The organism is Rhodospirillaceae bacterium (genome assembly GCA_018660465.1).
Taxonomy (GTDB): domain Bacteria; phylum Pseudomonadota; class Alphaproteobacteria; order Rhodospirillales; family JABJKH01; genus JABJKH01.
Map to the genome: position 1 here is coordinate 1 of JABJKH010000020.1, position 54,703 is coordinate 54,703.

Consider the following 54,703-nt stretch of genomic DNA (forward strand, 5'->3'; position numbering starts at 1 on the left):
ACTTGCGTAAAGGCAGCACCAAAGGCATTTTCCATTTGCAATGCATCAAGACCCAATACTCGTCCCGCCGTCGCAGTAGCTGCGAAGAAACCGAAAAGCTGCGTTGGGAACCAGCCTTCGGTCATGATCCATTGCGGAATTGTAATCGCGTTCTCGAGGCGGATCATGACATCCATGCCGACGGCAATGGCCGTCAGGAAGTCGCGACCACTGATTCCTTCCTGCTTTTCGCCTAAGGCAAAGGCGACCGGGATGGTTGCAATGCTTGGGTGTCCGCCCCGGGCGACGTCGTCAAAATCCAACATATGCCCGACGCTGCCGTTGGCAAAGACGGCCCATGGGGCTGGGGCCTTGCACCCAAACCCAAGGATCGTACTTTCCGCCTTGCCGCCAAGTTCTTGAACATAGTCGGCAAGAATTTGGCCCTCAGGGATCAAGGCGCTGGCTCCGATGCTTACACCAAGCGTGTCAAGAACGCAGCATTTGGTCATTTTCAGGACATCTTGTGGAAGTGCTTCAAAGGGCAGAGTAGATGCATGGCTCGCTAACAAGTTTGTTGCGTTTAATCCGCTTGCACTACTAGAAATAATTTTCATCTGACTAGCAGCGATGCCCTCTGATTGGTTCATTTCATATTCCTCGTGTTACAAACCACGTCGCCATAATAGTGAGTCTATTAAGTCCGCACATGAAAAGTTCTTTGAATTATGGAACGCTATTCCATATTATGGAATGACTTATTTCAATATCTGCCGAAATTTTAACGAAACGGCTGAAAATTTAGGAGCGTGCGGTACCGACGATGGCAAACCTTACAAAAAAAGGAATTCTACCCAAGCAACGATCTGGAAATGCATACGCGGTCGAAGCGGTAAACCGAGCTGCGGATATTTTATTTGTTTTTTCCCATGCTGACTCTGAACTTTCGCTTCCTGAAATTGTATCGCGTTCGGGCCTTCCCAAGACAACGACGTTTCGCGTGCTTTCGACTCTGTGTGATCGGGGACTATGCATGCAGGATTCTATCTCAGGTAAATACAGTCTCGGGTTTGAACTGCTCCACCTTGCGGATATTCGACGGCGCCAAGCCAATATCCATGGTCTTGCCATGCCGCTGTTGCGGGTGATTAGAGATCAAGTTGAAGAGACGGTTGTTCTGTCAATTCGGACCGGGGATTACCGGGTCCACATCGATTTTGCAGAAGGTTTGCACCCGATGCGGCGTATGGTGGAGTTGGGACGAAGTTCACCCTTATACGCTGGTGCTGCCAGCAAGGTCTTATTTGCCGGTTTAAGTGATTTGGAAATTGATGATTATCTCAACCGAACATTACTCGAAAAAATTTGCAATCAGACGATTACAGAAACAGACGCTTTAAAGCAGGAAATCGCGCGCATCCGTGAGCAAGGCTTTGCCGAAAGTCGAAGTGAATTATTTACTGGCGGTGCATCATTGGCAGCCCCAGTCAAAGACTATACAGGTGCCACAGTCGCCGTGATCGACATCATCACCCCAGAGGGTCGATTTACAAAGGAACATCGCGATCTTTGTATGAGTTCTTTATTAAATGGGGTCGGTGATCTTTCGCAGCAACTTGGATTTCGTGCACGAGATATCGCCAGCTAAATTGTAATAAGGTCTCTTCGAATCGACGCAGTTTGTGTATGTGTCGGCGATATGATTACCAACGCCTGAATTCCAAATCATTTTCAAACTTGACTCTGCGCCTGTATTAACTCTACCATAATTATGGAACAGTATTCCACGTAGTGGAACGATCGCCTTGAAAGTTAGTTCAACGGCATAACGGTTGAACTAACTGGGTTGGGGATTTCGAGACGCGTCCACGCACAAACAGGAGAGAAAGTATCATGTCAATTGTTAGACATTTTTTAGGCCTCACACTTGCGGCAGTTGTCGCATTTACCGGTACTGTGGCTTCAGCCGAAGTTAATTTTGCAGGTAAGACTGTTACATTTCTAATACCTTTCAAAGAAGGCGGTGGTACGGATACCTTTGCTCGAATATTGGTGCCTTTTTTTGCAGAAAACCTACCAGGAAAACCGAAGGTCGTTGTCCTTAATAAGCCAGGCGGTGGTTCGGTCCGGGGCGCCAATCAGTTTCAAAAGGCCAAGCCCGATGGGCTTACGGTCATGGGCGTTTCTAGTTCAACCCTGACCAATTCGGTATTTGGCGGTAAGAAGGTTAAATTCAAAGTATCTTCCTGGGTGCCGATTATGGTCAATCCCATGGGGTCATTATTCTACGGAGTAACCGATCAAACGGGGATTACCGGCAAGGATATTGGCAAGGATATTGCCACTCTGAGAAAGAATAAATCCAAGCTCCTCATGGGTGCAAAAAATGCGACATCGTCTGAAATTCGCATGGCCATGTCTGCAGACATGTTGGGGTTTTTCCCAAAAATTGTCTATGGCCTATCGGCTAGCAAATGGCGAAAAGCGACTCTACGTGGCGAATTGAATCTCGGCTACGCCAACAATTCGACTTGGGTTAAGAAACTACATTCTTGGGAAAAGAAAGGCACGATCACACCGTTTATGGCACGGGTGATGTGCGGGGTGTCATCGCACCGGAATCGGCCAACAATGCAAAGGAAGGTGGGGCCTTAATTCCAACCTTGCTGTTCGGCATTCCCGGATCCAGCAGCATGGCTATTTTGCTGGGCGGGTTTGTGCTGATCGGCATAGAACCCGGTTTGCATATCATTACCAGTCAGCTTGATCTTGTCTATTTGATGATTTGGTCTGTTGCGCTTGCCAATATTATTGGCGCCGGAACATGTGTGTTCTTAGCCGATCACATCGCCAAGCTGACGACCATCCGCTACACCCTGGTCGCCCCCTTCATGTTTGGACTGATTTTCTTTGCTGCTTTCCAGGCATCTCGGCACTGGGGTGATTTGATCCTGCTGATGGTGCTAGGGACCCTGGGTGTTTACATGAAACGATTTGGTTGGCCTCGGCCCGCTCTCTTAATCGGTTTTGTTTTGGCGCCACAGGTCGAACAAATGGTCTACGTGACGTATTCTGTCCATGGGTTCAGAGTTCTGGAGAAACCAATCGTCTTGGTTCTCCTCGCCCTGACAATCTTGTCAATCTTTGTCGCCATTCGGTTCAAGCCAAACAAACCGGCGATGAGCAACGATGGGCCCTACGCGGCACGTGGAAAACGACCTCAGTTAATGTTTTATGCCTTGCTTGTAGGTTTCGTGGCCCTGGTTGTCGGCGATACCTTTCGGCATGAAGAAAATTTGACGGTCATCTATCCTTGGTTCTCGGCGTGTCTATCGCTTGTGTTCCTTGTGCCCATAGGGCTCCAACTGGTTGCTGGAAAGCAGCCGGCAACAGTGTTTTATGATTCAGAACGTGAAGAGTTCAACGAACACATCGAATACCGCTCAAGCGAATATTATCTGCTTTGGCTCCTCGGCATGCTGGGTGTTTCAGCGTTGTTGGGATTTGTAATCGGCGTTGCCGCCTTCATCTATGCATTCATTTTTAAAAAAGCAGAATGGGGACATCGAAATAGCGCCCTCTGCGCCGGGACGTTCGTACTCTTCCTTGGGGCGTTATCTCACTTCATGACTTTGGACTATCCGGCCGGTGTGTTGCAGACGGTTTTCGAAATCGATCTGCCTTGGCCCCTTCAGTAAGGCAGAAACAAATGACGGAAAGAAAATAATGGAAAAGAAATCTTATGACGTAGTTGTCGTCGGCGGTGGGAATGCAGCGCTTTGCGCAGCCCTATCCGCAAATGAACAAGGTGCAAGTGTTTTAGTATTGGAGCGCGCACCGGAAGATACTCGCGGCGGAAACTCGGCCTACACCGGGGGCGGCTTTCGCATCGTTCACCACGGCGCTGACGATATAAAAGCCGTCGTGCCAGACCTCACCGACGATGAGATTGCTCGAACTGATTTTGGCGAATATTCCCGCGAGACGTATCTCGACGATCTGTTCAATATCACCCAATACTACATTGATCCTGACTTGGCAGAAGTCATCGTCGACAGCAGCGCCGAGACAGTCCAATGGCTGCGCGGTCGGGGTGTTCGTTTCATGGCGAACTATGGTCGGCAAGCTTTTAACGTCAAAGGCAAATTCAAATTTTTCGGCGGCGTTGTCATTTATGCAAACGGGGGCGGAACTGGCTTGGTCCAATCGCTCTACGATTGTTCCGAAAAGCATGGCATTGATGTTCGCTACAACGCGCGCGTGATGAGCCTACTTCAAGGCAAAGACGGCATCGAAGGTGTGCGCTTGATATCGGGGCGCGTGGAAGAAGAAATTCAAGCGAAGTCAGTTGTTCTCGCTAGCGGCGGGTTTGAAGCCAACCGGGAAATGCGGACACGGTATCTTGGTCCCGGCTGGGATCAAGCGAAAGTCCGGGGTACGCGTTACAACACAGGCGATGGCATCCAGATGGCGTTAGACATTGGTGCCCAATCATATGGCCAGTGGTCGGGTTGTCACTCCGTCGCTTGGGAGCGGTATGCGTCCGATTTCGGCGACGTCAACGCACCGCACGCGGGATATCGGCACAGCTACCCCTTCAGCATCATGGTCAATTCAGAAGGCAAGCGGTTCCTCGACGAAGGCGCCGATTTCCGGAACTACACGTACGCAAAATATGGTCGCGTGGTCCTGGAACAACCTGGCGGCTTCGCCTGGCAAATTTTTGATTCACAAGTCACACACCTGATGCGCGACGAATATAAACTGCGGGGCGCGACAAAAGTTAAAGCTGATACTCTTGAAGAACTCTGCGATAAAATGCAGGACGTGAACTACAACAATTTCCTAGAAACGGTCCGTGAATACAACGCAGCCATCAAAGATGGTGTTGAGTTCGACCCCAATATTAAAGACGGCAGAACAACCGAAGGTCTTGAGTTTAACAAGACCAATTGGGCTAACCCCATCTCTGAACCACCCTACGAGGCTTATTCGGTCGGTTGCGGTATTACCTTCACCTTCGGCGGTCTTAAAATTAATCCAGAAGCGCACGTGCTGGATATCGACGACATCGACATTCCCGGCCTCTATGCCGCAGGGGAACTTATCGGTGGCCTCTATTACTTTAACTATCCGGGCAGCACGGGTCTGATGGCGGGATCTGTCTTCGGGCGAATTTCCGGCCGTGAAGCCGCAACGTTCGCCTTGGCGAAATAGGGAGTAAACGGGATATGCATGCACTTGCAAAAATCATCGCCCAACACGCAGGGAAACCGTCAGTTGATCCTGGTGAGATCGTCAATGTAGAACCCGATTACGTGATGCTGCATGACCGGGGTGTCGCCAGGGTGATGCAACGGTTCTCCGAAATGGGTGCGGAAAAAGTTTGGAACCCGTCCAAGGTCGTCGTTGTCTTTGATCACACATACCCAGCCCCCCGCGTTCAAGATGCAGAATCACAACAGCGATCACGCGCTTGGATGAAGGAACAAAACATCACCAATTTCTATCCCGGCGAAGGCATCTGCCATGTCATCCTGCCGGAAAAAGGATTTGCGTTTCCTGGGGCACTTATTGTTGGTTCAGATTCTCATACGGTAACAAATAGCGCGCTCGGCTGCATGTCCACAGGAATGGGACACTCCGATTTAGGCTCGCTGCTGAGCATTGGATACAACTGGATGCGGGTGCCCGAAGTCGTTCGTTTCGACATTCAGGGCGAGCTTAAACCCTGGGTCACCGCCAAAGATATTATTCTCAATATTCTGAAGGATCATGGCGAAGCTGTCTGCACCTATCAGGCCGTCGAATACGCCGGGCCGACTGTGCGTTCCATGAGCATGGATGGCCGCTTAACGCTTTGTAATTTAGCCGTGGAGATCGGTGCCAAATCCGGTTACGTCGCACCGGATGAGACGACCTGGAAATGGATGGAGGGACGACGGGATCGAAATTTATGCAATCCGCAAACAACTGATTCCGATGACGACTTTGCCAAGGTCTACGAATTTGATGTGAGCGATTTGGAACCCATGGTCGCCTTGCCCCATGACCTGTCCAAAGTCGAACCTGCGAGCAGCCTTTCCAGTGTCAAAATTGATGAGGCTGTGCTGGGCACCTGCACAGGTGGACGGCTTGAAGATTTTCAGGAAGCAGCGAAAGTGTTACGCGGCAAAAAGATATCGCCAGACACTCGTTTGATTGTTAATCCTGGATCAACCGAAGTCTTCCTTCAGGCGAACAAAGAAGGCCTAATTGATGATCTTGTGCGCGCCGGCGCGCAAATTGGGACCGCTGGTTGCGGCCCGTGCAGTGGCTGCCAGTTGGGCATGCTGGGCGGGAAGGAAATCGCCATCACCAGCAGCAGTCGAAATTTTGCCGGAAGAATTGGCAGTCCAGATAGTGAACTTTATGTGGCATCCCCGGCAACTGTCGCGGCATCTGCGATCGCCGGATGTATCGTTCCCCCAGAGGAGATCATGTCCAAAGGAGGCACATCATGAGTCTTGTTGGCAGAGCCAGAAAATTTGGCGAAAACATCAATACAGATCTGATCTTTCCGAAACGCTATTTTAAACCGAGCTACGAACCAGGCGAGATGGCGAGCCACCTCATGACAGGGGCAGATCCTGATTTTCCAGACACGGTTATAAAAGGTGACATCATCGTTGGCGGGCCGAATTTCGGCTGTGGCTCCAGCCGTGAGGAAGCGCCTGGTTCCATGAAAGAAGCCGGTATCGCCGCAGTTCTGGCCCCCACATTCGGGCGCATCTTTTTACGCAATTGTGTCAATCTTGGGGTCCCGGCTGTTTATTGCCCAGGCATCGATGAAAATGTTTCAGAAGGTGACGAGCTTGATGTTAATCTTGTGGAGGGTCGGGTTCTAAACCGCGCAAATGGCTTTGAAGCTCGTATTGTTCCCTTGGCACCTGAGCTTTTGAAATTAATCAGTGACGGCGGAATTGCAGAGTACACGCGGCGGGTTTTGGCCGAACGAAAGGCTGAGGGAAATTAGAATGACCGACATCTCGCCACGTGCTCGACTGCAGCAACTCATTCATCGCAAAGACAAGGTCCTAACCATTCTCCATACCCCGACGGCAGCCCATGCTCGGGTGATGGAAGAGGCTGGGTGCGAAGCTGCATTCTCTGGCACCAGTGGTGTGGTGGGTACGTATACTGGGCTCGCCGACGTCGGCACCGCGACAATGACCGAGTGCGTTCAAGTCGCCGGATGGATTGCCGATAGTGTCAAATTCCCCATCATCATGGACGGTGATACTGGCCACGGCGGGATCATGGCCGTGCGCCGCATGATTAAAGAATGCATTCGCGCAGGTATCTCCGGCATACGCATCGATGATCAGCCAATCGAAGGCAAACGCCGAACCCAAAGTGCGGGCATGGAGGTGGTGCCGATGGATCAAGCCATCGCCCGTTACCGTGCCGCCGTCGATATGAAAAACGAACTGGATCCGGACTTCGTCGTGATGGCTCAGTGTTATGCCCGCGACGCCTCCAACAGTAGTCTCGAAAATTGCCTTGAACGATTACAAGCCTACGAGACCGAAGCCGGCGTTGATTGGGTACAGTTGGAATCACCTCACTCTATTGACGAAATTAAACGCGCGCGCTCGTTGGTCTCTGGCCCGTTTTCTTTCATGAAAGGCAAGCTGCCAAAATATTTGAGTCCCGAAGAACATATGGCGCTGGGCGTTACAATCGCATGGTATCCGGGTTTTACCCATCACGTCACCTGGGCCGCCCTTTACGATTTCATGCAGGACTTTAATGACCGTGGCATTACGGCTTGGGAAGACTTTTCCGAAAGCCGTAAAGACAAACCCTATCCGATCCCGCGCGTCGGGCCAGAAGGCGAAGGCCCGGCCAGACAACGGGAACTTGAAGAACGCTATTTCTCAGCCGAGCAGCTGAAAAAGTACGAAGACGAATGAATGTTTTAAACCTATCGACCGTTTGCAAAGGACAAAGAAAATGACACAGGTAACCGTTCTCAACCCTAAAGTAATCGAAGAGGTTAATGCCGTAACACCCGCAGTCCGACTGAAGGGCCTCAAAGGTGTGAAGGTTGGATTTGTCGACAACAGTAAGATGAACGCAGACATGTTCATTCGCCGCATTGGCGAGAAACTAACGGATCAATACGGCATTGAGATTGGAGCCGTGGTCCGTAAGCTGGCCCCAAAGGACACGTTGCCCAGTGATGAAATCGATATGCTTTCCGGGTGTGAGGCCGTTATTCAATGCTTCGGTGATTGCGGCACATCAACTTCCATGACCGTTGCCGACGCGGTGACACTCGAAGGCAAAGGCAAGCCCACTGCCTCCATATTCAGCACGGCGTTTTCCGGTGCTGCCCGACAGCAAGCCATGGGACGGGGGCTTTCTACATTACCCTTGGTCGAAATCCCACACCCCATGCACAGCGCTTCTAAAGATCAGGTGATAGAACGGGCTGATGCTGTGGTCGATGCAATTGCCCAGACTTTAACCTCAGATAATTTTGTAAGTGCAGAAGTCGCGCGGCCAATTTCAGATGAGAAAATCTCAATCGAAGAAGCACAAGCTGACGATCAGGAATTCTTCTTTGAACAAGGCTGGACCGATGGATTGCCAGTCGTGTCGCCAACCCTTGAGAAAGTCACGGCAGCATTGAGCACGGTTAATCGAGACCCCAAAGAAATCGTCGGCATTGTTCCGCCCCGTCATCGTCCGGCGACCGTGGAAAAGATTGCTATCAATGCAGTAATGGCGGGTTGTAAACCAGAATACTTCCCAGCCGTTCTCGCAGCGACGGAAGGCATGATCGAAGACGACGCCAAATTATACGGCGCACAAACGGCGACCAACATGAGTACGCCTCTGTTGATTTTAAACGGGCCTATCAGCCATGCACTTGGTGCCAATTCAGGGCGTAATGTATTTGGCTCAGGCAATCGACCGAACGCGACTATCGGCCGCGCCGTGCGGCTGGTGTGCCGTAACATTGGCGGCGAAATTCCGGACGAGACCGATGTCGCAACCCATGGTCAACCAGGCAAGTACACCTATTGCTTTGCTGAAAACGAGGACGAAAGTCCTTGGTCTCCGTTCCACACTGATTATGGATTTAAAGCGAATGAGAGTGCGGTCAGTGTTGTCGGCGGTGCGTCGTCGCCTCACAATGTGTTCACCTACGGCTGTGAACATGGTGAGGAAGTATTGGAACATTTCATTGGTGCTGTTACGGCTCTCGGCAATAACAACATCATTTTTGCCTCTGGTCCGTTGCTGGTCTTTAGCCCCGAGCACGCCTTCATGCTCGACCGGGATGGCTTCAGCAAAGACGACATCCGCAATTATATTTTCGAAAAAGGACGCATCCCGCTAACCAGATTTGTCGAGAAAACCGTCAAAGGACTGCATCACCGTCGTTCCAATTGGTTTGAAACCGTCGGAGACCCAGACCATATCGGAGTCGCCGACCAAGCCGAAGATATCATGATCGCCGTCGCGGGCGGTGCCGGAATCCATTCACTCTTCATTCCCACATCGTTCAGTCTTCGGCCCGTGGTTAAGGCTATTCCGACCGCGTAAACTTTACTCCTGATTTGCATTCAGTAGGACTATGAAATTTTTATAGTCCTACTGGAGCAGTTAAGCAGACCCATGGCACAATTGGGGATGAATAACGACAATAGTCGCGGAAAGCCCAGGATCATAGCATCGGCATAACACACCAGAATCATCTATCTTCTTCTATCCCCATGTTTCCCCTTTTATCCGTTCTGGCCATCTTTCCAATCTTAACGTCAATCTCAAATATGAAATCATTGCCAGTTCGCGACGATAATCGTGTCGAGGTTGTCGTGTAATGTTTGGGATAAATTCGTTTCCCCCAACGCTGGCGGAGAGAAAGCAGCCATGGCAGACACCAAATTCTCGATGTTGGCTGCATTTAGGCTCGATCCATTGTCCACTTCAAACGTGGCGAACTGGTTTGCACCATCATCCAAATACCACTCATCGATAATCATTTGATCATCAGTGCCAATGATACTTACCGAAAAGTCATCTCCCAATTGGCTGAACCAAAGTTGATCCGTACCGACGCCACTCCCAAAGACGACTTTGTCGTTTGATGCGCTTTCGCCAGTATTATCGATCAAATCCTGTCCATCGCCGCGACCAAATTCATAGACATCATCACCGGCGCCATCGCTTAGTTGGTCGTTGCCTGAAAGAATGGGGTCAAGTCTTGAATTGTGGATTTTTGTTTTCGGCATTTAAGTCTTTCGCCTCCTGGTGTTTTATAATTCAAAATCTGACCCTACCTCTGCATTTACTCCCAAATGGCTTATAAATTTAAAATATTATATTGTCGTTTCACACGATACGTTAGGGTTTATAACACCTTGAGGCCAACCAGGGACGGGGTCAGGAGTAGGGCGGCTTTTCCGGAGAGCGAATAACGAGGGGCAGGCGCAACCCCCTGGCGGTTGTCCCCAGCAGTAATAATATTAATTTACGGCGCTATCGCTAATTTGGCGCTAATTTGGTAAAAAGGACCAAGCGGCTGCGGCCTCACCATTAGACTAATTTAAATGATTTTGGCGTTATGGTCTGAATCGCGACCGCAAGTTCAGATTTTTACATAAAGGTGTGTGCGCCTTGGATCAGTCCAAAACAGAAAGCCAGAATAAGTCGTTAGGGGAGCGGGCAGAAACAGGACCTGATTCCGACCCTGCTGGAGTTCCCGACACCGGACCTATGGACACAGGTTTGGCCTGCCTGGTCCTGCTCGCCCATTTCTTGGAAAAACCCTCCAGCCCCGAACAAATCGCGCATCAGTTTGGCACCAGCGGAAAGTTGTTCGATGAGACGACGATTTTGTTGGCGGGCAAGGACCTGGATTTAAAGTGCCAGGCGATTTCGGCGAAGTGGGATCGGTTGGGCAAGACACCGCTGCCAGCCATCGCCAGCCGCGCGGATGGGACCTTTTTCGTGCTGGCCAAGGTGGCGCAACGGGAGGATGAGGAAGAAAAGGTTCTGATCCAGGACCCGGCTGTTGGACGGCCAGAGACCCTCACCCGCGCACAATTCGAGGAGATTTGGGACGGGCGTTTGATTCTCTTCACCAACCGCAAGAAGCTGACCGGCGAAGGCCGGGCCTTCGATGTGTCGTGGTTTATTCCGGCAGTCATAAAATACCGCCATTTGTTTGGTGAGGTGTTGCTGGCGTCGCTGTTTATTCAAGTATTTGCGCTGATCACACCGCTGTTCTTTCAGGTCATCATCGACAAGGTGTTGATCCACCGGGGGCTGACCAGCCTGGATGTCTTGGTATTCGCGTTGATTGTGGTCTCGGTGTTTGAGGTCTTATTGGGTGGGCTTCGAACTTACGTCTTCTCGCACACCACCAATCGGATCGATGTGCAGTTGGGCGCGAGTTTGTTCAAGCATTTGATGCGCCTGCCAATTAGTTTTTTTGGTGTTCGGCGCGTCGGCGAGACTGTCGCCCGGGTACGCGAGTTGGAGAACATCCGGAACTTTCTGACCGGGTCGGCGTTGACACTGGTGGTGGACTTGGCGTTCACGGTGATTTTTTTTGCGGTCATGTACATGTTCGCGCCGACGTTGACGTGGATCGTGCTAGGCTCGATCCCATTTTATATTACGGTGTCTTTATTGATCACCCCGGTCCTGAGGCGAAGAGTCGAAGAGAAGTTTCAACGCGGGGCGGAGAACCAAGCGTTCCTGGTTGAATCTATTACGGGTGTTGAGACCCTCAAATCTCTCGCCGTCGAACCGCAGATGCAGCGCCGATGGGAAGAACAATTGGCGGGCTACGTCAACATCTCGTTTAAAACGGCGAACCTTGGCAACATCGCTTCACAAGGCGTGCAGCTGATCCAAAAAGTCACCATGGCGCTGACGCTGTGGTTCGGTGCACGGTTGGTGATTGATGGAGACCTAACCGTCGGGCAACTCGTTGCGTTCAACATGCTGTCCGGTCGGGTCAGCCAGCCGATCCTGCGGCTTGCTCAATTGTGGCAGGACTTCCAGCAGATGCGAATTTCGGTGGCGCGCTTGGGCGATATTCTCAATGAGAAGACCGAAGACGCCGCGACCGCCAACCGCGCGACACTGCCGACAATCAGGGGAGATGTCGAGGTTGATAATGTGATTTTCCGCTATCGTCCCGACGGGCCTGAGATTCTGAAACGGGTGAGTTTAAAGGTACCTGCTGGACAGGTGATCGGCATCGTCGGGCCTTCAGGGTCAGGTAAAAGCACGCTGACAAAATTAGTTCAGCGGCTCTATTTGCCGGAAAGCGGGCGGGTGTTGGTCGATGGCGTTGATCTCGCTTTGGTTGACCCGTCCTGGCTGCGCCGGCAAGTCGGCGTGGTGCTGCAAGAAAACTATCTATTCAATCGCACGGTGCGGGACAACATAGCCCTGGCCGATCCGGCGATGTCGATGGAACGGGTGATTGACGCCGCGAAGATGGCCGGGGCGCATGACTTTATTCTGGAATTGCAGGAAGGCTATGATACGATTATTGAAGAACGCGGTGGCAGCCTATCGGGCGGTCAACGCCAACGCATTGCCATTGCCCGTGCCCTAGTGACCAACCCGCGCATTCTTATTTTTGATGAAGCAACGTCGGCGTTGGATTATGAGTCTGAACAGATCATTCAGGAAAACATGCGCGGCATCTCAGAAGGCCGCACCGTGTTCGTTATTGCTCACCGGCTGAGCACGGTGCGTGACAGCGACCGCATCATCACCATCGAGGCGGGTGAAATTGTTGAAGACGGCAGCCATAATGTTCTCCTTAAAAGCGGCGGCCGCTACGCCCGACTGTGGGCCGCGCAAGCGCGGGGCACGCCGATGGAATCCGTCCTCCAAAAACCAGCGCCAACGCCACAAATTCCGTCGCAAGTCACAGCGCCCCGACCCGCGCCCCAAAAAGCAGTTGTTGAACGGGGCCCCGACGGCCAATTGATTGTGCGTCGTCCCGCGCCTCCACAGCCTGCGAATCCGACACCGATGGTAACAAAGGTCGAAGTTCAAAAGGACGTAATCGAAAATGTTCCTGTAACCAAGGCAAGCAGCCCAAAACCAGCACGTAAGGCCAAATCAAAAACCAAGAAGAGTGCCGCTAAAAGCAAACCTAAATCAGCCTCGGCAACACCTAAGAAACGCCCCACAAAAAAGCCCTCTAAGAAAAAGGTGGTGCGGTCATGAGCTTCTCCAAACACTGGGACGTCTTCCGCCAAGCACTCCGCGATGAGAAAGACAGCAAGGCTAAGGACGACAAGAGCAGCAGTGTCAAAAATCATGAATTGGCGTTTCTGCCTGCCGTCCTTGAGGTCACAGAAACCCCGGCCTCTCCCCTGGGCCGCGCAACGGTACTGGCCATCATCTGCTTTTTTATGATCGCGGTGTTCTGGGCGATGGTTGGCGAGATGGATATTATTGCGACTGCACAGGGCAAGATTGTTCCGACGGCCCGAGTAAAACTCATTCAACCCCTTGAGTCCGGTGTCATCCGCGCTATCCGTGTCACCGACGGCCAGACGGTCAAGAAGGGCGATGTGCTGGTTGAGTTGGACCCGACGGGTACCGAGGCCGACCGAGTTCGCCTCCTTCAAGAACTCATCACGATGGAAACCGAAGTGGCACGACTTGATGCCTTGCTGCGAAAAAATCCGATCAAAAGTTTTACGCCGCCCAAGGGGGCGTCCTCTGAACTCATCCGCCAAAGCCGGACATTTTTGGATAGCCAGTTCGAAGAACACCAAGCCACCCTCGCCGCCCTCGACGGCGGCGTTGTCCAGCGCCGCGCAGAAATTCGTGGCATTCAGGGCGAAATCGCCAGCATCAAGAAAATTCTGCCCAACCTTAAAGAACGGGTCAACAAGCGACTCGAACTGGTCGAAAAAGGCATTCTCGCGCGCTTGCCATACCTGGAACTTGAACAGGAATACCTTGAATACCAGCAACGCCTGGTGGTTCAAAAGAGCGAGCTAGAAAAGGCGAGATCCGCACTCAAAACCGACCAGGCAAAGCGCCGCCAAGTCGCTGCCGAATTCCGCCGTGATGTTCTGGGGCAGCTGTCAGAAACCCGCAAACAGGCCGCCACAGTGCGACAAGAACTCATTAAGGCCAGCGACCGTTCGCGCCTGCAAACCCTAACCACCCCTGTCGATGGCGTCGTTCAGCAGTTGGCGGTGCACACGGTCGGTGGTGTGGTCACGCCGGCACAAGAACTCATGGTCATCGTCCCGGCCAACAGCGGCCTCGAAATCGAAGCCATGATCCTGAACAAGGACAAGGCGTGGGTAACCACAAAACAAGACGCCGAAATAAAAGTCGAAAGCTTCCCCTTCACCAAGTTCGGCACCATCGACGGCAAGGTCGCCATCGTCTCAGGCGACGCGGTCCAAGACGAAAACCTCGGCCTCGTCTACCCCATCCGCGTCACCATGGCCAAAACCACGATCCTATCGGGCAGCGAACACGTCACCCTGTCCCCCGGCATGAACGTCACAATCGAAGTCAAAACCGGCAAACGAAGACTTATTGAGTATCTCCTCGCACCCCTGCAGCGATATCAGGATGAGAGTATGCGGGAGAGGTAAAGGTTGTTGGCAAAAAGCAGATATCCTCATGAGGGCAAGAGAGGGTGGGTGCTGTTTAATGCAAATTATATTTAAAAATAATAGTTGCGATAATTAGCTCCATATTGAAGTTGGCGACCATTCAAGAGGCCACTGCTTAGAAAAAAATCTTAACTATCTATAAAAAGCATGAAATAATATCATGTTATGGATTTGCGCCGACTGGAACATTTTTTGACCGTGCTTAAAACCGGGAGTTTCGGTAGTGCCGCACGTGAATTGGGCATTACGCAATCGGGATTAACCAAGAGCATCCAAACTCTTGAAGATACTGTGGGAGTGCCCCTGTTCCTTCGCCATTCAAGAGGTGTTGAACCGACTAAGTATGGTGAAACCCTCGCCCAACACGCGACATTGATGCACGCCCAAGCCAATAAGGCACTTAATGAAATTGATGCGGTAAAGAATGGAAATGCCGGATCACTGAGTATTGGCGTCACGCCGTCTTGGCTGATGGAGGAAGTGCTTCCCAAGGTGGTTTCTGAATTAACCAAAGCGCGGCCGGGCCTAAAACTGATAGTGATGCATCACGTCAGTTCAAAAGTATATTTAGAAATGTTACTGGCTGGCGGCCTGGATATGTTTATCGGGACCGAACAAGATTTAAGTGAGACGGATGATATAGAATTTATTTCTTTGATGAACGATGTACATGGCGTGATCGTCCGAAAAGGTCATCCATTGCTACAAAAAGAACATCATGTCATCGCAGATTTTGATCCCTACGGGTGGGTTCACCGCGAAGCGGGAACTCATTACGGGCGACGGTTGGAAGCACTTTATTTTGAAGCTGGGCGACCGCTACCGACACCGGCCATTCAATCAAATTCAATACCGTTTACGCTCGCGACCGTCGCCGCTACCGATTATTTAAGTGCGTCGCGCAAGGCGGATATAGATGCATCCCATCAACCAATAGAAATGCTCGACCGACCCTTTCAATGGGTACGAAGCATCGGTCTTATGCGCCGTAAGAACGAACCCCTTTCTGCAGCAGGGCAAATTCTGATCGATGACCTGCAACAAATATTTAAAGATCAAAGCTAGCTTTGCAGATCATGCAGGAACGTATAGCCAATCTGGCGATGCAGTCCCCGGCGCATCGATTCAATCGGGATCATTTTATCCCATTCCATATTTTCGAGATTGATGTCCGGGCCTAGTTCTTTAAGCAGAAAAACCGCAAGATCAGGCCAGCCGTTAGGGCCGACTTCAAACAGAATGTCGTCAATCCCGACACCGGCAACAATTTTTTCAATTTCGCCCGGGTCATCTTTCAAGAACAACAACAGATCCGCATTTTCGACAGTAACCTTTGTCGACCCGGCATCGAGATCACTTTTTACACAATCTATAATGTCTTGAGCCGAGGTCGGACCGTCGCCAAATTTTTTGCCGGTTTCAGAAAATACCTCCAGCCCGAGATCGCGCGCTTGTTTAATAAGGGCCGCCCGTTCAGTCAGGGGAAATGTCGGCAGTGTGTCATCACTGATCTCCACCCCGTCGAAGCCTATTTCTGGTAAGCGATTGAAAAATGCCTCCACCGTGCCTTGAAGATAAGCAATCTCAAACGGAATGCCGCCTGGAAAGCATGACAGCCCGCGGGCTTTATATTGGGCGTTTTTCTGGCGCGTGAAATCAACCGACAGGCGCTCCAAATGACCCATGTGGTCAACAGATTTTACGTGATCAACGATGTCCTCGACCACGTCCATAATATCTTCCTGCATGCCCAGCGGCAGTCCCCGGTCGCTCATAACGGTCCAGCGTATTTTTCGGGGCTTGGGCGGGGGTGCCGGGATATCTATTGCAGGTTGCCCCCGTTCGCCATTCTCACCACGTGCCGCCTTAACCATCGTATCTTCTCCATATTTAGGGTGTTAACTGAAACGACACCGGCCCTGTGTCAAAGCCGATGCCGTCTCAGGGAGGTAAAGTCGTTTAAATTATTTTTTCATTTTCTTCTTTTTAACAAGGCCAAGCTTTTTCATAAGCGTCGACCACTCTTTCTCAAGCGACGTCAACAGCGCGTATGTATTGGCTGCATTATTGTAATTGATGACGGCCCCTGATTTTTTAGCATAAGCCTTGAACTCTTTGGTTTTGACGACCTTACCAATGATCCCATCCCAATAGGCGATTTGATCTTTGCTCAAGCCACCGGGGCCGATGAGCCCGCGTAATCCGAAAAATTCAATATCGACGCCTTGTTCCTTCCACGTCGGAATTCCTGAAACATCGCCGCCGAGTTGCTTGGGTGATGAAATCGCGAGGCCTCGCATCTTGCCTTTCTTCAGGCGTTTCTGAGCACTGCCGACTGACGTTCCATAAACGTCAACATGGCCACCAAGAACAGCAGCATAGGATTTACCGCCGGATTTATGAGTGAGAACCCTGAGGTTCCGATAATCCATTCCAACCGCGTTTAGGACCGTCGCAAGCGCGATCCCATTGGTATTCACCCGGCTGGTACCGATGGCGAAGCTTTTCGCGTGGATGTCTTTTTTGAGGATGTTGATCAAATGTTTTCCGGTTTTGATTGGTGAATCGTTCCGCACCATGACCACAGAATATTCGTTGAACAAATGACCTAACGGCGTCAAATCGCGAAATGTGATATCGCTTCGTCCTGAAATTGGCCGGGTCAGCAACGACGTTGGATAAAGGGCAACGTGATGGCCATTTTTCTTGAACTGATTGAGATAGGCGTAAGCTATGGCACCGCCTGCCCCAGGCTTGTTCACGATAGAGACGGAAACGGGTAGGAATTTATGATCTTTAAGAATTTTGTGGACCATGCGCGCGGCCCGGTCGTTACCGCCACCAACACCTGCCGGTACCAATATCTCAACATTACGCGTCGGTTTCCATTCGGCGTCCGCTTTTACTGGAGAGAACAAAACCGGCAGTGCCAGTGTAGCAGCTGCCAGCAAATTTAGGGGGGGTGAAAAACGATCTATATTGGCCATCATCGGGTCTCCCTGTTGTGGTTCTTTACAGAACTTTTTGTACGACACTCTATAACCATTACCTTATGTTACTGGAAATATTATCCAGAGTCTTCCGTTGTGATAAATAAAATCATCGTTTTATTAAAAGGAATGACTTCGAATACTTTAATTCATGACTCATGCTTGAATATGAATGTGTTCCGTAACACACCAATACCTGTAACTTCTATTTCGTTAATGTCGCCGTGTTGCATATCTGGCGAGTCTCCTTCAGACCCCATCCAAATCACGTCGCCTGGAACTAGGGTCATATATTGAGACAATGCGCTGACACAGGTCGGCGCGTCGAACAGCACGTTATAGGTTCTGAACTCATTCATAACCTGACCGTTCAAGCGCACGATGGTTTGCATGTCCGCGGGATCAACGTCGGTTTCAATCCACGGCCCCATGGGTTTGAAGGTATCCATGTTCTTAGCCCGCCAATTGGTTCGATCTTCTTTCTGCCAATGGCGGTCGCTGATGTCGTTACCAATTGTGTAGCCGAAGATACAATCAGTCGCTTCCTCCTTGGAAACGTTTTTCGTTTGTTTGCCAATGACGATGACCAGTTCGGGCTCGTAGTGAATGCTGTGGGATCGGCAATCCGCAGGAACAACGACGTCACCTTCATGGCCGACCAAGGCGTTGATGGCGCGGTAATTAAATTCCGGACTTTCGGGAACAACCGGTTCAATCCCCTTTCGCTTGGCCGACTTGATAATGTGATCTCGGTAATTGTGTCCGGCACAATAAATCGTTGGCGGGATCACAGGCGGCAGGAAAGTCACTTCAGCGAAGGAATAACTTTCGCTAGATTTTACATGCTCGGCGAACGGACTGCCATCAACGGGAACGATCTGATCTCCCTCGACGATACCGAAGGAGACAGAACCCTTATGATCAAACCGAGCCCAGCGCATGATACGGTTCTACTCAGCCAACACGGCCTTCGTGAAGGCCTGCATCTTCCGAATTTTGGCAACGCACTTATCAACCACCGGCGGATCCCATTCAGGCAGATCGCGTTCCAATACATCCGGGTACATGCCACGGCAATGAAGCTTGCGATTTTCCTCAATGTAAAAAAGATCGTCCATGATTTCGCGAACGTCGGGGGTGATCTTTGCAACGACCTCGGGCGGGATGTCTGGTCGAACTGTGTGGTTTTGATCAATGGCTTCTTCTCTGATGCCGCGCGCATGAAAAATTGCGTTCAACAGCGTCGTCCCCATCATCATGCAGATTTCAATCACCACAATGTGGTCTTCTTGAAGATCAAGCTTGCCCATCGCCCGGTCCCACTGATCGGCTAATTCCATATGAGATTTTGTTAACATGACTTTCTCCTTTCATTACTTAGATTTCTATTCATCATCGCCCTCACCGGCGAACTTTCGTTTGAACATGGGAAACAGCATGGGGAACAACAATGAGGCGACGGTCATAATCAACAGCACCACACAAATCGGGCTGCCAACTAAAATCCCCATTTTACCCATCGACAGCGTCATCGCTTGGCGCAGTGACTGCTCAATCATATCGCCCAAGACCAACGCCAATATCAAAGGTGCCAAGGGGATTTGAAGCTTCCGGAACAAATAGCCAAGGCCACCGAAGAAAACGAGCGTGTAGAGATCAATCGCGTTGGTCTTAATCGAATACACGCCAATGGTTGCAACCCCCAGAATGATCGACATCAAAATTCCCGGCGGTGCGTACAGCAACCGGACGAAGATACCAATCAAAGGCAAGTTTAAGATCAACAAAAACACATTGCCTAAATACATGCTGTCGACCAGCCCCCAAACGAGATCCGGGCGTTCTGCAAACATTTCCGGGCCGGGCTGCAGGCCAAATAGAATAAACGCGCCAAGCAACACCGCCGTCGATCCCGAACCCGGAATGCCGAGTGTCAGCAGGGGCACGAATGCCCCGCTGGTCGAGGCATTGTTGGCAGCTTCGGGTGCTGCGACCCCTTCGGGAATTCCGGTACCGAATTTTTCCGGTCGGGACGAAAATTTCTGCTCTGTGGTATAGGCAAGAATTGTCGCGATGGTACCGCCTGCTCCCGGTAGGACCCCGACAAAGAATCCGATCAGACCGCCGCGAAAAATTGCCTTATAGGAATGCCGCCATTCGTCCATGGTGAGCCAGAGTCTTCCGCGAATGGGAATTGGCTGTAATTCACCTGCGAACCATTTTTCGACTTTCAGCAGAACCTCACTTACGGCGAACAATCCGACGATAACAACAATGAACGGTATGCCGTCTTCGAAGATGGAAATGCCAAACGTAAATCGGGTCATGCCAGTGTGCAGGTCCTTGCCGATCATTCCAATCATCAAGCCTATGACTGCCGCGATCAGTCCTTTAGAAACAGACTTTCCGGTTAGCGAACTAACGGCGGACAATGAAAACACCATCAGGGCGAAATATTCCGCAGGCCCGAACTGAAGCGCGAATTCCGCCAATGGAACTGCCAGCAACGTCAACAGAATGATCGAAGTTGTACCGGCGCAAAACGATGCAATCGCAGCGATGGCCAGGGCTGCCCCGCCCCGTCCGTTCTTGGCCATCGGGTAGCCATCAACAGTCGTCATGACGGCAGACGCCGTACCCGGCGTATTAATCAAGACCGCCGACGCCGTGTTGCCGTACATGGCACCGTAATAAATTCCAGCGAGCATGATCAACGCGGGGATGGGATCAAGGCCATAGGTGACAGGTAACAGCAATCCAATTCCCGCCGCAGCCCCGATGCCCGGCAGCATTCCAATCACCGTGCCTAAAACCGCACCGATAAACAGGAACATGACATTCAGGGGTTGCGCCGCAACTGCAAATCCTTCCAAAACCAGATCGAATGATTCCATCTGGTTTTCCTAAAAGCCTAAAAATCCGCGAGCCAAAGGCGCGCCGATTAGTTCGGTAAAAAGGAAGTAGAAGGAGACCGAAAAACAAACGGAGACAATCGCGTTTACAGCGACCTTTCCGCGATTAAAAAACGACGTCAGGCCGAACAGAAACGCTGCGATGCTAATAACGAACCCGACGTGATCGAGCAGCAGGTACCAAAGAAGCATCCACCCCAGAACACCTAAGGCAGCGACAGGATGGCTTTCCGTTTCATTCGAAGGCACCTCAACTGCCGACGCATTTCGACGTGTAAAATAATTTTCCAATAAAAGAAGGGCGCCCGAAAGAAAGGCGCCGACAGCAACTATGTATGGAAAAGCCCGATGGCCAAGGGGATCGACAAGTTCAAGGTCTTCGAGCCGCGGTGTTGCATACAGCAATGCGCCACACAGCAAGAACATCGCAAACGCCAACAAACGGTCGGCCCTCATCATATGCTTACTTCCCCCAAGATATTACTATACGCTGCTTGAACTCTATATTATGGTTTTATAGTATATGGAAGATGCGCATTGTAAAAAGAAATCTTCGGATATTATTTCAACTCGGCTGTCCATGAATTTTACTACAGTTTCCCATGAATTAATTTGAGGGGTTGTTAAATCGAACGTCTAGACTAGACAATAAATACTGGAATCGCATACTTAAATACAGACAAAGCCACCAGATGTCAGCTGTGCAAAGGATCCAACGATGACAAAGTTAAGCGGCGGCCAAGCAGTTGTTAAGACATTGGAAGTCGAAGGGGCAGAAGTAGCATACGGGATTCTAGGTAGTCACTGTATGCCAACATTTGATGCCTTGGCGGATAGTAGCATTCGCCTGATTGTGCCGCGTTGTGAGGATGCCGCCGGGCATATGGCAGACGCTTATACACGGGTTTCAAATAACCCAGGCGTCGTCTTAACAACCGTCGGGCCAGGTGCTTGTGGCGTCTCAAATGCCATGGGGGAAGCTTACAATGAGTCCTGGCCCATGATGCATATCTCAACCCAAATTATGACGCAGTATATGGGTAAAGAGAAAGGTATGTACCATGACGGACCCAATCAAAAGGACATGTTTAAACCCGTTTCAAGTTGGCAACACACAGTCACCAGTGCCGGCGAAATTCCGGAAGCCATTAACGAAGGGTATCGGCGCATGCGGACCGGGCGGCCCCGTCCGGTGTTCATAGAAATTCCATCAGATGTTCTCATCAATGAAGACGATATAAAAATTTTACCTCGGGCAAATGTGACGCCACCGCCGATCAAAGAGAGTGAACTTAAAGATGCTCTCAATCTTATAAAGAAATCCAAACGGCCTTTGTTATGGTTTGGAGGCGGGACCGTTAAGGCGAATGCGATGGCTGAGGTCAAACAGCTGGCAGAAATGTTACAAGCACCTGTTCTATGTACCAATGGCTCCAAGGGTGTGCTCTCGGAAGATCATCCGTTAGCGCTTGGGAATCTTTTGACGATCAGCGATACCTTGCAAAACGAGTTGTTGGCAAAAGCTGATGTTGTATTGGGTGTTGGCATTCGCTTTTCCCAACGGGCGACGAAGCAGTGGACCGTGCCCATGCCCGAAACAATCATTCACGCAGATATAGACAAAGCTGAATTTGGCAAAAACTATAAGGCAAAAGTAACTGTAGAGGGTGATGCAAAGGTGTTCTTACAATCTTTGATGACGGCCCTAGAGAAGGAAGGTTTTAAGGCAGAAAGAAACAGGTGCGATGAAGTCGCTGCACTTAAAAAGAAAGCAATCGACGAGCTTAAGAAAAAGCAACCTGCCGTATTTGATATCCTGCTTGAAATTCGTGACATGCTACCCCGCGATGCGATTGTGGCTTCCCAATCTATTATGGGTCATTGGACCCGGTTTGGCTTTGAATGCTACCAGCCGGGCAGTTTTCTTTTTGCCAATACCTTCGGCTGTATGGGATTTTCCTTCCATGCCGCAGTCGGCGCAAAAGCGGCCTTTCCGGACCGTAAGATTATCGCATTTTGTGGGGATGGCGGTTTTACATATGGCAGTGGCGAACTCGCAACCTTGCAGCAATATAATCTCGCGATGCCGGTTATCGTCTTCAACAATGGCGGATATTCTATTATCCGCCAGCGTCAGGATGCAAAATATGGCCGCAACATCGGCACAGTCTTGACCAGCCCTGACTACGTCAAACTCGCGGAAGCCTATGGTTTCAAGGGTATTAAGATTAATACTCCAGACGAACTTGTTCCGGCCATTCGTAAAGCGCTTGATGATAATACAACCTGGATTATTGAGGTCCCATTTGAATTTGAGGGTTATCGGACACCCGCCGAAACGGAGATGTTGATGACGGGAAAGGCCTCGACCGACTCCTGGAAGAAGCAGTCCTACGAAACAAAATAATGCGTTATTCAGAATCAAGGCAAGATATGGCTAAAAAATAGGCATATAAAATTAAACGATTAAATTTTAATCATTTAATTTTATTTTCTGGAGAAATAACCAAGAATATTCATCCTTAAAATATCCAACAACCCATTGTTAACTAACAAAAAATACTAATTTTGACCCGGATTTGAACAGTTTGGCACGGCCCTTGCGTTTATAGCCTCCGACTCAATTTTCTTAAATGTCTTGGAGGACATCATGTTTACTAAGTTTCGTGCACTCGTAGGGGCCAGCGTCATTGCCGCCTCTGCTTTGGTTGGGGTGTCTGCCCAGGCCGCTGATACTATTAAGGTTGGAATTTTGCATTCTCTTTCTGGAACCATGGCCATCAGTGAAACCACACTGAAGGACACCATGCTGATGCTCATCGCTGAGCAGAACAAGAAAGGTGGATTGCTTGGTAAAAAATTGGAGCCGGTCGTTGTTGACCCCGCGTCCAACTGGCCGCTGTTCGCTGAGAAAGCCCGCGAGCTTCTCGTAAAACATAAAGTCGACGTTGTCTTTGGCAACTGGACATCTGTTTCTCGTAAATCGGTCCTGCCGGTTTTTGAAGAACTGAATGGCCTTCTTTTCTACCCTGTTCAATACGAGGGCGAAGAAAGCTCCCGCAACGTGTTCTACACCGGTGCGGCACCGAACCAACAAGCGATCCCTGCTGTTGAATACCTGATGGGTGAAGACGGCGGCGAAGCCAAGCGTTGGGTTCTGTTGGGCACGGACTATGTCTATCCCCGGACGACCAACAAAATCTTGCGGGCGTTCTTGAATGCCAAGGGCGTGAAAGACTCCGACATTATGGAGAACTACACCCCGTTCGGTCATTCTGACTGGCAAACGATTGTTGCCAACGTGAAGAAATTCGCATCCGCTGGTAAAAAGACTGCCGTGGTTTCAACCATCAACGGTGACGCCAACGTTCCTTTCTACAAAGAACTCGGCAACCAAGGCATCAAAGCAGAAGACATTCCTGTAGTTGCTTTCTCCGTCGGTGAAGAAGAACTGGCTGGTCTCGACACCAAGCCGCTTGTTGGACATCTGGCTGCATGGAACTACTTCATGAGCGTTGAATCAGCTGAGAACACGAAGTTCATCAAGACCTGGAAGTCCTTCATCAAGGACGACAAGCGGGTCACCAACGATCCCATGGAAGCGCACTACATTGGTTTCAACATGTGGGTTCAGGCTGCCAAGCAAGCTCGCTCCGTCAGTGTTGATGCGATCCGCCAAGCCATGTATGGCCAGAAGGTGAAGAACTTGACCGGTGGCGTTGCGGTAATGAACACTAACCATCACTTGTCTAAGCCTGTGCTGATCGGTGAAATCCAAGAAGACGGTCAATTCGAAACCGTCTGGAAAACCAAAGGTGTAGTCGTCGGCGATGCCTGGAGTGATTTTATTCCTGAAAGCGCAAAGCTAACCGCAGATTGGACCTACCCTTGGGTATGTGGCAACTGCAAGAAGCCTCTATACCTGAACTAGTTTGAAGTGAGGAGCCGGGGTGCCAAAGGTGGTACCCCGGCGACTTTCTGACCTTTAAACTCTCTTTTATTTTCACGTCGGCTTTATTCTGTGGCGGCGGCTAGACTGAGAAATGCAAGCCAATGGCGGCTCGAAAAAAAATTATCTGCTTTGCTATTTTACTCCTGCTCAGCATGACATGGTCGGCGACATCGTTCGCTGCGACCTTCGAAGAAACACTCCCCAAATTTGCAACCAACAACTCAAAAGCAAAAGCCAAGGCAATTGATGCACTCGTCGCCACCGGCGATGATCGGACGGCGACCGTCCTTGAGGCTTTTCTCAAAGGCAGACTTTATTGGCGGAAGAAGGACAAGAAAGTTGTCTTGGTCAAAAAAAGCGGTGCTGTCTATGTGCTCACCGACCCGCATACGTTCAAGGAAATAGGGCAGGTCAAAAAGCGTAATATCAAAAAAATTCGCGTCAACAATCGGCTCAGAAAAAAACTTCGCGGCGCTTTGGGTGGATTGACCCTGCTCAGTAAAAATCCAGAAGTTCGATCCAAAGCTGCCGACGCCGTATTCAAATCCCGCACACCTGCATCTTTGCCCCTGCTGGAAAAAGCCATTGCGCGCGAAACCGATGCAGCGGTCAAATCGAAGATGGAATTGGCACGGGCGGCAACTCAATTAACCGCCGCAAAAGACTCTAAAGTACGCTTGGCAGCTATCGAATTTTTATCGGCCCAGGCTGTACCGCAAGTTCGCTCACTTCTCGCCAACACCGCCAACACGGCGAAGGACGAGGCTGTCAAAAAAGCGGCTGCTGACGCGCTCATAAAAATCGAAAAGAGCCTCGCGTTTTGGAACGGCATCCAGAATATATTTCAAGGTGTAAGCCTGGGCTCTGTCTTGTTGCTTGCTGCTGTCGGTCTCGCCATTACCTTTGGCGTCATGGGGGTCATCAACATGGCCCATGGCGAATTGGTCATGATCGGGGCCTATACAACCTTTGTGGTTCAAGAATTCTTTCGTGCCTATTTTCCGGGTGCGCTCGATTATTCGTTAGCGGTTGCAATCCCGGCGGCGTTTCTTGTCGCGGGTTCATTTGGCATCGCGATTGAGCGCGGCATCATTCGGTTTTTGTATGGCCGCCCGCTGGAGACCCTTCTGGCGACCTGGGGGTTAAGCCTAATCTTGCAGCAGTTTGTTCGGTCAATCTTTGGTCCCACCAACCGGGACGTCAGCAACCCGGCGTGGATGAGTGGGTCGATCGAGGTCACGGGCGGCTTGGTCCTTACGAACAACCGAATTTGGATCATTGTTTTCAGTCTGCTTGTTCTGGGTCTTCTCGTATTACTCCTTAAGAAGACCGCGTTTGGATTGCAGATGCGCGCGGTCACACAAAACCGCCACATGGCAAGTTCCATGGGAATTCGCACGGGTTATGTGGACGCACTGACGTTTGGTCTGGGGTCTGGGATCGCGGGTATCGCCGGTGTGGCGTTGAGCCAAATTGATAATGTCAGCCCCAATCTCGGACAAAACTATATCATTGATAGCTTCATGGTCGTCGTCTTTGGCGGCGTCGGAAATCTTTGGGGGACCTTGGTCGGCGCCTTCAGTCTCGGTATCGCGAATAAATTTATGGAGCCGTTCACTGGTGCCGTGCTGGCGAAAATTTTCGTCCTCATTGCGATCATTCTGTTTATTCAAAAACGTCCCCGAGGATTATTTGCCCTCAAGGGTCGCGCGGTGGAGAACTGATATGAATAGTAACCAATCAGGCTTCGCCTTTCTTCTCACCGACACTGGCGGGAAAATCCTGTTGGGCCTCGTTGCAGCAGGCATCTTCTTGGTGCCAATCCTGAACCTCATGGTTCCCATCGACTCAGCCTTTCATCTGCCGACGTATCTTGTCAGCTTGTTTGGTAAATATCTAACCTATGCATTGCTCGCCCTCAGTGTGGATTTGATCTGGGGCTACTGCGGCATTCTCAGCCTCGGCCACGGCGCGTTCTTTGCGCTGGGGGGCTATGGCATGGGGATGTATATGATGCGTCAGGTTGGCGACCGCGGAGTCTATGGTAACGCTGAATTGCCCGACTTCATGGTGTTTCTGAACTGGACAGAACTGCCGTGGTACTGGTTCGGATTTTCTAATTTCAGTTTTGCCATGCTGATGGTTGTACTTGTGCCGGGGCTCTTAGCCTTCCTGTTTGGTTGGCTGGCATTCCGGTCTCGGGTGACAGGGGTGTACCTATCAATCATCACCCAAGCCATGACCTATGCCTTGATGCTCGCCTTCTTCCGTAACGACATGGGCTTCGGCGGTAACAATGGCCTGACAGACTTTAAGGACCTGCTGGGCTTTAGCCTACAATCCCAAGGCATGCGAGTGAGCTTGTTTGTCTTAAGCGCGCTGGCAGTCGCGGGTGGCTATGTGATTTGCCGTTATATTGTTTCATCAAGACTGGGCCGAGTGTTGGTTGCCATCCGAGACGCAGAAAGCCGCACCCGGTTTTTGGGCTACCGGGTCGAATATTATCAGCTCTTCGTGTTCACCTTATCGGCGATGTTGGCGGGCGTCGCCGGGGCTTTGTATGTGCCACAAGTCGGCATCATTAACCCCAGCGAATTCACCCCGGCCAATTCAATTGAGCTGGTTATTTGGGTCGCCATTGGTGGGCGCGGAACGTTGTACGGCGCGGTCCTAGGCGCAATTTTGGTCAATTACGCCAAGACCTATTTCACCAGTGCCTTCCCGGAGGCTTGGCTTTATGCACTGGGTGCCATGTTTATTCTCGTCACCATCTTTTTGCCAAAGGGAATTGTCGGCGTCCTTTCAGCATGGAAATCGAAAGACATCGAATCGGACCCTGACCCCAAACCGCAATTTGTGGGAGCTGTCAAATGAGTATTATCGAAGCCGGTCGCCGATTGGATGACACGATCCTTTACCTGGATGGTGTGTCGGTTAGCTTTGATGGGTTTAAGGCGCTGAACAGTCTGAGCTTCTATGTCAAATCCGGCGAGCTCCGTGCCATCATCGGTCCCAACGGTGCCGGCAAGACGACGATGATGGATGTCGTCACTGGCAAGACGCGGCCTGATGAGGGCCAAGTTAAATTCAGAGAAAGCATCGATCTTACAAGATTGGACGAAGCGCACATTGCCAACCTTGGCATTGGTCGAAAATTTCAAAAGCCTACCGTCTTTGAAAACCATACTGTATTCGATAATTTGGAACTCGCCTTGAAAGGCGATCGGTCAGTCCTGGAATCCATCTTCTTCAAACTAGATGGTGAACAGCGCGACCGCATTGCTGAGGTTTTAGGAATCATCAACCTTACCGAAGCGATGGATCAAGATGCTGGCGCTCTCTCTCATGGACAAAAGCAGTGGCTTGAAATTGGCATGCTGCTGATGCAAGACCCGGAACTGTTGCTTGTGGACGAGCCTGCTGCGGGCATGACCGATGCAGAAACAGCTCACACGGCCGAAATGTTAAAAACCATCGCCGGTAAACATTCCGTCGTTGTGGTCGAACATGATATGGACTTTGTGCGGTCCTTGGATTGTCGAGTGACAGTCCTGCACGAAGGGTCTGTTCTGGCCGAAGGGTCCTTGGAAAGAGTCCAGGCCGACCCGGAAGTCATTGAAGTTTATTTGGGGCGTTGATCATGCTGCATGTCGAAGAGATCGATCTTTATTACGGCGCAAGCCAAGCCTTAAAGCAGGTGTCCTTCGCCGCTGAGAAAGGCAAAGTTTCCTGTGTCTTGGGCCGAAACGGCGTTGGCAAGACCAGCCTTCTCAAGGCAATCGCAGGCCATCAACCAATCAAGTCAGGTGCCATTCGTTGGGATGAGCAAAACATCTCTACTCTCGCCCCCTATGATCGGGCAAAGCGGGGTATTGCCTATGTGCCGCAAGGCCGTGAGATTTTTCCACTGCTAACAGTGCAAGAAAATCTGGAAACCGGGTTCGCCCCCATCCCACGCGCCCTACGTCATATTCAAGATGAAATCTTTGACCTGTTCCCCGTCTTAAAGGATATGCTGGGTCGGCGCGGTGGGGATTTATCCGGGGGCCAGCAGCAACAATTGGCGATTGCTCGTGCGCTTGTCACGCGGCCTTCCTTGTTAATTCTCGACGAACCAACAGAAGGCATTCAGCCATCGATCATTAAAGATATCGGCCGGGTGATACGCGTCCTCGCCGAACGCGGCGATATGGCTATACTGCTTGTTGAACAGTTTTTCGAATTCGCCCGCGACCTGGCCGACGACTACGCCGTTATGGACCGGGGAGAAGTCGTGCTCAGCGGTGCAGTGAAAGATATGGTGGAAGCAGATGTCCGGCGCTACCTCACGGTCTGAGACTCCTCAAGTCATAGAGGTAAAGGGGCGCGCCGAAATCGGATTTGCCCACCGCGACGGCGTAACACGTCTCTCACACTTATATCAGCACGATCCTGTCCGCATTCTTTTTCCCAACCCAGCACCCGGTGACTCAGTCGAGGCAACCGTCGTCACCACCTCCGGCGGATTGGTCGGCGGCGACAAAATTTCCCTCGAAATTACGGCGGATGCAAACACGACAGCTCTCGTGTCAGCCCAGGCCGCCGAAAAAATTTACCGCTCGGCAGGAGGAGTGGCAGAGATCTCTGTAACCATTTCAGCCAACAAAGAATCTTGGATCGAATGGCTGCCGCAGGAAACGATTTTGTTCGATGGCTCGAAGCTGCGCCGTCGAACATCAATTAATGCGGTCCCAGGGGCACGGGTTCTTGCGGGTGAAATTCTAGTGCTAGGCCGGGTTGGAAGTGGCGAACAATATTCGTCAGGTTTCCTTCGCGATGCCTGGGAGGTCTATCGGAAAGACAAACTCGTTTGGGCAGATGCGCTTTGCCTAGATGACGATATTCCCGGCATCCTTTCCCATCCCGCCTGTTTCGATGGCGCGACGGCGTTGGCCACGGCGGTCTATGTGTGTGATGACCCAGCGGCGCACCTAGAGGCCGCCCGGGAAATGAGTTCAGCAGACGATAAAGACGTGTTGTCGTCTGCCACCGTTGTAAATGAAGTTTTGGTCTTACGTTGGTTGGCGAAGGATGCGTATAGTCTTCGGCAATCATTTGCAGAATTTTGGAAGGCGTTTCGCCATCATGCAGGCGACCGCCCAGCCGAACTCCCTCGGCTCTGGTATGTTTAAGAACAGGAGGACATCGTGCATTTAACGCCGAGAGAAAAAGACAAACTTCTCGTCGCAATGGCGGCGGAAGTTGCCCGCAAGAGACTCACCCGAGGCGTAAAGCTCAACTACCCTGAAGCCATAGCGCTGATCAGTGACTTTGTGGTTGAGGGGGCGAGGGACGGCACCAGCGTTGCTGACTTGATGCGCGACGGGGCGACGGTCTTGGGACGCGATCAGGTCATGGACGGTATTGCTGAAATGATCCACGACGTTCAGGTCGAAGCGACGTTCCCGGATGGAACCAAGCTGGTCACCGTTCACGAACCCATTCGCTGAGGGAGGGCATTATGATTCCCAAAATCATTCCAGGTGAAATAATCACAGTAAGTGGCGAGATAACCCTCAACGAAGGCCGCGAGACGACGACGTTGAAAATAGTCAACACTGGCGACCGGCCCATACAAGTGGGTTCGCACTATCACTTCTTTGAAACCAACGAAGCCCTCGACTTTGACCGCGAAGCGGCACGCGGCCAGCGACTTGATATCCCGGCCGGAACAGCGGTTCGGTTTGAGCCCGGCCAGACGCGAGAGGTCTCATTAATAGCCTATGTCGGCGATCGTGAAGTGCATGGCTTTAATGCAAAAATTCAAGGGAAATTGGAGGGCTAATCTATGGTATATAATATTGAACGCTCCGCTTATGCCGCAATGTTCGGCCCGACAACTGGCGATAAAGTTAGGCTCGCCGACACGGACCTGATCATCGAAGTCGAAGAAGACCGCACGATCTATGGCGAAGAAGTCAAATTTGGTGGCGGCAAGGTCATCCGTGACGGCATGGGGCAATCCCAAGTCACCCGCAAAGGTGGGGCTGTAGATACCGTCATTACCAATGCGCTGATCGTCGATCATTGGGGGGTCATCAAAGCCGACATTGGCATCAAAGACGGTCGTATCGTCGCGATTGGTAAAGCTGGCAATCCCGACATCCAACCCGGCGTCGACATCATCATCGGCCCCGGCACAGAAGCCATCGCCGGGGAAGGGCGTATTTTAACGGCGGGCGGCATCGATGCTCACATCCATTGGATCGCCCCGCAACAAATCGACGATGCACTGTATTCAGGCATTACCACCATGTTGGGGGGCGGCACAGGTCCAGCGGAAGGAACCAATGCAACAACGTGTACGCCGGGGTCCTGGCACCTCGGGCGGATGCTGCAAGCCGCGGATGGCTTGCCGATGAACTTAGGTTTTTTTGGCAAGGGTAATGCGTCTCAGCCTGATTCGTTAATCGAACAAGTTGTAGCAGGGGCTTGCGGTCTAAAACTGCACGAAGACTGGGGAACGACTCCATCAGCCATCGACACCTGTCTTTCCGTTGCGGAAGACATGGACGTTCAAGTTGCCATTCACACTGATACCTTGAACGAGTCTGGTTTCGTCGAAAACACCGTCGATGCGTTCAAGGGTCGCACCATTCACGCCTTCCATACGGAAGGGGCAGGGGGCGGCCATGCGCCGGACATCATTCGGGTCTGTGGCAAAACCAATGTGTTACCATCGTCCACCAATCCCACCCGACCGTTTACCGTCAACACCGTGGATGAACATCTCGATATGCTGATGGTTTGTCATCATCTGGATGCCCGCATTCCAGAAGATGTCGCTTTCGCGGAAAGCCGCATCCGGCGGGAAACCATTGCCGCCGAAGACATCCTTCATGATCTCGGCGCGTTCTCCATGATCGCGTCTGACAGTCAGGCCATGGGCCGGGTTGGTGAGGTCATTATTCGCACCTGGCAGACTGCTGATAAAATGAAAAAGCAGCGGGGGTCGCTGCCGGGAGAAAAAGGTGAAAACGATAATCTTCGGGTGAAACGCTATATCGCCAAGTACACGATTAATCCCGCTCTGACCCACGGCATCGCCGATCACGTTGGATCGATCGAGGTCGGTAAGCTCGCAGATTTAGTTCTTTGGAAACCGATGTTTTTCGGGGTGAAACCAGATGTAATTATTAAGAGCGGCACAATTTCAGGCGCTGCCATGGGCGATCCCAATGCGTCTATTCCGACGCCCCAACCCGTGCATTACCGCCCGATGTTCGGAAACTTCGGGAAGTCGCTGCAGGAAAGTTCCGTGAGCTTCGTGTCGAAAGCCGCTGTTGATATAGGTTTAGGCGATAGCCTTGGATTGAATAAGGAAACCTTGGCCGTTTCGGGCACGCGGACCGTCAACAAGAAAAGTATGGTGCTTAACGACTATACACCTGAAATGTCCGTCGATCCTGAGACCTATGAGGTCCGCGCCAATGGTGAGTTGCTGATCTGCGAGCCAGCAAAAGAACTCGCCATGGCACAACGGTATTTCTTGTTTTAGTCATGCGCCGGGCAACCCACATCTTACTGTCAGGTGACTGGTCTGAGGGCGATGCGCAAGGCAGCGTAACACTCGCCTTTGATGATCGCCACCGCCGCCGTATTCGATTAGAAGATGATGGCGGTGAAGACTTCCTGCTGGACCTTGCCGAAGCGACACGCATTGCCGATGGCGACGGTTTGGCCCTTGAAGGGGGCGGCATTCTAAAGGTTTGTGCGGCGGATGAGGACGTCATCGACATCGGCTGCGATGGCCTGACCGAAACAGCTCGTATCGCCTGGCATCTCGGCAATCGCCATACGCCGGTTCAGGTGCTCGCGACGGGGGCTCTACGCATTCGGTACGATCATGTTCTTGCCGAAATGGCGACAGGCTTGGGGGCAAGTGTTGAACGCAAGCAAGCCCCATTTGAACCTGAAGCCGGCGCCTATTCGGGAGGCGGCCATGGCCACAGCCATGATCACTGATCAAGCTCTATATCAACTGGTGTCCTGGCTTTCGCCGGGCTTTCCTGTTGGCGCCTATGCCTATTCCCATGGATTGGAATTCGCTGTTGAGGAGGAGCGAGTAACCGATGAGACTACCCTCCGCCAATGGGTTGAGGCCATTATCAGCTACGGTGCGGGACGTAGTGATGCAATCCTATTTTGTGCTGCTTGGCGCGCAGTTGATGGCGACGATGCGGCGGCGTTGGAAAATGCTGTCATTCTCGCTGATGCGCACCGAGGCACTTCAGAAATGGCGCTTGAAAGCAGTGCGCAAGGAACCGCATTTATCCAGACGGTCCAAGCCTGTTGGACGTCCTCGGCGTTTGATCGTTGGGTCGCTGTTCTCAATAATACCGAGCGTCCAATCTCTTACGCGATTGCGGTCGCTGTGGCAGCGGCGAGCGCGGGCGTTCCTTTGCGTTCCGCTCTTATTGTCTATCTCCAGGCTTTTTCGGCGAACCTGATATCCGCCGGTGTTCGACTTGTTCCCTTGGGGCAAACAGCCGGCCAAAAAGTTCAAGCCGCTTTACAGGAAATTGTTATTGCGGCAGCTGATGCAGGACTTGCCCGCTCGCTAGATGATATCGGCGTCGCCGCACCCTTAGTCGACTGGACGTCGGCACAACATGAAACACAATACACGAGGTTATTCAGATCATGAGTTCTCCCCTACGCGTTGGAATTGGCGGGCCTGTGGGAACAGGCAAAACTGCATTGCTCGACCGATTATGCAAAACTCTGCGCGACACATTTGATATCGCCGCCATCACCAACGACATCTACACCCGCGAAGACGCAGAATTTTTAACGCGCTCTGGCGCCCTGACACCAGACCGGATTGTCGGTGTGGAAACAGGCGGTTGTCCGCACACGGCAATTCGCGAAGACGCGTCCATGAACTTAGCCGCGGTTGCTGATATGTCCGCTAAGTTCCCTAATTTGGATGTGGTGTTTATTGAGTCTGGCGGCGATAACCTAGCCGCGACATTTTCGCCGGAACTTGCGGATATTACGATCTACGTTATCGACGTCTCGGCTGGTGATAAAATTCCCCGCAAGGGTGGCCCCGGCATTACGCGCTCTGATTTGTTAGTTATTAACAAGACAGACTTAGCCCCTTTGGTCGGTGCGGATTTGGATGTCATGGATCGTGACTCCAAGAAAATGCGTGGGGATAAGCCGTTCCTTTTCACGAATTTAAAAGAAAACAATGGGGTGCGCGAAGTCGCCGAGTTCGTTGTTCGAACAGGCGGTCTTTGATTTAACTAAACTGTCCCGAAAAATTATTCCTCAGGCGAGTCCTCAGGTGGATGTGATTTTAAATACTCAACATAGGCAAAATCGCGTTCATTAATGTGATGAATTAGCCAATCGATTAGAAATTCTGCGAACCATTCAACGTCTACACTTTCCGGGTCCTTTTCAAAGTTCTCGGCAATTTTGATAACCTCTTCGGTTAGGCTAATATGTTGGGCTCGGTGTTGTTCTATATCTGGATAGCCCCATTGCTCCATATATCCTTCTTCAAGTTCAAAATGGGTTGAGGCATAGTCAATTAGTTCGGAAATTGTAACTGAAATTACAGCATGGGATTGATTGCCTTCGGCTTCGCGCAGCAAGGTATTTATGAAAGAAAATAATTTAACGTGGTCATTGTCGATATCTTTGATGCCGGTCAGAAGGCGGTCATCCCAATCAAATTTTTCAAACATGGAAAATTCTTTCTTCTACGTTTAGTCAATGCATTCTTCAGTTAAAGCTTGGAGACCCAATTAACGATTTCTGAGGAGTGCCAAGCAACGGCGATAAAGCTAATCAGGATAACCGCACCCCATAGCCCCGCATTAAGTAAAACCTCTACAGTCGTTTTACGGCGGCCTCTTAGTAGCTTGCGGCGTTCTATCCTCTTGGCGCGGCTTGAGGTTTCTTCATCCAAAAGATTCCGGTCTTTAAGACGTTTTTTTTCTAACTCACGGCGGTGTTTTAAATCGCTTAAATCTGCCATAAGACCACTCCCAAGGGCGTATCAGGCACAAGCCCAAACGCTCACCCTATCGATTGCCATTGGTAATTAATATGGCTCAGTCTTGAAGTAGGTTCATTGATCGAAGTCAATCCAGCCCAGAAATTTATGAGCCAGAAATTATTCTATTTTCCAGACGAGGAAGGCTTCTACTGCAGCGGCCACGGCAATGTGACGTAGCTCTGTAAAATACCTTCCGGGTATTGCAGGGTCATGAAGTGCGACAACGTGCCCAGCAACATAATAAAAATTCCCGCAGATATCGCGCATCCAAGATGGGATAATCCCGCTTTGAGTCGAATGAAGATGTAAATGAACGATCCAATGCCCAGGACAAATCCGAAGAGGGCGGAAACCCCTAGCATTCCCATCAGCCACATCAGGTAATACTCGTTGGAACGGTACTCAATCGCCCGATCGATTTCTTCTCTTTCAGAATCGTAAAATACAAGAGACGCGCCTTTGGTTCGATACATCTCTATGCCCAGCGGAACGATGAACAAAAGGGAAATACCTCCTGCAAACAGCGGATACACGCCGGTTAGGACATCCCACCTCGAGCCGTCCCAAATGACGATCAGCGACAGCAAAAATATGAATCCGTAGAAGATACACTGCGGTAATATATTACGGTCTGTGTGGATGCCGTCTTCCGTAATTTCAGATTGAGCCGGTTTATACCTAATCGCCGCGACGATTGAGATCAGCGTTAGGATAATCAAAATTATCACAATTGGATGGCTCAGGAACGAAAGCCCATAGGTTGTTATCGTGTGATAGATAGATGTTTCCACACGGGTGGAAAGAACATAGCCAATCAACAACGCGGGCCGGGGCCAGCCAAATCGTTTCATGTAGACGCCTAATGTACCCAGGAGCATCAGCATCAGCAGGTCGCCCCACTCCCGAGTTGCCTGGAAGGCGGCAAAGAAGATCAGGCCGAACATAAAGGGTGCGATAAGGGTGTAACGAATAGTCGTCAGTTTGGCGATTTGTGATGCCATTAGCAGGCATGTTCCAGCGCCAAATATATTTGCCAACGCAACCGACCAAATCATTAGATAAACTACATTGGCTTCGTGCGTGATCATCTCAACGCCAGGCTCGATACCGATGAGAATAAATCCGCCCAGAAGTAAAGCCATGCTGCCGGAACCAGGGATGCCGAACAGGATCGTCGGGATCAAGGCACCGCCTTCTTTAGCGTTGTTTGCAGCCTCTGGCGCGATGACGCCGCGAATGTCGCCGGTACCAAAGGTCTCTCGGTTCTTACTGGTTTGGATAACGTGGCCGTAGGCAATCCAATCAATGACCGATCCACCAAGACCGGGAAGCGCACCAACAACACAGCCAATACAGGCACACCGGAGGACAATCCACCAATGGATGCAGGTTTCTTTCAGCCCTCTGATCCAGCCGGAACCCAAGACGCCGGTTTTCGAGATGGTTAGTTGCCGGCGCAAGAGATCAATAATCTCAGGCAGGGCGAACATGGCAAGTCCAACAATCACCAGGGCGATTTGGTCGATCAGGTATTCGGTGCCAAAGGTAAGGCGTTCAACACCGCTGACAGGGGCCGAGCCAAAAGCGCCGATCATCAGGCCAATTGCACACGCTGCTAAACCTTTGAGGGGATGGCTTCCGGTCAACATGCCAACCATGGTGAGGGCCAAGACAATCAGCATCATCTGTTCGCCAAAGCCCATGGCGTTAATAATCGGTTCGGCATAAAAGATGGCGAATGTTAGCACAAACGCGCCGAACAACCCACCGAACAGGGAAGCTGAGAAAGCGGCTGCCAGAGCGCGGGCAGCCTCACCTTTTTTTGAAAGCGGGAAGCCATCGCATACGGTTGCTTGCGAACTGGCAGTCCCTGGAATTCCCATAAGCACAGACGGAAAAGTATCCGACGTCGCGGTGACCGATTGCAGGCCAATCATCATGGCCAATGCATTTGTCGCGTCCATGTTGAAAACAAACGGCAGCAGCAGCGCAAGTCCGGCTGTTCCACCAAGTCCTGGTAAAATGCCGACGATCAGCCCCAAAAAAACACCAAAGCATAAATAGGTGACATGCTCCAAACTAAGGAGCGTCACCAGAGCTTCAATCATCGCATCTTCCATGGGGGGATCCGTAAAAATTATCTAAGAAAATTGGCCGTAAGGAATTTGCATAAAGAAATGGCCGGTACCGTTTCGGGTACCGGCCACTTTTAGTGAGGTATTAGACTTTCACGCCAAATGTTTTGAAGATCCAATCTTTCATCCATTTTTCTGCTTCAGGGCTGATATCCAAAGCATTCTTATAAAGCGCAGAAGCATCTTTCCTGAGGTTAACCTTGTAAGCGCCCATGATCTTACGACCCTTGGACATGAACTCTTTATCCTTGAGAACTTTCTCCATAGCGACGGACCACGCTTCATGAATATCGTCAGGAGTTCCTTTTGGCAGAGCCATTCCTTTAGAGGCGGAAACGCCCATGGTTACGATGTTTTTCCAGGCTTCGTAGACAACACCGGTCGGGTTCTTACCACCGTGCATGGCGCGGTAAGCGTCGAGAGCGATCGGTAGATTTGGAAACACGTTGCCTCTAATGACAGAACCATCTGGTTGTGGAATTCCGAGGGTCATGAACGGAACAACTTTCCCCTTCTTGGCGTGCTTTTTGACTTTCTTTGTAAATGCACCAGCGGAATCATAGTTCGTATTAATTTCGCCGCGCATCAAAGATTTGCGTTGCTTGCCAGAACTTAGGCCCAAGACCGTTTTAACGTTCTTGAAACCCAAAAGCTCATAAGTAAACAGGGCACGAAGCTCAGCCGAAGTCGCATTCTTTGCACCAAGGACGATCCCGTGTTTTTTCAGGGCCTTGATGTCGTCGAGCAAGTTCTTGCCTTTAACCCCTGTTTCTGGCCGCGCATAAAAAACCGAATCCTGGGCTACGACCCAAACCGGGCGCCATTTACGAATGTCATATTTTGCTTTTCCACCACCCAAGGCTTGCGAAGTCATGCTCGATGTGGAAACAGCAACAACAGTCAGTCCATCAGGCTTTGCCTTGCGTTCAAAATAGTTGCTACCCTTGGTGGCACCACCGCCCGGACGGTTATAGACAATGACCTTCGGACTTCCCGGCAGGTGCCGAGCCAAAAACGGCTGGAACAACCGTGATAAAACGTCAGATCCGCCGCCTTCCTTAAAAGGAACAACAATTGTGACGGTTTTACCTTTGAAGCTAACTTCAGCGGCTGCTGGAGTTGAAGTGAATGCTGCGGCAAACGCGAGGGCGCCAACCGCACTAGCTGTAATTAAACTACGTAATTTCATTTTAGTACCTTCCCTTGTTTTACTCGATCTTGACGAACTTCGCCGCCTAATTTTAGTCAGCGGCGATCAATAATTTCATCCCTGACACATTCGGAACCTATATGTCAGCGGCACATACCCACCTATGTCAACAAAATTTGAAATTATTTCGCAAGAAATTCGCGAAGAACTTTGACAAGAACCCCGCCGGATTCGAGACAGTCGGCTTCAAATGGAGACCGAACATCAGCCTTTGTCTCGAACGTTGTTACCGCTCCGTCTTTGTTTTTGGCTATGATGGTGATTGGCGAGCCCTCAATAATGCCAGCCTTGAGCCCCGTGATTTCATAACATTCTTCACCATTGAGCCCGAGACTTTGTGCATTATCCCCAGCCTTAAACAACAAGGGGACAACGCCCATTCCTATCAGGTTAGACCGATGAATGCGTTCTACTGATTCTGCAATCACCGCCTTTACGCCAATTAACGCAGGTCCCTTGGCGGCCCAGTCGCGGGACGAGCCCATGCCGTAGTCTTTGCCCGCAATCACGATCATCGGCGTGCCTTCATCACGGTACAATTCGGCGGCCTCAAAGATGTCCATGTGCGTTCCTTCGGGGAACTTAACCGTGAAGCCACCCTCGACGCCGCTGACGAGAAGGTTATTCAACCGGACATTGGCAAAGGTTGATCGCATCATGACGTGATGATTGCCACGGCGTTGGGTGGTCGCGTTGAAGTCTTGGGGCTCAACGCCTTGATCACTAAGGAATCGCCCTGCGGCACTATCAGGCGTAATTTGGGCGCCGGGAAGGATATGATCAGTGGTCAGCGAATCACCGAATTGAGCCAGGATCCGAGCATTCTTAAGGGAATCAGGCCAGGGATGAGGCTCACCCGCATCAGCAAACCAAGGAGGCTCAATCAAATATGTTGACCCAGGTTGCCAGGTAAAGCGTTCGCCCTTTGGCGCGTCCAGGTCCTTCCACGCATCAGGTCCCACCATGACCCCCGCATAGGCGTCCTCGAACATTTTCGTGCTGAGCGCCGAGTGGACGGTATCGCGGACGTCGTCTGGCTTGGGCCAGATGTCCTTGAGGAAGATATTCTCGCCATCGGTTCCAGCGCCTAGGGGCTCCGTCTCAAAATCGATGTCGACCCGGCCAGCAAGGGCAAAGGCGACGACCAAGGGCGGCGAGGCCAAATACGATCCTCTTATCAAGGGATGGACCCTGCCTTCGAAATTGCGGTTGGCGGAGAGCACAGCGGTCGCGACCAGATCGTTGTCTTTAACAATGGTGCTCATGGTCTCAGACAAAGGACCTGACTTGCCGCCACAAATCATGCAGCCGTAGCCAACCAAATAGAAGCCAAGCGCTTCAAGCGGCTCCATGAGATCGGTCTCTCTCAAATACGCGCTCACCACTTGCGACCCCGGGGCCAGGGCCGTCTTGACCCAGGGAGGTGTTTTCAGTCCGGCCTCCGCTGCCTCCTTGGCCAGCAATCCAGCTGCGATCAATAAACCGGGGTTGGATGTATTGGTGCACGATGTAATTGCCGCCATGGCAACCGCCCCGTGGCCAAGTTCCTGCGCTTCCCCCTCAAACGAAGTCGATACCTTTTTGGCGGCTTCGTTTGCATCAAAGCCGTAGCCTCGCTCGGCAAGCGGTTGGGTCAAATAGGACCGGAAGCTTTCCTGAACATTGTTTAAGCTAACTCTGTCTTGCGGTCGCTTTGGTCCTGCAACCGAAGGCTCCACATCGCTTAAGTCAAATTCGACGATGCGGGTGAAATCGGGTTCTTGGCTGCCGGGCTCCAAGAAAAGGCCATTTTCCTTGGCATAGCGTTCGACCAAGTCAGCATGGTCGCCGCCGCGGTTGGTAAGTTCCAAATACTGAAGAGTGACCGCATCAATTGGGAAGAACCCCATGGTCGCGCCATATTCTGGGGCCATGTTGGCAAGGGTCGCGCGGTCTGGGATTGAAAGGTTTTCAACGCCTGAACCAAAAAATTCTACGAACGTTGCAACGACGCCTTCGGCGCGCAACCGTTCGGTTACGCTCAACACCACATCGGTCGCCAGCACGCCGGGGGTTAGGTCGCCGTGAAGGCGGATGCCGACAACATCGGGTGCGGGCAGAAAATACGGTTGGCCGAGTAGTACCATCTCAGCCTCGATACCCCCGACACCCCACCCCATAATCCCAATCGAATTGATCATCGGGGTATGTGAATCTGTACCGACGACCGAATCCGGAAACACCAGGGTTTCGTTACCGATGCGACGGGTATTTACCACTTGGGCAAGATATTCGAGATTGATTTGATGACAGATACCGAGCCCAGGCGGGATGACGCGAATATTATCGAATGCCTCCTGCCCCCACTTTAGCAAGGCATAGCGTTCGTGATTTCGCTCAAACTCCTTGGCGATGTTCCGCTCAACGGCGTGGCTGTCGCCCCAGAAGTCAGCCGTCACGGAATGGTCGGTGATAAAATCGCCCTGGACCACGGGACTAATTTTCGTTGGATCACCGCCTAGCCTTGCGACCGCATCGCGCATGGCGGCAAGATCCATCATCACCGGCACGCCACTTGAATCAGGTAACAACACGCGCGCCATGGTTAGGGGAAATGTAAGATCGTTGTGATCTGTTGCCCAAGCCGCAGTTTGAGCAACAACTTCCGGCGTAACAATTCGCCCGTCGCAGGTACGGAGTAGGTTCTCGAGACATAGTTTTATGGAATAAGGGAGTCTGGAGACTGCGCCAAGACCTGCTTTTTCAAGTACATTAATATCAACCATGGTCACGCGGCCGCCCTTCGCGTCAAGGGAGCGTCGCGCGCCGAATTCGTTTTTAATAGAAGTGTTCATTTCACTAAATCTTATGGACCAAATTTGGTGTAAAACGTCGCATTTTAGGAAATCTTTCTCTAGAATATAGTGAAATTGTTATAGATTATACCCTAGGCTAATATTAAATAACTGATTTGAAGCGAGATTTTTTGTGTTCAGAAATCTTACACTTAAGCAAATTTCCAACATATTAGCGCTCATTCTCTTTGTTGCAGCAGGGGTGCTTGTCACCGCAACCATGTTCGTCAATCGGCAATCTGCCAATATTGAAAGCGAATGGCGCCAACTTCAATCCGTTCGTTCAGAAAAAATGTTGTTACTCGGTAGCCTCCGGTCGGTGCTCGGATATGGCGGCATGATACATGATTTGAAAAACTTTATCCTTCGCAAGCATCCGGAATTGCTGGAACGGACCCACGAAAAACTTGGTGGCGCAGAGGTTCTTTTGCAACGCTATGAACTGCTCAATCTCAACGATTCCGAAAAAATCTCGATTGAAGATATCCGTAAAACTCTAAATCGCTATGAAAAGGCGCTTGATTTGGCGTTGAATGGGATTGAAGAGAATTTTGTGGCGATGGATGGGAAGGAATCGAAATTAACCTCTTCAGAAATTGCTCAGCTTGCGAAAGTTGATGATGCAGCAGCGTTTAGAGGGTTAAAGACCCTTTCTGCTGAAGCGCTTTCAGGATCTAACAAATTAAGCGCGCGGGATTCTAAGGCGCTGCTTTTGTCCGAATTGAATGCTTCGATCGGATACGGCGGCATGATTCATAGTTTTAAAAATTACGTTATCCGACACGATGAACATTACCGCATATCAACCTTAAAGCATCTATCTAAACTGAGTGAGTTGCTTGCTAAATACGGCGGCCATGAAACGACCCGAGGGGAAAAAGCAGCAATTTCAGATGTTGTTTCGGTCGTTAATGCTTATGCCAAATCATTGAGGCAGGCGACCAAAATGGTTGCGGAAGGAAAAACATCTGAAGCGATTGACCAAACCGTAAAAGTTGATGACCTAATGGCTTTCCGGGGATTGAACGTACTCGGACGCGCAATTTCTAAAAATATTGAAGAAAAAACAAGAAGCCTTACGGAATCTCTCTCGAATGTGTCAAAACTGGCCAATGGAATTGCGATCGGCGTTGTAATTGTCGCAGGACTTATGATCTTCCTATCGTATGGGTTGATCCGTCGAAGAGTTGTCGCACCAATTCAGGCTCTGTCACAGTCAATGAGCAGCATCGCGAAGGGCGATTACAACGTTGTAGTGGACAGCGCAAATATGGATACCGAGATCGGTGAGATGGCGCGTGCGGTTGAAATCTTAAAAGACAATTCAGCCAAACGTCACGAAGCGGAAGAGAGCTTAGCCGGCGCCAATGAAGAGCTAAATCTACAGTTGGTCGAGTTGACTGATATTCGAGAGCGAGCTGAAGAAAGAGCAGTAGAAGCGGTCGGGCTAGCTGAAGATTTACATTTTGCAAAGGAAGATGCCGATAAGGCCTTTGCGCAGGCAAAAGCCGGCGAAAATCGCATTCGATCGCTGATGAATACTGTAACCGACGCCATTATAACGGCGGATAAAGAAGGTTGGATTGAGATGTTTAATCCCGCGGCCCAGACCTTGTTCGGATACGATGTCGCAGAAATAAAGGGTCAAAATGTTTCCTTCCTAATGCCCGAACCAAACAAGTCAAAACATGATGGCTACCTCAAGAATTATTTAGATGGTAATCCGGCTCGGATTACGGGCCGGATGATTGAAGAGGTTGCTGTTGATAAAAGCGGGCGTGAATTTCCCATAGAGCTAACGGTTAATCCGATACACATCGATGAAGATGTCGCCTTTATCGCGGTTATCAGAGACATCACAGAACGCAAGAAAGCAGAAGAAGAAATTCGCAAATTGGCGATGACGGATTCTTTGACCGGTCTTGCCAACCGCAATGCTTTCATGCGCGAATTCCAGCGCTCCATTGCATTGAGCCAACGCCACGAAAATCATTTGGCTTTGCTCATGTTGGACTTAGATAAATTTAAACCTGTCAATGACACCTATGGACATCCGGTTGGCGACGCGGTGCTTCTGGAAGTGGCAGATCAGATGCGAGAAGTTTGCCGCGAAACGGATGTTATCGCGCGAATAGGCGGCGACGAGTTCGCGATAATTATGCCTGATCTCGATGATAAAGAAAAAATTGTTGGGCCGGCATTGAAGCTGATCAAAGCCCTCTCAACGCCAATGGAGGCAGTTGGCCATAAAGTGCAAATCGGCACCAGTATCGGAATTGCCGTTTACCCGGATGATGGTGAGTCAATTGAAACATTAGTGACGAATGCTGATGACGCTCTCTATGCCGCAAAGGAAGCTGGTCGAAATACCTATCGGATGCATGAAGCAGAAACGCCGAAGGTTAAAACCGCGAAATAATTTTACGCGGCTTGTGACGTTCTTGAAAACCGAGCCTTGGGTTTCACGTCGTCGCGGCAGAAGGCGTGGAGGAAGCAGGTTCTCTCTGCCACTTCCAGAATTTTTTGAGCGTCGGAATCTTCTACGGTTGAATCCATGTAGACGTGCGTTTCCACCGGTTGAGAAATGCCAGCCTTTCCAGTTTTTCCAGAAGCACCGCCGAGCGAGAAATGAGTGTCCTGAATAATCCGATATCCAGTCAGCGGCAGTTTTGCCATGCCCGAGAAACGGCCCATCTGTGTCATGAAGCAAAGCCCGATTCCGGCGGAGATCAGTGTTGCCGCATCTGGTGCCCGGCCCTTGCCGCCAAAGCCTTCCGCTTCGTCCGATAGGAAGTGCCAATTTGGAACGCCGTTTCCATTCTGAACTTTGAAGATTTCTTTGATTCCATCCGGACGTAGTACGCATTTCGAATGCATATGTAATAAGAGTTTGTCGTCGTCCAGCTCGGGTGGATTGGGCGGATTTTTATCAAAATTCGCACGCGCGAGTTCATCGCCTACTAATTTTTCAATCAGCGGAGATGCCACATGAGGGACATTGGCCCGGGTAAGATTGGGGAAGCTATCGCCGGGATCGGTAAACGGGTTTGATGTTAACGGCGTCACTTGTTCAGGCGTGAGCTGTTTTCCATTGTGGGTCAAAGTAAACAGGCTCGGATGGACACCGCTCGCGAGGCCATTCAGCGGTGACGCTGAAACGGCTTCGAACAGCAACGTGTTCAAAGTTTGGTCGTCGCAGTCCGCTTCGCATCGAATTTCAAGTTCTGGAGGCAGGACACCACTGTTCATCGTTCCTTTGCGGAAATCACCTTCCCGGAAATAGTAATTATCGAGAAGCAATTCGAGTCCATTTAGCGTGATGCCCCGTTGCTCGGCTAACGCCGTAATTTCGTTCATGTAGGATGCGATCATGCCTGCGCTCAGGTAGGTAAGCGGATTTGGCGCTTGATCAAGCCCCCCTAAATGCGCGCCCTCATCGCAGACAAATCGCCAAGCTGTTCCCGTAGCCGCAGATACGACAAGTGCTTCTTTCTGCATTCCCGATAAGGTTCGAACCCACGTTCGAATTGATTGCCCCAACGGATTTGGAGGCGTCGGAAAGCCAGCTTCCGTCGCGTTTTCAGCAATGTAGTAGAGAGGTTCGCCAAGCTCGGCAATTGTTTTTTCGGTCATTCTAGAAGCCTATAGGTCTGGGGGTAATAGGTTAAGGAGATGTTGTGATGGTTGCTCTTAATCGTTGAACAGTATCGGAGTCAATGTAAGCAGAAGATTCGAGAAATGAGACAATAGAATTTGGTGCTTTATTCAAATCGTTTAACTGAGCCAATTCTTTGGCAATCCGATCACGTTCGTCATAGATATGTTGAAACTGAACATCGCATCCGGCGATGGGTTGAGGGTAATTTTTAAGTGCCTGATAGTTGGCATTCTTAGCCGCCAGCAGACAGTCTCTCATTTCTTTCCAAATATTATTTTCAGTCTGATTACCCATGATCCTCTCCATATAGGAATTTGAGTGGGATAGACAATATAGCACCTGACGGTGCCTAGTTGAATAATACGAGAGCCCGAGCTTCGATACTTTGGCGGGGTGCTGCATCGGCGGGACTGGTCGGGTCTTCGAAAGCGGAATGGGCTGTATAGCGGACTGGACTATCCAGGTCAGAATCAAATACCTTGAATATAATCGCTTCGGTGCGCTTCATCTCAGGGAAATAATACCATTCATGCGCCGCGTTATAAGTAATGTGATAGGTCTCACCAATGCGGTGCGGGTAATGCCGTTCGACAACAATAAATCCTTCCTTAGGTAAGGTCCTCGCATCACAAATGGCCAGGGGGTCGCGTTGAAGGACTTCTGTAATAGGTCGCCAAACTTGGACGATGGCGAACCTTCCTTTGAGGGCAGCGTCGGCTTCGGCGGGTTCCAAAAGATCGCGAACACGCTGCGGGCCGGACTTATCCGTGTAGTCATTATGGACAGACCTTACTGGCGCACGGGCCAATTTTTCTTGGCGCAAGTTATCGTCACTTATGCGGATGGTGTGATCGAACATCAGCACACGTGACGCCCCAGTGTGGGACTGTATCAGGGCTTCAATCTCCGGGTAGTAAACCGCCTTCAGCTCATCTGGGTTTTGGAAATCAGTGACCGCGCTCGTATTGTCGATAAATTCAAACCCATGCGTTTCGAGGCTAAAGGTGTCCCGCTTGGGGCGGCCATTCAGGACAGTAATCGTACGTTCTTCATAGGTGCCGGGCCGTGTTCGCGCTTCCTTCTCAGGACCGCTGATAACATGAACAGGCGCAATGCCATTATCCACAATATAGGTGAACGTCCCTTCTATGCTCTGGTCTGCTGTGCTCATGGGTTCTTCTTTGTTATGAGTTTGGCCCGTCTCTAAATTCAGATAAAGTTTGGTTTGGCGTTAATGCTTCCGGATCAACGACGAGTTCGATAACCGCGGGCTTGCCACTATTTTGAGCGCGCTCGAAGGCGGCAGGGAAGTCTTCTGTCTTTTCCACCCGTTCGCCGTGGGCGTGATAGGCCTTTGCCAGCATTACAAAGTCAGGGTTCTTCGTATCTGTGGCGATGACGTTGCCCGGATAGCGCTTTTCTTGGTGCATCCTGATGGTGCCATAGATGCCGTTGTTGACGATGATAAATATCACGTTGGCACCATATTGGGCGGCGGTCGAGAGTTCTTGTCCCAGCATCATGAAGCAGCCATCACCGTTGATGCTGACGACCATGCGTTCGGGGGCTGCCAGCTTAGCAGCGATTCCTGCTGGGACACTATATCCCATGGCGCCACTGGTTGGGGCCAATTGCGTTTTAAAGGACTTGTGCTGAAAGAAGCGATGCGCCCAGGCTGTATAATTGCCAGCACCCACAGTCAATATGGCGTCTTCCGGCAGGGTCTTATTTAAATATGCGATGACTTCACCCGTATTGACGTCGCCCGGAACCTGGGTCGGCTTAATGCGTTCCAGATAATCCGCGTGGGCCGCTTCCGACTGACCTTTCCAGGCGGAGGCGTCGACAGGTTCCAGGGCACGGCAGGCGGCGGCAAAATTGATCAGTGACGAATTGATGGCGAGAGTCGGATAATACACTCGGCCCAGTTCATCTGCACCTGGGTGAATGTGAACGAGCTTTTGTTGGGTGTTGGGGATGTTTAGCAAGTCATAGCCCTGGGTGGTCATTTCTCCCATCCGAGGACCAGCAACGACCAACAGGTCTGCATTCTTCACCCGCTCCGCGAGTTTAGGATTAATGCCAATTCCCACATCACCGGCATATTGTGGATGACGGTTGTCGAAACAATCCTGCCAGCGAAAGGCGACGCCGACGGTTAAGCTGTTGGCTTCGGCAAAGGCGGTCATGTCGGCAACCGCTTCGGCGTTCCAGGTCGGCCCGCCCAAAAGGATGAAAGGCCGCTTGGCTTCACTCAGCAATTCCCGGAACTTTTCCATGTTATCGGCAGAGGGCGAAGCCTGAACCGGAACAGCAGCGGGCACGTCATAGGCGACAGCCATTTCCGATAGCATGTCTTCAGGCAGGGCGAGGACCACAGGACCCGGCCGACCCGATGTCGCGACATGGAAGGCGCGACTAATGTATTCGGGAATTCGTGCAGGGTCATCGATCTGCGCCACCCATTTTGCCATCTCACCATACATGCGGCGGAAATCAATTTCTTGGAAGGCTTCACGGTCAACCATGTCCCGCGCAACTTGGCCAATGAACAAGATCACGGGCGTGGAATCTTGAAACGCTGTGTGAATGCCAACCGAGGCATTGGTGGCACCAGGTCCCCGAGTTACCATGCAGATGCCAGGCTTGCCGGTCAGTTTCGCATAGGCGTCCGCCATGTTGGAGGCACCACCTTCGTGCCGGGTGTTGATCACCTTAATGGCATTGCGTTGCTGATACAGTCCATCCAGTAGCGTGATATAGCTTTCGCCTGGAACGCAGAACACGGTATCGACACCTTGAATACGGAGTTGATCCGCCAGGATGTGACCCCCGAGCCTGCTTTGTTGTTGGCCGTCCATAATTTTATGCCTTTTAGTAAATGCTTAGAGGGGAGAAACATCCCAGGTATCGACAATTTTGCCACCCGCCTGTGTGAACAGCTTAGCGATGGGGCAGAATTTTGCCAGGTCTGAGCGAATTTTTTCGATCTGTTCTGGCGTGCCATTGGAATTGACCGAGATGGCCATGCGAATTTCGATGAACACAAGATCGACCTCTTGCTTCATTTGTGCGCCGCGCGGGTCGAAATCGTAATCGCATTTAATTTCCATATTTTGGAATTCGACATCCATCGATTCTGCAATGCGATTGCTGATTACGTTGGTGCAGGCAATCAGGCCGGCAACGACCGTCTCAGTCGGGGTAAAGCCCAAATTCGTGCCGCCCCGTGCGACTGGCTCATCAATGTGGATGGTGACGTCCCTGGTCGAGAGATCGGTTCGTGCATGCGAAACGCAGGTCGCTTCCATTTTAGGCGTTACGACGGTTTTCTCTTTGACGGCGGCCATTTCAAATCCTCTTTAAAATTTTGGCAGGGGTTCAGTGGATTGGTTCCGTCCCTTCATTTGAGACACCATTTATCATATAGAGGCCAATAGTAAACACCGCCGCCGCATGGTCGACGATCCTGTTCGGGTGGACGGTTTATTTAGTCGTCCTTATCGAATTCCCCAACCCGCGCCAGGCGTAGAATGTTTGTTGCCCCCGGTGTGCCAAAGGGCACACCTGCGGTAACGACTATTCGGTCATCATCTCCGGCAAAACCTTCGCGTCTGGCCATTCGAGTAGACTTTCCCACCATCTCTGGAAATGATGAAACGTCCCGGGTGTTGACGGCGCGAACGCCCCAGACCAATTGCAGACGCCGGGCGGTTTCAAGCGATGGCGTTAAACCAAGTAAAGGCACGGGCATTCTTAGCCGGGCTGCGCGGCGTGTAGTCGAACCCGTGGTGGTGAAGGTCGCGACGGCGGCGCAATTTCTCGAATGGGCGACATGACAAGCCGCGGCTGCAATCGCATCGTTATCAGATTCTTCCGACGGTGCTTCTTCCAGGTCTCGGATGCGCTGGTAGTGTTCATCGGTCTCCGTATATCGAATGATGCGATCCATTACTTGGACGGCTTCGACGGGGTAGTCCCCGGAGGCTGTTTCCGCCGACAGCATGACGGCATCGACGCCCGCATAAACAGCGGTTGCGACGTCAGATGCTTCGGCCCTGGTTGGTGACGGCGATGCCGTCATGCTTTCCAGCATTTGAGTGGCGACGACCACGGGCTTTCCTTGTTCACGGCAGACGTTGACGATTTTGCGTTGGGCGGAGGGGACCCGTTCGGCTTCCATCTCAACCCCCAGATCACCGCGTGCCACCATGACCGCATCAGATAACTGAACGATTTCTTCCAGCCATTCCAACGCCGCCGGTTTCTCCAACTTGACCATAATTGCTGCGCGGTCGCCAATCAGGTGTCGTGCTTCCTTAACGTCTTCCGGTGATTGAACGAACGACAGCGCACACCAGTCGGCACCAAGGGAAAGGCCAAACTCCATATCTTGGCGATCTTTTTGGGTGAGCGCCGACATGGGCAGCAGGACACCCGGAACATTCACGCCTTTCCGGTCTGACAAGGGGCCGCCGGTTATGACAGTTGTTTCTGCTGCGTCCGAATTCACCGCATCAACCCGCAAGCGCAGGCGGCCATCGTTCAGCAATAAATCCATGCCGGGCTTCATCGCTTCAAAAATTTCGGCATGGGGCAACATAACGCCGTCCGCATCGCCCGTATGTTCGTTCAAATATAGATTAAATCCCTGGCCGTCTTTGAGCGAAATCTCGCCACCTTCAAATGTGCCCACCCGCAGCTTTGGGCCTTGAAGATCCATCAAGATGCCGATGGGGTGTCCTTGATCGTGTTCAATTTTGCGAATGATGTCGACACTGGCGCGGTGGTCATCGTGGATGCCATGGGAAAAATTCAGGCGAAAAACGTCGACGCCAGAGTCCACTAAAGAACGAATGGTTTCCTCATCAGAACTCGCAGGTCCCAAGGTCGCGACAATCTTTGCGCGCCGCATTTGAGTGCTGGAAAAATCAGTCATTTAATTACCCTAAGTCGATCATACCAAATAAGCCAACTTTCGATGCAAAGATCTTCACCGACAATTTACTGGACAACAGCGGGCAATGGCTTTTGGATGCTTTAAAATTTTACATTGATTATGAACGGAAGACAGCACCGATGGGTATTCTTGTTGACGGCAAATGGCTCGACGATGAAAAAGACCGCTATCACGGAAAAGGGGGTCAGTTTAAACGCCCAGACTCGCCCATTCGACATTGGGTGACGCCTGATGGTGCCGCGGGCCCCAGCGGCGATGGTGGTTTCAAGGCAGAACCCGGTCGCTACCATCTTTATGTTGCGGTCAATTGCCCCTGGGCGCACCGCACGATCATTTTTCGGAAATTAAAGAAGCTGGAAAACGTGATCTCGATTTCCTTTGCCCGACCGACGCGGGGCCCGGAAGGCTGGATTTTTGAAAACGGCTCGGAAGCTAACAAGGAACATCTGTTCGGCAAAACCCATTTACACGAAGTCTATACCGCCTCCCATCCAGACTATACCGGGCGCGTGATGGTGCCTATGTTGTGGGACAAGAAACAAAACTGCATGGTCAATAATGAAAGTTCCGAAATCATTCGTATGTTGAACACCGCATTCAACGAATTCACCAACGACACGACAGACTACTACCCGGAAGAACTCCGAAGTGAAATCGATGCAATAAACAACGTCGTCTACAAGAACATCAACAATGGTGTTTACAAGACCGGGTACGCCCGCTCTCAAGAAGCCTATGAAGAGAACGTAATACCCTTGTTTGAAACCTTGGACAGTTTGGAAGAGCGCTTAGAATCGCAACGCTATCTTGTGGGGGATAGTTTGACAGAAGCAGACTGGCGGTTGTTCCCAACCTTGATCCGCTTTGATGCGGCCTATGTTGGGGCTTTCAAGTGTAACGTGCGCCAAATCAAAGAATACACTAACTTGTCAGGCTATACCCGCGAACTCTATCAAGTCCCCGGCATCGCCAGCACTGTTAACATCCAAGCTTACAAAGCTGGTTACTACCACAAAAATAAAGACCGCAACCCGTTCGGGATTGTGCCTGTCGGCCCTGATATTGGATTCGATGTGCCGCATGGGCGGGGGGCTTAACTCAGCTAAACAATAATATTCAGATAAAATCCGCGCGGGACATCGGTCCGGGGTTTTGAATTTGTCGGCAGAGACTGGCTCGCTTGTTCGAAGCCTCTTTGCTGATCAGGAAGGCTGTTTTTTGCCGGAGTCTTGGCGACGCTATCAAAAAACTGCGCGCCGCGATTTACTTTGGGCGGCGTCGTTTTGGAAACAAAAGTTGCGGAGGAAATCGTCGGATCAGCCATGCCCCCATTATAAAGACAAAAGTTAATAAACCGTCTAGCCGGCCGACGAATCCTCCTTAAACATCAAAAAAATTTAAAATTTAGGTTTGAGGTGACCCAGGGTATGGCCGACGCTTTCATCCCCGTCAAAGAAACGCCGCATGGCCCAGGTGCCGCTGGAAAATGCCAAGTCGTCCCAGGGAATTTCTTCTTCGGTAAATAGGGCAACATCCTTGCTCTCCGGTCCTGCTGCGTACTCCGGTGTTATGAGGCGAGCGTGATAGAACATATGGACCTGGCTGATATGAGGGATTTCAAAAATTCCGATCAATTGGCCGATTTCGACCCGGGCGCAGGCTTCCTCCCAAACTTCCCGTTGCGCGCCTTCGGCCGTTGTTTCATCCAGTTCCATGAATCCACCGGGCGGTGTCCAATAGCCGAGGCGAGGCTCAATCGCACGTTTGCAGAGGAGTACTTTATCCTCCCACTCACAGATCGCGCCGACCACGATTTTGGGATTTACGTAGTTGATAAATCCGCAGTCGGGACAGACCAAACGGGGAAGGGTGTCGCCTTCAGGGATGGCCTTAACCGTAGGGCCCGATAATTTGTTTTGCTTCGTCATAATTTCAGTTTGGCTGTGGTCCCGCAGGGAGGCAAGCCCCCGCATTTTTTAATTGGGGCGGCCCAAAATTTAATATTCCTCTGGAAAATTTGTCTCCGAACCCTAAAATGCCTTATAAACTAAGGCGTTGAGAGAATGAGCAGAAGTGTGAGTACCTGGGGAGTTGTAGATGGCAGCTAATTATCCGCTGAACCGAGGATATACGGAAGACGGTGGCCACGATTTTGCCCGTCATACATTGTTAGGTGGCAGCCGCGTCGGGACACGGGTGAGTATCTTCGTGTGGACGTCCCTCATCTCGCTCGCGCTTTTGGGCAGCGGGTTCTTTATGCTTGATAAAAAAACCACCCAGGCCGAGCTTGCATTAGTCCAGGCCAAGACAATGACAGGGCTTGCCACCAAGGTGGAGCGACTGGCTTTCAAACTTCGGAGTTCCGAAAATTCCTATCTGCTGAGCAAGGAACCCAAGTTCAAGGACATATTTGATAAGACTGCGCGCGAGATTAATAAGAACCTGAATGCCCTGTACGGCCGGTCTGATACAGGGACGGTGCGCGATCATATTACGACGATCAACGATGGCCTCTCTCAATACACTGAAGAATTTGCCAAAATGGTAAATTCAAAAAAAGAACTCGTCATTACGGAGACTGATATTCTCGCACGTCAGATGGCGGTAGCGGCCAAGACCCTTGAAGGTATGTTGGTGAAGATGGCAGGGGCCGCGGGTGGCCTGCGCGATGTCCTGGCGCGGATTCGTCGCCATGAAAAAGACTTCACCTTGCACGGCGATGCCAGGCTTCGGACTGAAATTTCGAAGCGGGGTCAGGAATTTGATGCTTTGGTCGGCTCCAGTACGCTGTCCGGCGAGGATAAGAAAGAGTTGAGCGACTTGATGAAGCTTTATCAATCCCATGTTGCAGCTTATGCGCGGGCGCGGATCGCTAACAAAAATAACGTCGGACGCTTAAACGAAATCTATGCCTACATGATTCCCAGCGTTGACAGTTTGGCAGGCTTTGCCGGCAATCAGATCAAATTAATGGAACGAAATTTAAATGAAAGCGTGAGGATAACACGGATCGCGCTGGTCGGTAGCAGCGGATTTCTCCTCATCTTAATGGCGATTACCGGAATTATTCTTATCCGTAGCTTGACCTTGCCAATCCGTGAATCAGCGGCAGCAGCGGGTAAATTGGTATCAGGCGAAAGCGATGTCGAAATCCCGGCGTTGGGGAATGCCGACGAAATTGGCGAATTGGCGCGGGCCTTGGCGATTTTTGGGGCGACATTAGAAGAAGTCGTGCAATTAAGGGGTGAAGCGCAGTTGGCGCGGGCTGCGGCAGAAGAGGCCGAGGCTGAATTGTTGGCGAAGACGGATACGGTGGCTGATGAGAAGGTGGAAGAAATGCCTGCGGAGGAAGTAAAGGCGGCTCCCATCGAAGTGGAAGCTCCTGCTCCTGCTCCTGCCCCTGCTGCGGAAACTTCACCAGCTCAATTGCCCCAGCCACAAGAGCCGGAACCGCGACCTAGCGTGCCATCGAATGCTCTGACAGGACCGATTTCGACGATCAGCCAACAAGTCGCACAGTCGTCTAAAAATGTAACCGATGCCGCCTACGAGGCCGAGCGAACAGGGGCCTTAACCCAAGGTCTGACCGAGGCAGTAAGACGCCTGTCAGAGGTGAGCAAGCTCTTATCCGGTGTTGAGGAACAAGCGGATTTTCTGGTCTTCAAGCCGGGGTCTAAATTTCCCCGCGACGGGGATACACCGGCAAATCTTGTCGTCCTGTCACCGGAAAGCCGCTCTTCGTCGGATCAGTTGGGGGTCGGAGAAGAAGCCGTTGGCAAACGCTTCGATATCATTCGCGCGACCAACACCCAGATCAGTCGGGCGATTAAAGACATCAGCGAGTTAATTGGTGATGCAAAGGAAACGGCTCATGCCATCGCTGCCAACAGTTCTGAGCAAGCCTTGAAAATTACCTCAGACCTTCTGAAGCAGTCTGAATACCTGCGCTGGATGCTGAACGAACAAGTCGGCAAGCTGGAAAAAAAACCAGATGATTATGATGAAGATGATGAGTCTTCAGAATTCGGCCACAATCAGCCGCCCAGTTCATAAATACCAAGTTCCTAAGCGGCTATTTTCGCAATACCGCGACACCCGGCAGGGTCTTGCCTTCAAGCCATTCCAAGAAGGCGCCGCCTGCTGTCGATATATAAGAGAAATCATTCTCTGTGCCGGCGTTGGCCAGAGCCGCGACGGTATCGCCGCCGCCTGCGACACTGAGCAATGTCCCAGCTTTCGTCAGTCGGGCGGCTTCTTGAGCGACAGCGTTGGTGCCGACATCAAAGGGCGAGATTTCAAATGCGCCCATGGGGCCATTCCAAACCAAAGTCTTGCAGCCACCCAAAATATCTTTCAACGCGGCAATGGATTTCGGTCCGATGTCGAGGATCATGGCATCTTCTGGGATGGCATCAAGTGCACAAGCTTCACTCGTCGCCCCTTCTTTGAATTCACGGGCAATGACCGCATCGGTTGGCAGAACCACCTGGCATGATGTTTTAGCAGCGGCAGCAAGAATATCCCGTGCCGCATCGGCCATATCGTGTTCGCAAAGTGATTTTCCGACATTAATGCCTTGGGCATGCAAGAACGTATTAGCCATCGCACCGCCGATGATGAGGAAATCAACTTTACGGGAGAGATTGCCCAGGACTTCCATCTTCGACGAAATTTTAGCACCCCCGACAAGCGCCGCGACAGGAGGCGTTGGATTTTCAAGGGCATTGGAGAGAGCTTCTAACTCGGTCTGCATCAGGCGACCCGCAGCAGCTGGCAGCAGCCGTGCTAAGGCTTCAGTTGAAGCGTGGGCACGGTGTGCGCACGAAAAAGCATCACTAACATAGGCATCTCCAAGGGCGGCCAGTTCGGCGGCGAAGCCAGGGTCATTCTTTTCTTCTTCCGCGTGAAAGCGAAGGTTCTCAAGCAGGACGATCTCTCCTGGTTTCATTTGAGAAACGACCTCTTTCGCGTCAGGTCCGATGCAATCATCTGCGAAGGTGACGTTTCTTCCCTCTAACGCTTTGCTGAGGCCCTGGGCGACGGGCTTTAAACTCATTTCCTCAACGCGCTGACCTTTAGGGCGTCCAAAATGAGATAGGACAATAACGCCAATTCCCTTTTCGGCCAGTTCTAAAAGGGTCGGGACGGTTCGGTCTATGCGTGTGGAATCTGTAATTATCCCATCCTTCATGGGCACATTAAGGTCGGCACGAACAAGAACGCGCGACGTGCCGCTCTCTAAATCATCGATGGTTCTGTATGGGGACATGAATAATCGCTTTTGCTAATATAAAGAAACCGGAGTGATAAAGCGGAGGAGCCCAAAAGTAAAGAGGCGTCAGGTGTGTAGGCC

The 54,703-nt window shown here is 51.2% G+C and carries 49 protein-coding genes; 27 read left to right on the forward strand and 22 right to left on the reverse strand.

Features of this window, described 5'->3' with window-relative positions; genetic code table 11:
* The coding region (locus tag HOM51_03950) for an MmgE/PrpD family protein (GenBank protein ID MBT5033650.1) at window positions 1-629 on the reverse strand (629 nt) is incomplete at its 3' end.
* 173 nt (window positions 630-802) lie between these two features.
* Here HOM51_03950 and HOM51_03955 point away from each other — a divergent pair.
* The 8 genes from HOM51_03955 to HOM51_03990 all read left to right on the forward strand — a co-directional run bounded on the left by HOM51_03955 (window position 803) and on the right by HOM51_03990 (window position 9,576).
* A complete protein-coding gene (locus tag HOM51_03955; protein MBT5033651.1) occupies window positions 803-1,627 on the forward strand; it encodes an IclR family transcriptional regulator in 825 nt (274 codons plus the stop codon).
* Window positions 1,628-1,872: 245 nt separating this feature from the next.
* Window positions 1,873-2,634, forward strand: a complete 762-nt coding sequence (locus HOM51_03960; protein ID MBT5033652.1) for a hypothetical protein — start codon at window positions 1,873-1,875, stop codon at window positions 2,632-2,634.
* The gene (locus HOM51_03965; protein ID MBT5033653.1) at window positions 2,532-3,677 is read left to right on the forward strand and encodes a tripartite tricarboxylate transporter permease; all 1,146 of its coding nucleotides are present in this window, start codon (window positions 2,532-2,534) and stop codon (window positions 3,675-3,677) included. Before HOM51_03960 ends, HOM51_03965 begins: the two co-directional genes overlap by 103 nt.
* 28 nt (window positions 3,678-3,705) lie before the next feature.
* On the forward strand, window positions 3,706-5,196 hold the full coding sequence (tcuA, locus tag HOM51_03970; GenBank protein MBT5033654.1) for an FAD-dependent tricarballylate dehydrogenase TcuA: 1,491 nt from the start codon (window positions 3,706-3,708) through the stop codon (window positions 5,194-5,196).
* A 14-nt stretch (window positions 5,197-5,210) separates the two neighbouring features.
* A complete protein-coding gene (locus HOM51_03975) occupies window positions 5,211-6,482 on the forward strand; it encodes a 3-isopropylmalate dehydratase large subunit (protein MBT5033655.1) in 1,272 nt (423 codons plus the stop codon).
* Entirely contained in the window at window positions 6,479-6,994 is a 516-nt protein-coding gene (locus HOM51_03980) for a 3-isopropylmalate dehydratase (protein MBT5033656.1), read from the forward strand. The genes HOM51_03975 and HOM51_03980 overlap by 4 nt, the downstream gene beginning before the upstream one ends.
* A gap of 1 nt (window position 6,995) precedes the next feature.
* Window positions 6,996-7,934 (forward strand): isocitrate lyase/PEP mutase family protein, encoded by a 939-nt coding sequence (locus HOM51_03985; protein MBT5033657.1) that lies wholly within the window; start codon window positions 6,996-6,998, stop codon window positions 7,932-7,934.
* 40 nt (window positions 7,935-7,974) lie between these two features.
* The gene (locus tag HOM51_03990) at window positions 7,975-9,576 is read left to right on the forward strand and encodes a hypothetical protein (GenBank protein ID MBT5033658.1); all 1,602 of its coding nucleotides are present in this window, start codon (window positions 7,975-7,977) and stop codon (window positions 9,574-9,576) included.
* A gap of 233 nt (window positions 9,577-9,809) precedes the next feature.
* Here HOM51_03990 and HOM51_03995 read toward each other — a convergent pair whose 3' ends face one another.
* Entirely contained in the window at window positions 9,810-10,265 is a 456-nt protein-coding gene (locus tag HOM51_03995; protein ID MBT5033659.1) for a hypothetical protein, read from the reverse strand.
* Window positions 10,266-10,749: 484 nt separating this feature from the next.
* Between HOM51_03995 and HOM51_04000 the strand changes: the two genes are divergently transcribed.
* From HOM51_04000 to HOM51_04010, 3 genes are all read left to right on the forward strand, one after another.
* Window positions 10,750-13,230, forward strand: a complete 2,481-nt coding sequence (locus HOM51_04000; protein MBT5033660.1) for a type I secretion system permease/ATPase — start codon at window positions 10,750-10,752, stop codon at window positions 13,228-13,230.
* Window positions 13,227-14,627, forward strand: coding sequence for an HlyD family type I secretion periplasmic adaptor subunit (locus HOM51_04005; protein ID MBT5033661.1), 1,401 nt, complete (start codon window positions 13,227-13,229; stop codon window positions 14,625-14,627). Before HOM51_04000 ends, HOM51_04005 begins: the two co-directional genes overlap by 4 nt.
* A gap of 213 nt (window positions 14,628-14,840) precedes the next feature.
* Window positions 14,841-15,713 (forward strand): LysR family transcriptional regulator, encoded by an 873-nt coding sequence (locus HOM51_04010; protein ID MBT5033662.1) that lies wholly within the window; start codon window positions 14,841-14,843, stop codon window positions 15,711-15,713.
* On the opposite strand, the gene HOM51_04015 is transcribed toward HOM51_04010, so the two are convergent.
* From HOM51_04015 to HOM51_04040, 6 genes are all read right to left on the reverse strand, one after another.
* A complete protein-coding gene (locus HOM51_04015) occupies window positions 15,710-16,522 on the reverse strand; it encodes a hypothetical protein (protein ID MBT5033663.1) in 813 nt (270 codons plus the stop codon). The genes HOM51_04010 and HOM51_04015 overlap by 4 nt on opposite strands.
* 90 nt (window positions 16,523-16,612) lie before the next feature.
* Window positions 16,613-17,638, reverse strand: a complete 1,026-nt coding sequence (locus tag HOM51_04020; protein ID MBT5033664.1) for a tripartite tricarboxylate transporter substrate binding protein — start codon at window positions 17,636-17,638, stop codon at window positions 16,613-16,615.
* A gap of 149 nt (window positions 17,639-17,787) precedes the next feature.
* The gene (locus HOM51_04025) at window positions 17,788-18,579 is read right to left on the reverse strand and encodes a fumarylacetoacetate hydrolase family protein (protein ID MBT5033665.1); all 792 of its coding nucleotides are present in this window, start codon (window positions 18,577-18,579) and stop codon (window positions 17,788-17,790) included.
* Between the two features lie 9 nt (window positions 18,580-18,588).
* Window positions 18,589-18,996: a hypothetical protein gene (locus HOM51_04030; protein MBT5033666.1), complete on the reverse strand. Its 408-nt coding sequence runs from the start codon at window positions 18,994-18,996 to the stop codon at window positions 18,589-18,591.
* Between the two features lie 27 nt (window positions 18,997-19,023).
* Window positions 19,024-20,532, reverse strand: coding sequence for a tripartite tricarboxylate transporter permease (locus HOM51_04035; GenBank protein ID MBT5033667.1), 1,509 nt, complete (start codon window positions 20,530-20,532; stop codon window positions 19,024-19,026).
* 9 nt (window positions 20,533-20,541) lie between these two features.
* Window positions 20,542-21,009: a tripartite tricarboxylate transporter TctB family protein gene (locus HOM51_04040; protein MBT5033668.1), complete on the reverse strand. Its 468-nt coding sequence runs from the start codon at window positions 21,007-21,009 to the stop codon at window positions 20,542-20,544.
* A gap of 259 nt (window positions 21,010-21,268) precedes the next feature.
* Here HOM51_04040 and HOM51_04045 point away from each other — a divergent pair, with 259 nt between their 5' ends.
* From HOM51_04045 to ureG, 13 genes are all read left to right on the forward strand, one after another.
* On the forward strand, window positions 21,269-22,957 hold the full coding sequence (locus HOM51_04045) for a thiamine pyrophosphate-binding protein (protein MBT5033669.1): 1,689 nt from the start codon (window positions 21,269-21,271) through the stop codon (window positions 22,955-22,957).
* Between the two features lie 243 nt (window positions 22,958-23,200).
* The gene (gene urtA, locus HOM51_04050; GenBank protein MBT5033670.1) at window positions 23,201-24,481 is read left to right on the forward strand and encodes an urea ABC transporter substrate-binding protein; all 1,281 of its coding nucleotides are present in this window, start codon (window positions 23,201-23,203) and stop codon (window positions 24,479-24,481) included.
* 122 nt (window positions 24,482-24,603) lie between these two features.
* Window positions 24,604-26,226 carry an urea ABC transporter permease subunit UrtB gene (gene urtB / locus HOM51_04055; GenBank protein ID MBT5033671.1) on the forward strand — a complete coding sequence of 541 codons (1,623 nt, stop codon included), beginning with the start codon at window positions 24,604-24,606 and terminating at the stop codon, window positions 26,224-26,226.
* Window position 26,227: 1 nt separating this feature from the next.
* Window positions 26,228-27,376, forward strand: coding sequence for an urea ABC transporter permease subunit UrtC (gene urtC, locus HOM51_04060; GenBank protein MBT5033672.1), 1,149 nt, complete (start codon window positions 26,228-26,230; stop codon window positions 27,374-27,376).
* Complete coding sequence (urtD, locus tag HOM51_04065; GenBank protein MBT5033673.1) at window positions 27,373-28,140, forward strand: urea ABC transporter ATP-binding protein UrtD; 768 nt, start codon at window positions 27,373-27,375, stop codon at window positions 28,138-28,140. The genes urtC and urtD overlap by 4 nt, the downstream gene beginning before the upstream one ends.
* A gap of 2 nt (window positions 28,141-28,142) precedes the next feature.
* Window positions 28,143-28,838 (forward strand): urea ABC transporter ATP-binding subunit UrtE, encoded by a 696-nt coding sequence (gene urtE, locus HOM51_04070; protein ID MBT5033674.1) that lies wholly within the window; start codon window positions 28,143-28,145, stop codon window positions 28,836-28,838.
* Window positions 28,813-29,673, forward strand: a complete 861-nt coding sequence (locus tag HOM51_04075; protein MBT5033675.1) for an urease accessory protein UreD — start codon at window positions 28,813-28,815, stop codon at window positions 29,671-29,673. Before urtE ends, HOM51_04075 begins: the two co-directional genes overlap by 26 nt.
* A 15-nt stretch (window positions 29,674-29,688) precedes the next feature.
* Window positions 29,689-29,991 (forward strand): urease subunit gamma, encoded by a 303-nt coding sequence (locus tag HOM51_04080; protein MBT5033676.1) that lies wholly within the window; start codon window positions 29,689-29,691, stop codon window positions 29,989-29,991.
* Window positions 29,992-30,014: 23 nt separating this feature from the next.
* Window positions 30,015-30,326, forward strand: coding sequence for an urease subunit beta (locus HOM51_04085; GenBank protein ID MBT5033677.1), 312 nt, complete (start codon window positions 30,015-30,017; stop codon window positions 30,324-30,326).
* Window positions 30,327-30,329: 3 nt separating this feature from the next.
* A complete protein-coding gene (gene ureC, locus HOM51_04090; protein MBT5033678.1) occupies window positions 30,330-32,039 on the forward strand; it encodes an urease subunit alpha in 1,710 nt (569 codons plus the stop codon).
* Between the two features lie 2 nt (window positions 32,040-32,041).
* Window positions 32,042-32,506 (forward strand): urease accessory protein UreE, encoded by a 465-nt coding sequence (locus HOM51_04095; protein ID MBT5033679.1) that lies wholly within the window; start codon window positions 32,042-32,044, stop codon window positions 32,504-32,506.
* Window positions 32,496-33,188 carry an urease accessory protein UreF gene (locus HOM51_04100; protein MBT5033680.1) on the forward strand — a complete coding sequence of 231 codons (693 nt, stop codon included), beginning with the start codon at window positions 32,496-32,498 and terminating at the stop codon, window positions 33,186-33,188. Before HOM51_04095 ends, HOM51_04100 begins: the two co-directional genes overlap by 11 nt.
* Window positions 33,185-33,787 (forward strand): urease accessory protein UreG, encoded by a 603-nt coding sequence (ureG, locus tag HOM51_04105; protein MBT5033681.1) that lies wholly within the window; start codon window positions 33,185-33,187, stop codon window positions 33,785-33,787. Before HOM51_04100 ends, ureG begins: the two co-directional genes overlap by 4 nt.
* A 23-nt stretch (window positions 33,788-33,810) precedes the next feature.
* Here the strand turns inward: ureG and HOM51_04110 are convergent, their stop codons facing one another.
* The 5 genes from HOM51_04110 to acnA all read right to left on the reverse strand — a co-directional run bounded on the left by HOM51_04110 (window position 33,811) and on the right by acnA (window position 40,732).
* Window positions 33,811-34,239 (reverse strand): hemerythrin family protein, encoded by a 429-nt coding sequence (locus HOM51_04110; GenBank protein MBT5033682.1) that lies wholly within the window; start codon window positions 34,237-34,239, stop codon window positions 33,811-33,813.
* Window positions 34,240-34,280: 41 nt separating this feature from the next.
* Window positions 34,281-34,532 carry a hypothetical protein gene (locus HOM51_04115; protein ID MBT5033683.1) on the reverse strand — a complete coding sequence of 84 codons (252 nt, stop codon included), beginning with the start codon at window positions 34,530-34,532 and terminating at the stop codon, window positions 34,281-34,283.
* Window positions 34,533-34,699: 167 nt separating this feature from the next.
* Complete coding sequence (locus tag HOM51_04120) at window positions 34,700-36,673, reverse strand: tripartite tricarboxylate transporter permease (protein ID MBT5033684.1); 1,974 nt, start codon at window positions 36,671-36,673, stop codon at window positions 34,700-34,702.
* Between the two features lie 100 nt (window positions 36,674-36,773).
* On the reverse strand, window positions 36,774-37,877 hold the full coding sequence (locus HOM51_04125) for a hypothetical protein (GenBank protein MBT5033685.1): 1,104 nt from the start codon (window positions 37,875-37,877) through the stop codon (window positions 36,774-36,776).
* A 143-nt stretch (window positions 37,878-38,020) separates the two neighbouring features.
* Entirely contained in the window at window positions 38,021-40,732 is a 2,712-nt protein-coding gene (acnA, locus tag HOM51_04130; GenBank protein MBT5033686.1) for an aconitate hydratase AcnA, read from the reverse strand.
* A gap of 382 nt (window positions 40,733-41,114) precedes the next feature.
* Here acnA and HOM51_04135 point away from each other — a divergent pair, with 382 nt between their 5' ends.
* A complete protein-coding gene (locus HOM51_04135) occupies window positions 41,115-43,151 on the forward strand; it encodes a diguanylate cyclase (GenBank protein MBT5033687.1) in 2,037 nt (678 codons plus the stop codon).
* Window positions 43,152-43,153: 2 nt separating this feature from the next.
* On the opposite strand, the gene HOM51_04140 is transcribed toward HOM51_04135, so the two are convergent.
* The 6 genes from HOM51_04140 to pyk all read right to left on the reverse strand — a co-directional run bounded on the left by HOM51_04140 (window position 43,154) and on the right by pyk (window position 49,305).
* Window positions 43,154-44,365, reverse strand: coding sequence for an OsmC family protein (locus HOM51_04140; protein MBT5033688.1), 1,212 nt, complete (start codon window positions 44,363-44,365; stop codon window positions 43,154-43,156).
* A gap of 31 nt (window positions 44,366-44,396) precedes the next feature.
* The gene (locus HOM51_04145) at window positions 44,397-44,684 is read right to left on the reverse strand and encodes a hypothetical protein (GenBank protein MBT5033689.1); all 288 of its coding nucleotides are present in this window, start codon (window positions 44,682-44,684) and stop codon (window positions 44,397-44,399) included.
* 55 nt (window positions 44,685-44,739) lie between these two features.
* The gene (locus tag HOM51_04150) at window positions 44,740-45,561 is read right to left on the reverse strand and encodes a methyltransferase (protein MBT5033690.1); all 822 of its coding nucleotides are present in this window, start codon (window positions 45,559-45,561) and stop codon (window positions 44,740-44,742) included.
* A gap of 13 nt (window positions 45,562-45,574) precedes the next feature.
* On the reverse strand, window positions 45,575-47,251 hold the full coding sequence (locus tag HOM51_04155; GenBank protein MBT5033691.1) for a thiamine pyrophosphate-binding protein: 1,677 nt from the start codon (window positions 47,249-47,251) through the stop codon (window positions 45,575-45,577).
* 24 nt (window positions 47,252-47,275) lie between these two features.
* Entirely contained in the window at window positions 47,276-47,740 is a 465-nt protein-coding gene (locus HOM51_04160; protein MBT5033692.1) for an OsmC family protein, read from the reverse strand.
* A 140-nt stretch (window positions 47,741-47,880) separates the two neighbouring features.
* Window positions 47,881-49,305, reverse strand: coding sequence for a pyruvate kinase (pyk, locus tag HOM51_04165; GenBank protein MBT5033693.1), 1,425 nt, complete (start codon window positions 49,303-49,305; stop codon window positions 47,881-47,883).
* Between the two features lie 164 nt (window positions 49,306-49,469).
* On the opposite strand from pyk, the gene HOM51_04170 reads away from it, so the two are divergent.
* Complete coding sequence (locus tag HOM51_04170; GenBank protein MBT5033694.1) at window positions 49,470-50,447, forward strand: glutathione S-transferase family protein; 978 nt, start codon at window positions 49,470-49,472, stop codon at window positions 50,445-50,447.
* A gap of 5 nt (window positions 50,448-50,452) precedes the next feature.
* Here the strand turns inward: HOM51_04170 and HOM51_04175 are convergent, their stop codons facing one another.
* On the reverse strand, window positions 50,453-50,674 hold the full coding sequence (locus tag HOM51_04175) for a hypothetical protein (GenBank protein MBT5033695.1): 222 nt from the start codon (window positions 50,672-50,674) through the stop codon (window positions 50,453-50,455).
* A 73-nt stretch (window positions 50,675-50,747) separates the two neighbouring features.
* Window positions 50,748-51,278: an NUDIX hydrolase gene (locus HOM51_04180; protein ID MBT5033696.1), complete on the reverse strand. Its 531-nt coding sequence runs from the start codon at window positions 51,276-51,278 to the stop codon at window positions 50,748-50,750.
* 169 nt (window positions 51,279-51,447) lie between these two features.
* Between HOM51_04180 and HOM51_04185 the strand changes: the two genes are divergently transcribed.
* Window positions 51,448-53,403, forward strand: coding sequence for a HAMP domain-containing protein (locus tag HOM51_04185; protein ID MBT5033697.1), 1,956 nt, complete (start codon window positions 51,448-51,450; stop codon window positions 53,401-53,403).
* 19 nt (window positions 53,404-53,422) lie between these two features.
* Here HOM51_04185 and HOM51_04190 read toward each other — a convergent pair whose 3' ends face one another.
* Window positions 53,423-54,619, reverse strand: a complete 1,197-nt coding sequence (locus HOM51_04190; protein ID MBT5033698.1) for a phosphoglycerate kinase — start codon at window positions 54,617-54,619, stop codon at window positions 53,423-53,425.
* Window positions 54,620-54,703: the final 84 nt, after the last annotated feature.

Bases quoted from the DNA above. Each gene is read 5' to 3' on its own strand.
- urtB (MBT5033671.1), top strand. From the start codon at position 24,604: ATGGCGGCTCGAAAAAAAATTATCTGCTTTGCTATTTTACTCCTGCTC.
- HOM51_04015 (MBT5033663.1), bottom strand. From the start codon at position 16,522: ATGGTTAAGGCGGCACGTGGTGAGAATGGCGAACGGGGGCAACCTGCA.
- HOM51_03980 (MBT5033656.1), top strand. From the start codon at position 6,479: ATGAGTCTTGTTGGCAGAGCCAGAAAATTTGGCGAAAACATCAATACA.
- HOM51_03990 (MBT5033658.1), top strand. From the start codon at position 7,975: ATGACACAGGTAACCGTTCTCAACCCTAAAGTAATCGAAGAGGTTAAT.
- HOM51_03995 (MBT5033659.1), bottom strand. From the start codon at position 10,265: ATGCCGAAAACAAAAATCCACAATTCAAGACTTGACCCCATTCTTTCA.
- urtE (MBT5033674.1), top strand. From the start codon at position 28,143: ATGCTGCATGTCGAAGAGATCGATCTTTATTACGGCGCAAGCCAAGCC.
- HOM51_04155 (MBT5033691.1), bottom strand. From the start codon at position 47,251: ATGGACGGCCAACAACAAAGCAGGCTCGGGGGTCACATCCTGGCGGAT.
- HOM51_03975 (MBT5033655.1), top strand. From the start codon at position 5,211: ATGCATGCACTTGCAAAAATCATCGCCCAACACGCAGGGAAACCGTCA.
- HOM51_04145 (MBT5033689.1), bottom strand. From the start codon at position 44,684: ATGGGTAATCAGACTGAAAATAATATTTGGAAAGAAATGAGAGACTGT.
- HOM51_04185 (MBT5033697.1), top strand. From the start codon at position 51,448: ATGGCAGCTAATTATCCGCTGAACCGAGGATATACGGAAGACGGTGGC.
- HOM51_04005 (MBT5033661.1), top strand. From the start codon at position 13,227: ATGAGCTTCTCCAAACACTGGGACGTCTTCCGCCAAGCACTCCGCGAT.
- tcuA (MBT5033654.1), top strand. From the start codon at position 3,706: ATGGAAAAGAAATCTTATGACGTAGTTGTCGTCGGCGGTGGGAATGCA.
- HOM51_04120 (MBT5033684.1), bottom strand. From the start codon at position 36,673: ATGGAAGATGCGATGATTGAAGCTCTGGTGACGCTCCTTAGTTTGGAG.
- HOM51_04075 (MBT5033675.1), top strand. From the start codon at position 28,813: ATGTCCGGCGCTACCTCACGGTCTGAGACTCCTCAAGTCATAGAGGTA.
- HOM51_04045 (MBT5033669.1), top strand. From the start codon at position 21,269: ATGACAAAGTTAAGCGGCGGCCAAGCAGTTGTTAAGACATTGGAAGTC.
- HOM51_04030 (MBT5033666.1), bottom strand. From the start codon at position 18,996: ATGTTAACAAAATCTCATATGGAATTAGCCGATCAGTGGGACCGGGCG.
- acnA (MBT5033686.1), bottom strand. From the start codon at position 40,732: ATGAACACTTCTATTAAAAACGAATTCGGCGCGCGACGCTCCCTTGAC.
- urtC (MBT5033672.1), top strand. From the start codon at position 26,228: ATGAATAGTAACCAATCAGGCTTCGCCTTTCTTCTCACCGACACTGGC.
- HOM51_04095 (MBT5033679.1), top strand. From the start codon at position 32,042: ATGCGCCGGGCAACCCACATCTTACTGTCAGGTGACTGGTCTGAGGGC.
- HOM51_04025 (MBT5033665.1), bottom strand. From the start codon at position 18,579: ATGCGCTGGGCTCGGTTTGATCATAAGGGTTCTGTCTCCTTCGGTATC.
- HOM51_04115 (MBT5033683.1), bottom strand. From the start codon at position 34,532: ATGGCAGATTTAAGCGATTTAAAACACCGCCGTGAGTTAGAAAAAAAA.
- HOM51_04100 (MBT5033680.1), top strand. From the start codon at position 32,496: ATGATCACTGATCAAGCTCTATATCAACTGGTGTCCTGGCTTTCGCCG.
- HOM51_04180 (MBT5033696.1), bottom strand. From the start codon at position 51,278: ATGACGAAGCAAAACAAATTATCGGGCCCTACGGTTAAGGCCATCCCT.
- HOM51_03960 (MBT5033652.1), top strand. From the start codon at position 1,873: ATGTCAATTGTTAGACATTTTTTAGGCCTCACACTTGCGGCAGTTGTC.
- HOM51_04190 (MBT5033698.1), bottom strand. From the start codon at position 54,619: ATGTCCCCATACAGAACCATCGATGATTTAGAGAGCGGCACGTCGCGC.
- urtD (MBT5033673.1), top strand. From the start codon at position 27,373: ATGAGTATTATCGAAGCCGGTCGCCGATTGGATGACACGATCCTTTAC.
- HOM51_04040 (MBT5033668.1), bottom strand. From the start codon at position 21,009: ATGATGAGGGCCGACCGTTTGTTGGCGTTTGCGATGTTCTTGCTGTGT.
- HOM51_03985 (MBT5033657.1), top strand. From the start codon at position 6,996: ATGACCGACATCTCGCCACGTGCTCGACTGCAGCAACTCATTCATCGC.
- HOM51_03955 (MBT5033651.1), top strand. From the start codon at position 803: ATGGCAAACCTTACAAAAAAAGGAATTCTACCCAAGCAACGATCTGGA.
- HOM51_04175 (MBT5033695.1), bottom strand. From the start codon at position 50,674: ATGGCTGATCCGACGATTTCCTCCGCAACTTTTGTTTCCAAAACGACG.
- HOM51_04140 (MBT5033688.1), bottom strand. From the start codon at position 44,365: ATGACCGAAAAAACAATTGCCGAGCTTGGCGAACCTCTCTACTACATT.
- HOM51_04000 (MBT5033660.1), top strand. From the start codon at position 10,750: ATGGACACAGGTTTGGCCTGCCTGGTCCTGCTCGCCCATTTCTTGGAA.
- HOM51_04150 (MBT5033690.1), bottom strand. From the start codon at position 45,561: ATGAGCACAGCAGACCAGAGCATAGAAGGGACGTTCACCTATATTGTG.
- HOM51_04110 (MBT5033682.1), bottom strand. From the start codon at position 34,239: ATGTTTGAAAAATTTGATTGGGATGACCGCCTTCTGACCGGCATCAAA.
- pyk (MBT5033693.1), bottom strand. From the start codon at position 49,305: ATGCGGCGCGCAAAGATTGTCGCGACCTTGGGACCTGCGAGTTCTGAT.
- HOM51_04125 (MBT5033685.1), bottom strand. From the start codon at position 37,877: ATGAAATTACGTAGTTTAATTACAGCTAGTGCGGTTGGCGCCCTCGCG.
- HOM51_04170 (MBT5033694.1), top strand. From the start codon at position 49,470: ATGGGTATTCTTGTTGACGGCAAATGGCTCGACGATGAAAAAGACCGC.
- HOM51_04035 (MBT5033667.1), bottom strand. From the start codon at position 20,532: ATGGAATCATTCGATCTGGTTTTGGAAGGATTTGCAGTTGCGGCGCAA.
- ureC (MBT5033678.1), top strand. From the start codon at position 30,330: ATGGTATATAATATTGAACGCTCCGCTTATGCCGCAATGTTCGGCCCG.
- HOM51_04020 (MBT5033664.1), bottom strand. From the start codon at position 17,638: ATGATGGCCAATATAGATCGTTTTTCACCCCCCCTAAATTTGCTGGCA.
- HOM51_04160 (MBT5033692.1), bottom strand. From the start codon at position 47,740: ATGGCCGCCGTCAAAGAGAAAACCGTCGTAACGCCTAAAATGGAAGCG.
- urtA (MBT5033670.1), top strand. From the start codon at position 23,201: ATGTTTACTAAGTTTCGTGCACTCGTAGGGGCCAGCGTCATTGCCGCC.
- ureG (MBT5033681.1), top strand. From the start codon at position 33,185: ATGAGTTCTCCCCTACGCGTTGGAATTGGCGGGCCTGTGGGAACAGGC.